This is a genomic window from Pseudomonas sp. Pseusp15, assembly GCF_059492165.1.
The window spans coordinates 5790925-5847032 of the sequence record NZ_CP168523.1; the positions used below are offsets into that span (position 1 = coordinate 5790925).

Sequence of the window (56108 nt, forward strand, 5' to 3'; positions counted from 1 at the left end):
TCACCAGTCAGCGGCTTCCGGCATTGCTGTAGGCAGCGACGCACGACTGTGTAGCCTCACACCGTTCCTGCCGACAAACTTTTAAACACAAAACCTCAGGCTGTCGGACCTTCCTGTGGCGAGGGAGCTTGCTCCCGCTGGGTTGCGAAGCAGCCCCAAAACCTGCAACCGAGGTGTATCAGGTACACCGAGAACAATGGTTTTACGACTGCTTCGCAGCCGAACGGGGGCAAGCCCCCTTGCCACAAAGGTTTCTGCATTAGGTTGAAGATTCCCAAAAAGGGACCTATCGTTCCTTTTTTGGGACTTATCGGTCGTTGCCGTGAAAAACCTGTCATTGAGCGAAGCCTTGTTCACCACCACCCAGCAAAAAGTGCTCGGCCTGCTGTTTGGTAAACCCGACCGAAGTTTTTACGCCAACGAGATCGCCCGCTGGGCTCAAGTGGGTAAAGGCAGCCTCATGCGCGAGCTGGATCGGTTGCAGCGGGCAGGCGTGCTGACCATGACCCGTCAGGGCAACCAGACCCACTATCAAGCCAATCCCGACTGCCCGATCTATGCCGAACTGCTGGGCATTGCCCGCAAAACCTTTGGTATTACAGAGCCTCTGCGTCAGGCGCTTCAACCCTTTGCCGAACAGATCACCTGGGCATTTGTGTACGGCTCTATCGCCAAGGATCAGGCAAACGCATCCAGTGACATTGATCTCATGCTGATCGGCGAGGGCCTGCACTACAGTGAAGTGATGGAGCGGCTTATACCAATGGAGGAGCAGTTGGGCCGCGTCCTCAACCCGACGCTCTACACCCCCGACGACTGGGCCGCAAAACTGGCGGCTGAAAATAGTTTTGTCGTGCGGGTAGCGCAGCAGGACAAGATCAATCTGATGGGGGGAAACCCTTTGGAGTCCAAGGATGGGCAGCAACGAGAACCTGGAAAACCTGTTACGTAGTGGTGGACTGAAAGCTGAGCCGCCGGATCGCAAGGAATGCGAAGGGCTGATGCGTTCGGCTGTGGATCGATTGAAGGACGCCCAAACGTCTTCACTTTCCTTCGCGAGTCGTTTCGACCTGGCATACAACGCTGCCCATGCCCTTGCACTGACGGCTCTTCGTTTGTGCGGCTACCGTTCAGACAAACGCTATCTGGTGTTTCAGTGCCTGGTTCATACCGCTGATATTGGCAAAGTACAGGTTCGGCTATTCGCCCTGTGTCATGAGCGACGAAACCTGGCGGAGTACGAAGGCTATATGGATGAAGATCCGGCGCTGTTGGCGCAGTTGTTGGAAAGTGCTGAACAGCTTCTGATTCGAGTGCAGGAACAGATGGCGTCCTTCAGTTCATCGCGGACCTGATCGTTCCCACGCGCAGCAAAGGAATGCAGCCCGGGACGCTCCGCGTCCCATTCGAGAGCTGGAACGCGGAGCGTCCCTTGAGGCATTCCTTTGCTGCGCGTGGGAACGATCGGGGCGGTGTTCGATCATTACGGTCAGCGTAACGATCCGTCTCTCTGCTTGATTGATGCCCCCCACCCAACACTCCTAAGGTGACTCCCACGACAGCGAACCCGTGGAGTGGTCATGACAACAACAATATCCCCCGACTCGCGATGGACGCGGCGGCGCAGCGAAAAGCAGCGGCGTCTCGAATTGGTGAAGGGGCTTGCCGACGGTGTGGTGTTGCCCACCGACAAGATCGTGGCAGCGCTGGAGGCGTTGATTCTGCCCGGCGACCGTGTGGTGCTGGAGGGCAATAACCAGAAGCAGGCGGATTTCCTTTCCCGCTCCCTGGCCAAGGCCGATCCGGGCACGCTGCATGACTTGCACATGATCATGCCCAGCGTCGGGCGCTCCGAGCACCTGGATCTGTTTGAGCGCGGCATCGCGCGCAAGCTCGACTTCTCGTTCGCCGGTACCCAGAGCCTGCGCATCAGCCAGTTGCTCGAAGACGGTTTGCTGGAAATCGGCGCGATCCACACCTACATCGAGCTCTATGCGCGGCTGGTGGTGGACCTGATCCCCAACGTCGTGCTCTCGGCCGGTTTCATGGCCGACCGCGCGGGCAACATCTACACTGGCCCAAGCACCGAAGACACCCCCGCGTTGATCGAACCGGCGGCCTTCAGTGACGGCATCGTCATCGTCCAGGTCAATCAACTGGTGGACGATGTCAGCGACCTGCCTCGCGTGGATATCCCCGCGTCCTGGGTCGACTTCGTGGTGGTGGCGGACAAGCCGTTCTACATCGAGCCGTTGTTCACCCGCGACCCACGCCACATCAAGCCTGTGCATGTGTTGATGGCGATGATGGCGATCCGCGGGATCTACGAAAAACACAACGTTCAGTCGCTGAACCACGGCATCGGCTTCAACACCGCCGCCATCGAATTGATCCTGCCGACTTACGGCGAGTCCCTCGGCCTCAAGGGTAAGATCTGCCGCAACTGGACGCTCAATCCGCATCCAACCCTGATTCCGGCCATCGAAAGTGGCTGGGTCGAAAGTGTGCATTGCTTCGGCACCGAACTGGGCATGGAAAACTACATCGCCGCCCGGCCTGATGTGTTCTTCACCGGCCGCGATGGCTCCCTGCGCTCCAACCGGATGTTCAGTCAGCTCGCCGGACAATACGCGGTGGACCTGTTCATCGGCGCGACCCTGCAAGTCGATGGTGACGGTCATTCCTCCACGGTGACTCGCGGTCGCCTGGCCGGTTTCGGTGGTGCGCCGAACATGGGCCACGACCCGCGTGGTCGCCGTCACGGCACACCCGCCTGGCTCGACATGCGCCACACCGACGTGGCCGAGCCGATGCTCGAACGCGGCAAGAAACTCGTGGTGCAGATGGTCGAGACCTTCCAGGAGGGCGGCAAACCGACCTTCGTCGAAACCCTCGACGCGGTGGAGGTGGCGAAGAAAAGCGGCATGCCGCTGGCGCCGATCATGATCTATGGCGACGACGTCACCCATCTGCTCACCGAAGAAGGCATCGCCTATCTGTACAAGGCCCGTTCCCTCGAGGAACGCCAGGCGATGATCGCTGCCGTCGCCGGGGTGACCGCCATCGGCTTGCGCCACAACCCCAAAGACACCGCGCGCATGCGCCGCGAAGGGCTGATCGCCTTGCCCGAAGACCTCGGCATCCGCCGCACCGACGCCACTCGCGAACTGCTCGCAGCGAAAAGCGTGGCCGATCTGGTGGAATGGTCCGGTGGCCTCTACAACCCGCCCGCCAAGTTCAGGAGCTGGTAATGCACGCATTCAACCTGCAACCGAAAACGTTAACCCTGGCCGAACGGCTGGCGGACCTGGCGGTGGACGCGCTGATCGACGAAGCGGACCTGTCGCCGAAACCGGCGCTGGTGGACCGTCGCGGCAATGGCGCGCACACCGATTTGCACCTCGGGCTGATGCACGCTTCGGCGTTGTCCCTGTGGCCGGCGTTCAAGGCAATGGCGGACGCGGCCATCGAGTTCGGCGAAGTCGGCCTGCCCCTGCGTGAAGCTGTCGGGTGCATTGGTCGTGAAGGCGAGCAAGTGATGCTCGCTACTACAGGCGGTGTGAACACCCATCGTGGGGCGATCTGGGCCTTGGGGCTTCTGGTCACGGCCGTCGCGCTGGAACCTGAGTCCAGTGCCGCAAGCGCCATCACCTTGCGCGCTGCGCGCCTGGCCCTTCTCGACGACCGTTACGCCCCGCGTCCGCTCAGCCACGGTGCGCAAGTCGCACAGCGTTACGGCGCACGCGGTGCCCGTGAAGAGGCACAGCTCGGTTTCCCGGCGGTGATTCAACGCGCACTGCCGCAACTCAAACGCAGCCGCGCTACCGGCCATGGCGAACAGAACGCCCGGCTCGATGCTCTGCTGGCGATCATGACGACACTGGCCGACACCTGCGTGCTCTACCGCGCAGGCGAAACCGGCCTGCACACCATGCAACTCGGCGCGCAAGCCGTGCTCGATGCCGGCGGCAGCGCCAGCCTCGCCGGTCGCCGTCGTTTGCATGAGCTGGACCAACAATTAATCGCGTTGAATGCCTCGCCCGGTGGCGCTGCGGACTTGCTCGCAGCCTGCCTGTTCATCGACCGCATTGAGTCGCGCGACGGCATCTCCCAGGGAGCGTTTTGATGGAAACCTTATCCTTTGAATTCCCCGCCGGGCAGCCGCCACGGGGCAGGGCGCTGGTGGGCTGTGTGGGCTCGGGCGATCTGGAAGTGCTGATCGAACCAGGGCTGGCGGGCAAGTTGACGATCCAGGTGCAGACCTCGGTCAATGGCAGTGAACAACGCTGGCAGCATCTGTTCGCACGGATGTTCGATGGCCAGACACCGCCCGCGATGGCGATCGATATCCACGATTTCGGTGCCACCCCCGGTGTAGTGCGCTTGCGTCTGGAACAGGGCTTTGAGGAGATCGGTCATGACTGACAGCGCAGCGCTTCTCAACCCATTCCTTGAAAGGCAGAGCTTCGTCGAACTCGGTGCCCGGCAACGGGCAAAAGCGCTGCTCGATGCCGGCACCTTCCGCGAATTGCTCGACCCGTTTCAGCGCGTCATGTCGCCATGGCTGTCGCGCCAGGGCGTGGTGCCGCAAGCCGATGACGGCGTGGTGATCGCCAAGGGCAGCATCGGCGGTTTGCCGGTGGTGATCGCGGCCATCGAAGGCGCGTTTCAGGGCGGCAGCCTGGGTGAAGTCGGCGGGGCGAAGATTGCCGGTGCGCTGGAACTGGCCGCCGAGGACAACCGCAAAGGCATTCCCACCCGTGCCGTGTTGCTGCTGGAAACCGGCGGCGTGCGTTTGCAGGAAGCCAATCTCGGGCTGGCGGCGATTGCCGATATTCATGCGGCGATCGTCGATCTGCGCCAGTACCAACCGGTAATCGGCGTGGTCGCCGGTAGCGTCGGCTGTTTTGGTGGGATGTCGATTGCCGCCGGGTTGTGCAGTTATTTGCTGGTGACTCAGGAAGCACGCCTTGGCCTCAACGGCCCGCAGGTGATCGAGCAGGAAGCCGGGCTTGAGGAATACGACTCCCGTGATCGCCCGTTTATCTGGAGCCTGACCGGCGGCGAGCAACGCTTCGCCAGCGGCTTGGTGGATCGCTACGTCGCTGACGACGTGGCGCAGATTCAGCAGCAGGTCGGCGAGTTGCTCAAGCAAGGTTTGCCGAGTCAACAACGCAGCCGTCAGGCCGAGTGGTTCTTGCAACGGCTGGCCCGTCTGGACGCCGAACCGCAAATCGAGCCGTCAGTGGTTCGCGATCTGTATCAAGGAGAGCGCTCATGAGTTCGTATTCCCTGAGAGGCCTGAACTGGTTCAACGCCTTGAGTGCAGGCGCAAAACCGGTGGAGGGTTTGCCGGCTTCATTGAAAGTGGCTGACGGCGTCTTGGGTGACCGGCCCGTTCGCTTCATCGCTGTGGTGGCTGATCCTGACAACCGGTTCGTTCGTGCGCGCAATGGCGAGGTCGGGCTGCTGGAAGGCTGGGGGTTGGCCAAGGCGGTGGATGACGTCATCACCGCTGATGCTGACAAAGCGCACAAACGCGCCTTGATCGCCATCGTCGATGTGCCGAGTCAGGCTTACGGTCGGCGCGAAGAAGCGCTCGGCATTCATCAGGCCTTGGCCGGTGCGGCGGACAGTTATGCCCGCGCCCGACTGGCCGGCCATGCGGTGATCGGTTTGCTGGTGGGCAAGGCGATGTCCGGGGCGTTTCTGGCTCACGGGTATCAGGCCAACCGGCTGATCGCGTTGCGCGATCCGGGGGTGATGGTGCATGCGATGGGCAAGGCGTCGGCGGCGCGGGTCACGTTGCGCAGTGTCGAAGAACTGGAGGCGCTAGCCGCCAGCGTGCCGCCGATGGCTTATGACATCGATAGCTTTGCCAGCCTGGGCTTGCTCTGGGAAACCTTGTCGGTGGAGCAGATCGAGCAGCCGACGACGGCGGATCTGGCTCGCGTGACGGAGTGCCTGAGCCAGGCGATTGGCGATGTCGCTGCCAGCGGTCGCGATCTGAGCAGCCGCCTGGGTGCGAGTAACCGCGCCGCGTCGAGCAAGGTTCGCCAACTACTGAGAGCGCAGTGGTGAACAGGTTTCTGGCCCACGACCTGCTTTGGGGGATGACCCCGGAGCAGTTGCCGGCGGATGCGCCTGGGTGGGTGGTCGAGTCGATCAGCGCGGGTCAGCCTGTGGTGGTTCGGCGTGCGATCACCGCGCCGGATCAGATAGCGGTCGGGGTGCGTGGACGCTTGCGCGAACAGCGTTATGCAACATCGATGGCGATCGCGGTGATTTCGAATCGGGTAAGGCCGGAAGACCTTTGCCATGCAGAGTCGACTCGCGACCTGCCGGCCCTGCGAGCGCTGGCGCAACTGCGGCCGATGCTCGACGCCTGCGGTTGGGTGTGGGGTGTCAGCGGCAGCGCCGGGTTTGAATTGGCCAGCGGTTTTGCGGCGCTCCATGAACGTAGCGATCTCGACTTGATTCTGCGTACTACGCAGCCGCTGAACCGATCTCAAGCGCGGGCATTGATGACGCTTCTCGGCAGCGCCGAGTGTCTGGTGGACATGCAGTTGCAGACACCGAACGGCGCTGTCGCCCTGCGCGAATGGGCTGGCCCGTCGCAACGGGTTCTACTCAAGAACGCCCATGAAGCGTGCCTGGTGTCCGATCCGTGGAACCCGCAGGAGCAAGCAGCGTGAGCAGCTTGCTGGTGTTCCCCGGTCAGGGCGCGCAGCAGCCGGGCATGCTCCATCGTTGGCCTCGGGAAGCGCTGGTTGAGGCGAGCGAGGTGCTGGGTGAAGACGTCTTGCTGCTTGATTCTGCCGAGGCGTTGCAGTCGACAAGGGCGGTTCAGCTGTGCCTGCTGATTGCCGGCGTCGCCGCTTCGCGTCAGTTATCAATGGCACCGGATTACGTGGCGGGACTGTCCATCGGTGCCTACCCGGCGGCGGTGGTTGCGGGCGCCTTGAGTTTCAGTGATGCGCTGCATCTGGTCAGCCTGCGCGGTGAGCTGATGCAGCAGGCATATCCTCAAGGCTACGGCATGACCGCGATCATCGGTCTGGAATTGGCGACGGTGGAGGGGTTGCTGGCGCAGGTTCACTGTGTTGATACACCGGTTTACCTGGCCAACATCAACGCCGATAACCAGGTGGTGATTGCTGGCAGTGATTCGGCGATGAAAGCAGTTACCGACCTGGCGCGCAGCCGTGGCGCCGGTCTGGCCAAGCGTCTGGCGGTCAGCGTGCCGTCCCATTGCCCGCTGCTGGAAACACCGGCGAAAACTCTGGCCGAAGCCTTCGCCAAGGTGCAATTGAAAACGCCGACCCTGGGTTACCTGAGTGGCAGTCGAGCCCGGCCCGTCATCAACACGGATGCCTTGCGCGACGACCTGGCGTTCAACATGTGCCGCGTCGTCGATTGGCGCGGTACGGTGCAAAGCGCTTACGAGCGCGGCGTGCGTTTACAGATCGAACTGCCGCCCGGTGCGGTGTTGACCGGGCTGGCGCGCCGGGTGTTCGAGCAGGGCACCGTGATTGCCTTCGACGGTGCACGGCTCGATACCTTGCAGGCGCTGTTGCGTGAGGAGGGAAGCCGCCAACCCTAGATCACCGACTCAGGTTGCGAACTACAAAAACAACAATTCCGACGATGCACTTTGAGGACTACAACAATGATTATTTACGGTGTGGCGCTGTTGGCGATCTGTACGCTGGCAGGGGTGATCATGGGTGACATGCTCGGCGTGTTGCTGGGTGTGAAATCCAACGTCGGCGGGGTCGGGATCGCGATGATCCTGCTGATTTGCGCGCGGTTGTGGATGCAAAAACGCGGCGGCATGACCAAGGATTGCGAGATGGGCGTCGGCTTCTGGGGCGCCATGTACATTCCGGTGGTGGTTGCCATGGCGGCGCAACAGAACGTGGTCACCGCCCTGCACGGCGGCCCGGTGGCGGTGCTGGCGGCGATCGGTTCGGTGGTGCTCTGCGGCTGCACCATTGCGTTGATCAGCCGAACCCACAAAGGCGAACCCTTGCCCGATGAACCGGTGGACATAACACCGGTCGGCACGCCAGTAGGAGGTCGCTGATATGTGGGAACTCATTGAGAAAGGCCTGGTAAATAACAGTCTGGTCACGGCATTTGCGTTTGTTGGCGTAATCATGTGGGTGTCGGTGATTCTGTCCAAGCGCCTGACTTTCGGGCGGATTCATGGCTCGGCGATTGCCATCGTCATCGGCCTGGTGCTGGCGTGGGTTGGCGGCACCATGACCGGCGGGCAAAAAGGCCTGGCGGATCTGTCACTGTTTTCCGGCATCGGTTTGATGGGCGGCGCCATGTTGCGTGACTTCGCCATCGTTGCCACGGCGTTCGAGGTGCAGGCCACCGAAGCGAAAAAGGCCGGGATGATTGGCGTCATCGCGCTGCTGCTGGGCACGATTCTGCCGTTCATTGTCGGGGCGAGCATTGCCTGGGTGTTCGGTTATCGCGATGCGATCAGCATGACCACCATTGGCGCGGGTGCGGTGACGTACATCGTCGGGCCGGTGACGGGTGCTGCGATTGGGGCCTCATCCGATGTGATGGCGCTGTCGATTGCCACCGGGTTGATCAAGGCGATTCTGGTGATGGTCGGCACGCCGGTGGCGGCGCGCTGGATGGGCCTGGATAACCCGCGCTCGGCCATGGTGTTTGGCGGCTTGGCCGGGACTGTCAGCGGTGTGACCGCCGGGTTGGCGGCGACGGATCGGCGGCTGGTGCCGTATGGCGCGCTGACGGCGACGTTCCATACCGGGCTTGGATGCTTGCTTGGGCCTTCGTTGCTGTACTTCGTTGTTCGCGGGATCGTTGGTTAACGAATGACTGCTTCTTGTGGCGAGGGAGCTTGCTCCCGCTGGGCTGCGCAGTAGCCCCAACTTCTACCACCGAGGTGTATCAGGTAAATCCGGTGGCCTGGTTTTGCGGGCGCTCCGCACCCGAGCGGGAGCAAGCTCCCTCGCCACATTCAAGCCTGGCGATTGGCATACATCCGGCATTCCGCCAACAGCGCCAGCAGATTCGGGTCACGCTCCTTGGCCTTGAGAAACACCACGCCAATGTGCTGCTGCAACCGGTACTTTTCCTGCAATGGAATCAGCTTCACCCGGTTCTCATACACCGCCGCAATCCGCCCCGGCAGCAACGCATAACCCACCCCCGAGCTGACCATGCTCAGCAGGGTGAAGATGTCGTTGACCTGCATCGCCACCTTTGGCTCGAACCCCGCCTGCTTGAACACTCGAATGCCGTCCTGGTGCGTGGCGAAGCCTTGGGTCAAGGTGATGAACGTTTCGTCGCGCACCTCGGCCAGGTCGACTTCGCTCCGCTGGGCAAAGGGCGAGTCCGCCGGGGTGGCGAGGAAGATGTCATCGGAAAACAGCGGGATCTGTTCGCAGTCCGGGTCGTTGACGCTGTCGTCCAGTGACACCAGGATCGCGTCGACTTCCATGTTCTTGAGTTTGTACAGCAGGTCGATGTTCGAACCCAGGATCAGGTCGATATTGAGTTCGCTGCGGCGGATTTTCAGGCCCATGATCAGCTGCGGCACAGTCTTCACCGTCAGCGAATACAGCGAGCCGAGCTTGAAGCGTTCGGCGGAGAACCCGGCGGCTTCGCGGGTCAGGCGCACGGTTTCGAGCACGTCCTGAATCAGCTTCTGCGCCCGCTCTTCCAGCACATAAGCACTTTCCAACGGGGTCAGGTTGCGCCCTTCGTGCTTGAATAGCGGGCAACGCAGGGCGCTTTCCAGGGAGTGGATGGCGCGGTGCACGCTGACGTTGCTGGTCTGCAACTCGACGGCGGCGCGGGCCAGGTTGCCGGTGCGCATGAAGGCCAGGAACACTTCGAGTTTTTTCAGGGTCAACTCTTCATCGATCAACATGGGCCAGACTCTTATTCGTATGTCTCGATTGTGCCCAATTGGCTAACGTTTGGCTCGATGGCTTTCGTAGGGGGGCATTGTGTTCTGAAACATTGCGCTTTTAACCTTGAGGCCTGAGCCTTGCGCGCGGCGGTAATGAACGTAGAGGTGAGCAACACATGTATCACGGGGAAAGATTGAACGCCTGGACGCATTTGGTTGGGGCGGTGGCGGCATTGGTCGGGGGCGTGTGGCTGCTGGTGATCGCCAGTATGGATGGCAGTCCGTGGAAGATCGTCAGTGTGGCGATTTACGCGTTTACCTTGCTGGTGCTCTACAGCGCCTCGACCGTGTACCACAGCGTGCGTGGGCGCAAGAAAGCGATCATGCAGAAGGTCGATCACTTTTCGATCTACTTGCTGATTGCCGGTAGTTACACGCCGTTCTGCCTGGTGACCCTGCGCGGGCCATGGGGCTGGACCTTGTTCGGGATTGTCTGGGGGCTGGCGCTGATCGGTATCCTGCAAGAGATCAAACCGCGCTCGGAAGCACGGATTCTGTCGGTCGTGATTTACGCGGTGATGGGCTGGATCGTGCTGGTGGCGGTCAAGCCGTTACTGGCGGCACTGGGCCCTGTCGGCTTTACCTTGCTGGCGTCGGGCGGGGTGTTGTACACCGTGGGGATTATCTTTTTTGCCCTCGACCATCGTCTGCGCCACGCCCATGGGATCTGGCATCTGTTCGTGATAGCCGGGAGTTTGCTGCACTTTGTGGCGATTTGGTTCTACGTCTTGTGACTGCTTTTGTGGCGAGGGGGCAAGCCCCTCGCCACAAGTCCCTAGAAGTCACCCCAGAGTTGTTGGGCCACCGCCAATGCCACCACCGGCGCGGTTTCGGTGCGCAGCACGCGCGGGCCGAGGCGGGCGGCGTGGAAACCGCCAGCCTTGGCCTGTTCGACTTCGACGTCGGACAAGCCGCCCTCCGGACCGATCAGGAACGCCAGGCTTGCAGGTTTGGCGTGGCTCACCAGCGGCTCGGCCACCGGATGCAGCACCAGTTTCAATTCGGCCGCGGTCTGCTTCAACCAGTCAGCCAACAGCAATGGCGGATGAATCACCGGCACCCGTGAACGCCCACACTGCTCGCAGGCGCTGATCGCCACCTGACGCCAGTGCATCAGGCGTTTGTCGGCGCGTTCGTCCTTAAGGCGGACTTCGCAGCGGTCGGTGAAAATCGGCGTGATTTCGGTGACGCCCAGTTCGGTGGCTTTTTGAATCGCCCAGTCCATCCGCTCGCCACGGGACAAACCCTGGCCGAGATGGACCGCCAGCGACGACTCGACCTGACCGGTAAAGCTTTCATCGATTTGCACCACCACGCGCTTCTTGCCGACTTCCACCAGCGTGCCGCGAAACTCGTGGCCCGAGCCGTCGAACAGTTGCACCGCATCACCCTCGGCCATGCGCAGCACACGGCTGATGTAATGCGCCTGGGCTTCGGGCAACTCGTGTTCGCCGGTGCTCAAAGGGGCGTCGATAAAGAAGCGGGACAGTCTCATCTTGGGTCTCTACGGTAAGTTCGGATCGAGTTGCTTTTGTGGCGAGGGAGCTTGCTCCCGTTCGAGCGCGAAGCGGTCGCAAGGTTTACCTGACACTCCTCAGTGTCAGGTTTTTGGGGCTGCTACGCAGCCCAGCGGGAGCAAGCTCCCTCGCCACAGGGTTACTACTCAGTGGCAGCTAGCCCGGATCGCGATAGCCCGGATGAAAGTCCTTCGGTACCGCCACGCTGACGCTGTCACGGGTGGCGATGTCGATGCCTTCGCTGGCCACTTCGGCCAGAAAATCGATCTGCTCCGGGGTAATCACGTAAGGCGGCAGGAAATACACCACGCTGCCCAACGGCCTCAGTAAAGCACCTCGTTGCAGTGCATGCTGGAACACGGTCAAACCGCGACGTTCCTGCCACGGGTAAGCGGTCTTGCTGGCCTTGTCCTTGACCATCTCGATCGCCAGCACCATGCCGGTCTGGCGCACTTCAGAGACGTTCGGGTGATCGGCCAGGTGCGCGGTGGAGGAGGCCATGCGCTGGGCCAGAGCCTTGTTGTTCTCGATGACGTTGTCTTCTTCGAAGATATCCAGCGTCGCCAATGCCGCCGCGCAGGCCAGCGGATTGCCGGTATAGCTGTGGGAATGCAGGAAGGCGCGCAGGGTCGGGTAGTCGTCGTAGAACGCGCTGTAGACCTCATCGGTGGTCAGGCAGGCCGCCAACGGCAGGTAACCGCCAGTCAGGGCCTTGGACAGGCAGAGGAAGTCCGGGCGGATACCAGCCTGTTCGCAGGCGAACATTGTGCCGGTACGACCGAAGCCGACGGCGATTTCATCGTGGATCAGGTGCACGCCATAACGATCACAGGCGTCGCGCAGCAGCTTGAGGTACACCGGGTGATACATGCGCATGCCGCCGGCGCCCTGAATCAGCGGCTCCAGAATCACGGCGGCCACGGTATCGTGGTTGTCGGCCAGGGTCTGCTCCATGGCGGCGAACATGTTGCGTGAGTGTTCTTCCCAGCTCATGCCCTCGGGGCGCAGGTAGCAATCGGGGCTCGGCACCTTGATGGTGTCCATCAGCAGGGCTTTGTAGGTTTCGGTAAACAGCGGCACGTCGCCCACTGCCATCGCCGCCATGGTCTCGCCGTGGTAGCCGTTGGTGAGGGTGACGAAGCGTTTCTTGTTCGGCTGGCCGCGGTTGAGCCAGTAGTGGAAGCTCATTTTCAGCGCGACTTCAATGCACGATGAACCGTTATCGGCGTAGAAACACCGGGTCAGGCCTTCGGGCGTCATCTTCACCAGACGCTCGGACAGCTCGATCACCGGCTGATGGCTGAAACCGGCGAGGATCACGTGTTCCAGCTGATCGACCTGATCCTTGATGCGCTGGTTGATCCGCGGGTTGGCGTGGCCGAACACATTGACCCACCAGGAGCTGACGGCGTCGAGGTAGCGTTTGCCTTCGAAGTCTTCCAGCCACACGCCCTCACCGCGCTTGATCGGGATCAGCGGCAGCTGTTCGTGGTCTTTCATCTGGGTGCAGGGATGCCATAACACGGCGAGATCGCGTTCCATCCACTGTTTATTCAGGCCCATTTTCTGTCTCCTCGAGGCTACCCGTGACGTAGGCGGGTAAACAATCGCGCAAGCCTATGCAATGCGCGTCACGGGGACAACCCATTGTGTCGATTGAGCTACTTTGTATAGGACGATAGACGTCGCTGGCGGCGTTTTGATGGCTGACGTATTCTTCGCGGCTCTTTGAGTCGTCTGACTCGTAAAACCGCTATTTCCTCGTGTATTTCCGGAGTTCTCTGAATGTCTGCTGGTTGGCTGCGCGCCTGTGCGCTGGTGATGTTAGGGCTGTTCAGCGTTTCGGCGCTGGCCAAGGATAAAACGGCGATCGTGGTCGGCGGCGGGCTTTCGGGCCTCACCGCGGCGTACGAACTGCAGAGCAAAGGCTGGCAGGTCACCCTGCTGGAAGCCAAACCGACCCTGGGCGGTCGTTCCGGCATGGCCACCAGCGAGTGGATCGGCAACGACAAGACCCAACCGGTTTTGAACAAGTACATCTCGACGTTCAAGCTGAGCACCACGCCAGCCCCCGAGTTCGTGCGGACCCCGGGTTACCTGATCGACGGTGAATACTTCAGCGCCGCCGATCTGGCGACCAAACAGCCGGCCACCAGCGACGCGCTGAAACGCTACGAAAAGACCCTGGATGACCTGGCGCGCTCGATCGAAGACCCGCAAAACCCGGCCGCCAACAGCACGCTGTTCGCCCTGGACCAGATCAACGTGGCCAACTGGCTCGATCGCCTGAATCTGCCAGCCACTGCGCGTCAGTTGGTGAATCAGGAGATTCGTACCCGTTACGACGAACCTTCGCGCCTGTCGCTGCTGTATTTTGCCCAACAAAGCCGCGTCTACCGTGGCATTGCTGACCGTGATCTGCGCGCCTCGCGCCTGCCCGGCGGCAGTCCGGTGTTGGCCCAGGCCTTCGTCAAGCAACTGAAAACCATCAAGACCAGTTCCCCGGTTTCGTCCATTACCCAGGACAAGGATGGCGTGAGTGTCAAGGTCGGCAGCGTTGGCTATCAGGCGGACTACGTCGTGCTGGCCGTGCCGTTGCGCGCACTGAGCAAGATCCAGATGACTCCGGCGCTGGACGCCCAGCACATGGGCGCCATCAAGGGCACCAACTACGGCTGGCGTGACCAGATCATGCTGAAGTTCAAGACGCCAGTGTGGGAAAGCAAGGCGCGCATGTCTGGCGAGATCTACAGCAACGCCGGTCTGGGCATGTTGTGGATCGAGCCGGCCTTGAAGGGCGGCGCCAACGTGGTGATCAACATTTCCGGCGACAACGCGCGGGTGATGCAGGCCTTTGGCGACAAGCAAATGGCCGATCAGGTGCTGATTCGTCTGCACGCCTTTTATCCACAGGCACGCGGTTCGTTCACCGGTTATGAAATCCGCCGCTACAGCACCGACCCATCGATGGGCGGCGCTTACCTGGCCTTCGGTCCGGGGCAGATCAGCAAATACTGGCGCCTGTGGGAGCGTCCGCTGCAACGTGTAGCCTTTGCCGGCGAACACACTGACACCTTGTACCCAGGCACCCTGGAAGGCGCCTTACGCACCGGTCAGCGTGCAGCCAGTCAGCTGGAGGACCTGGCAGCGGGCAAATCGTTTGAACCGGCGAAAGTTGTGCCGGCAGCGACCGCTGCGGCGGCAGGCGCGGTAGTGGCGAAGAAAGGCAATTTCTTCAGCAACATGTTCGGTGGTTCGTCCGATAAAGCGGCCGACAAGGCAGAACCTGCGAAGGTTGAAGCGAAAGCTGAAGAGACCAAGCCTGGCTTCTTCTCGCGGATGTTTGGTGGTGGCTCCGACAAGGCTCCGGCCAAGGCGCCAGAACCCGTGGCCCCCGTTGCTCCGGCACCCGCGCCAGTTGCTGCGCCGGCTCCGGCACCTGCACCGGTTGAGGCACCGAAGCCAGTGGTGCCGGCGCAAGCCGAGCCGGTGAAGAAAGCACCGGCCAAAGCGCCAGTGAAAAAGCCTGCTGCCAAAACCGGGGCCAAAAAGGCTCCGGCCAAGGCAACGGCGAAAAAGGCTGAGCCAGTGAAGAAACCAGTGGCGAGTACCGCTGCGAAGGCACCGGTGGCGACTGAAACCAAGACACAGTAAGTCTTGGGATCAAAAAAAGCGCGGCAGAGATGCCGCGCTTTTTTTATGTCTTTGCACCCTCGTAGAGGCCGGCTGATTCTTTGGTACTAAGGTAGATCGACGATATGGACTTCGTCGCCTTGGTAGTCGCTGATATAGGCGCAGTTATGATGATCAAGAACCATATGATGCGGGTCGATAGCCCCAGGGATGGGAAACCTGCGAACAATCTTATGGGTGGCGGTATTCACTTCCACGACCTCTTTTTCGGTGTGATCAACGGCGTAAGCGTTCTTTTTGCTAAACACTATTTCCCCTTCGCAAGCCACAAAATCGAAATGCCGGGTGGTCAGTGACCGGGTGTCCAACACGGTCAGTCTTCGAGCGTCCAGACCCACGATATACACTTTTCTACCGTCGGGACTGACAGTAACGGCTGACGGATATTTTTCGGTTTTGATGATGTTGATGACTTCGAACGTCTTGCTGCTGATGACCGTGAGCGCGTCCTGAAAAGGGCGACCAGGGGAATCGGTACTGGAAATATAGAGACGCGAATCGTCCTGGCTGATGTCCACACTTATGGACGGTGAAGGTAACCCTCGGACTCTGCTCACCACATAAGTGCGAGCGTCAATTATCGCCAGCCACTCTTTATCCTGCCGTACGGTGACGTAAACATGCCTCCCGTCCCGGCTCGCGACGACTCCCCAAGGGTGTCTACCCACCGTGATGTTACCCACCGCGTATGTTTCGGTGTCAATAACCGAAACCGAACTTGAACCGTAGTTGGTCACGTAAGCTCTTTTCCCCTCATGGCCAAGGGCAATGCTTCGGGGATACTGCTCCACGGCGATGGTGCGGATTACCTTTTTGTTCCGGGTGTCGATGACGGACACATTGTCCGACATGTAATTGCAAACAAATACACGTGATCCATCGTTGCTGATGGCCATCCCTCGCGGTCCTTCCCCTACGGGTATTGAATTGGATTGACTGCGTGTTATCACGGGGGATGAACTCGAATTGTGACTCATGGTAGAACTCCTGTTCAGACACTTGGACTGACGTCCAAGTTCAAGTTCATCAATGACCTGCAATGAAAGCCACTGTTAAATGTGACAGTTCTGACGAGTGGTATCGGCTCATAAATGAATATAAGGAGGGTGCGTGAAGGTTTTTTCCTTCGTTTAACACTCTCTTAACCTCTCGCCCCCAAGGTCTTGATCGTATTTCTCGATATTTCAGAGCGAAATTTTCCGCTTTAAATCGATAGATAACTCGATAGTCTTGGGCGCAGTTCTTACAGGATTTGGGCAATGCAGCTACGTAACTCTTCTTCCCGCTACGGTTGGGTCAGCATCTTTATGCATTGGGGTGTGGCGTTGGCCGTCTTCGGCCTGTTTGCGTTGGGGTTGTGGATGGTCGGTCTCGATTACTACAGCACCTGGCGTAAAGACGCGCCGGATCTGCACAAGAGCATTGGTCTGGTGTTATTTGCCGTGATGTTGCTGCGGGTAGTGTGGCGCTTCATCAGCCCACCGCCGCCGCTCTTGCCAAGCTATAGCCGCATGACCCGCCTTGGCGCCAAGTTCGGCCATTCGTTCCTTTATCTCAGTCTGTTCGCTGTGATGATCGCCGGTTACCTGATTTCCACTGCAGACGGTGTCGGGATTCCGGTGTTTGGCCTGTTTGAAATTCCTGCACTGGTTTCCGGACTACCGGACCAGGCAGACACCGCGGGTGTGATTCATTTGTACCTGGCCTGGCTGCTGGTAATTTTTTCCGGTTTCCATGCGTTGGCTGCATTGAAGCACCACTTTATCGATCGTGATGCGACCCTGACGCGAATGCTGGGGCGCAAAGCCTGATGTTCTACCTCGACTCCAAAGGAATAGAAAGCATGTTGAAAAAGACGCTCGCCGCTCTGGCAATCGGTTCTGCTCTGCTGTCGGCTAACGTGATGGCGGCCGACTATGTGGTCGACAAAGAAGGCCAGCACGCCTTTGTTGACTTCAAGATCAGCCACTTGGGCTACAGCTACATCATCGGTACCTTCAAGGATATCGACGGCAAGTTCAGCTTCGACGCTGCCAAGCCTGAAGACAGCAAGATCGAGTTCAATGTGCGCACCGCCAGCGTGTTCACCAACCACGCCGAACGCGACAAGCACATCGCCAGCGGTGACTTCCTGAACGTGGGCAAATTCGCCGACGCCAAGTTCGTCTCCACCAGTGTCAAACCTACCGGTAAAAACGCCGCAGGCAAAGACACTGCCGACGTGACCGGCAACCTGACCCTGCTGGGCGTGACCAAGCCAATCGTAGTCAAAGCCACATTCCTGGGTGAAGGCAAGGATCCATGGGGCGGCTACCGTGCCGGCTTCGAAGGCACCACCAGCATCAAGCGTTCCGATTTCGGCAAGCAGAAAGACCTGGGCCCAGCGTCCGACGCAGTCGATCTGTACGTGACGTTTGAAGGTGTCAAAGCGAAATAATCTTCGCACCTGACACAAAAACGCCCCCGATCTCACGATCGCGGGCGTTTTTTATGGTCGGAGAAAATCTGCAGGGATGTTCTCAACTGAAATGAAAATGCCCCGATCGCAAGATCAGGGCATTTTTTATAACGGTGCTAACTCAGCGGTTGCGGGTCAGCAATGCTGGTTTTTCGCCGCGCGGACGGCCTGGCAGTTGATCCAGTTGCTCAGGGGTCGGGAAGCGATCGCTTTTCGACTCCTTGTGAATGATCTTCGGTGCCGGGCTCCGCGGGTTCTGCACGGCCGGTTCCGAACGAGACTGGTCGTCACGGGCCGGACGGCGGTTGCGGGACTCTTCGCGACGGGCCTGGCCGTCACGTGGAGCGCCGTTGCGTGGGCCACTGCGCTTGGCCGGTGGGGTGCCGGTGGTTGCGCCGCTGCTGTTGCGCGGACCGTTCTGGCGGCCTTGTGGCTGACCGGCGCGCGGAGCGCCAGCGCCTTGTGCCGGTGCGCCCGGACGGCGGCCACGGCCCTGAGCCGGTTTGGCTTGAGGCACGTAGTCGACGCGGTTACCGAAGTTATCGATATCGTCGTCCAGGAACTCGTCCGGAGCACGGTCGGCGGCGGCGCGAGGAGCCGGGCGCTGTTGTTCGCGAGCCGGAGTGCCTTCGCGTGGCTTGTGTTCACGGGCCGGGCGCTCGCCACGGCCGGCGGCAGGTTTTTCCTTGCCACCCTTGTCCTTGCCTTTGTCTTTACGACCGCCACCACCACCGCTGCCGTTCGGGCCGTCGCCGCGTGGGCCACGTGGGGCGCGCGGGTTACGCACATCCGGACGCTCGCGGACTTCCGGTTTCTCGGCTTCCACAGCGCTGGAGTCGAAGCCCATCAGGTCGCCGTCGGCGATTTTCTGCTTGGTCATGCGCTCGATGCTTTTCAGCAGTTTTTCTTCGTCCGGAGCGACCAGCGAGATCGCCTCGCCCGAACGACCGGCACGGCCGGTACGACCGATACGGTGCACGTAATCTTCGTCGACGTTTGGCAGTTCGAAGTTGACCACATGAGGCAACTGGTCGATGTCGAGGCCACGAGCAGCGATGTCGGTGGCGACCAGGATGCGCACTTCACCGGCCTTGAAGTCGGCCAGGGCCTTGGTGCGGGCGTTCTGGCTCTTGTTGCCGTGGATCGCGACGGCGGTGAGGCCGTGTTTGTCCAGGTACTCGGCCAGGCGGTTGGCGCCGTGCTTGGTGCGAGTGAATACCAGCACCTGTTCCCAGGCGCCGGCAGTAATCAGGTGTGCCAGCAACGAACGCTTGTGGCTGGCGGCCAGACGGAATACGCGTTGTTCGATCCGCTCGACCGTGGTGTTCGGTGGCGTGACTTCGATGCGTTCCGGGTTGTGCAGCAGCTTGCCGGCGAGGTCGGTGATGTCTTTGGAGAACGTCGCCGAGAACAACAGGTTCTGCCGTTTGGCCGGGAGGCGGGCGAGGACCTTTTTCACGTCATGGACAAAGCCCATGTCGAGCATGCGGTCGGCTTCGTCCAGCACCAGGATTTCCACGTGGGACAAATCGACACTGCCTTGGCCGGCGAGGTCGAGCAGGCGACCTGGGCAGGCCACCAGCACGTCGACACCACGGGACATGGCTTGAACCTGCGGGTTCATGCCGACGCCACCGAAGATGCAGGCGCTGACGAACTTCAGGTCACGGGCATAGACCTTGAAGCTCTCGTGCACCTGAGCCGCGAGTTCGCGGGTTGGGGTCAGGACCAGTACGCGTGGTTGGCGCGGGCCGTGACGCTGGGATTTGTCCGGGTGACCGTTGGGAAACAACCGCTCCAGAATCGGAAGGGCGAAGCCACCGGTTTTACCAGTACCTGTCTGAGCCGCAACCATCAGGTCGCGACCTTGCAACACGGCGGGAATGGCCCGCTGTTGCACCGGAGTAGGCTCGGTATAGCCCGCTGCCTCGATGGCGCGGACTAAAGCCTCGGAGAGACCGAGGGAAGCAAAGGACATGAGTAATCCTGTTTTAGTTAGGGCTTGGCCCAATGGGAGTCTTGCCTGGCGCGAATGGCGTTTAAGAGGACGCAATCCCGTCCGGTCCTGCTGGGCCTCGAAGGCTCGTCTGGAGCGCTCGCGCGGGCTGAAAAGCTGCGCTGTAGCGGGATCGAGATGCCTTGAACAAGTCCGAGCGTCCGGGCGTGAGCCTGGCGGGAAGGCCGGAGTATAACAGAGCAATCACTGTGCGCCGCTTTCCTGCTGCTCAACGGTTTTTCCACCGGTTGCGGTGGCGCTGGCGGCCCGGGCTTCGGCAGCCGGACCGGCACCATAGCGGGCGCTCAGTTCGGCGTAGGCCGGTTCGCGCTTGAAGCGCTTGAGCTCGGCGCCGAAACGCTGCACCAGCAAATCCATCCCGGCATTGCGGCGCACCGCCAGATACTGGCTCTGCTGGCTGATGACGGTCGGGTTCTCGGTGATCTTGTCGCGGATGTCCAGTTGATCGAGCAAGTGCTGGCCGACCCGGCGATCGGTGATCAACAGGTCGATCCGCCCACGCACCAGTTTGCCGAAGTTGGCTTCATGGGTAGGCGCCGGTTCCCGGGTAAACAACGTCGATTCGCTGAAATCCTTGCTGTACAGGTAGCCCGGCGAGGTGCCGATGGTCAGGCCTTTCAGGTCGTCCAGGGTGCGAAACGGGAACGGCCGTTCATTGGCGTAGAACATCACGAATTCGACTTGCGAGAGCGGTTCGCTGGGGTAGAGCAGGGTCGCTTCGCGTTCATCGCTGTGGAAAATATCCAGCACACCGTCCGCCTGGCCTTGCTCAAGCATCGACAGGCAGCGTTTCCACGGCAAGAACTGCCATTCCACGTCAATCCCCAGGCGCTTGAAGACGATGGCCGTGGTTTCGTAGTCGAGCCCGAGGTTCTTGCCGCCTTCTTCATAGACGTAGGGCGCCCAGGGTTCGGTGACAATACGCAGCTTCTCGCCGCGAGCGGTGAAGCTCAGGCAAGTGAATAGAAGCACGGTCAGTAACTGGGTGATCAGGGGCATGGCTTGAGATTACGACGAGAAATCATAAAGAGCCAGAAACCGGATCCAGAAGCTCTGGATCGGGCATTAAAAGCAAAAGATCGCAGCCTTCGGCGGCGCCTGCAGAGGTACATATTCCCCTGGAGGCGCTGCCGAAGACTGCGATCTCTTGATCTTGCGTTAACGGCTATTAGCGCGGCAACTTCAGGTTGTTCCACACCGCCAGGCTCGGTTCAGCCTGGTTCAGTGTGTAGAAGTGCAGCCCCGGTGCGCCACCTTGCAACAGGCGTTCGCACATCTCGGTGATGACTTGCTCACCAAAGCTTTGAATGCTCTGGGTGTCGTCGCCGTAGGCTTCCAGTTGCTTGCGGATCCAGCGCGGGATTTCCGCACCGCAAGCGTCGGAGAAGCGCGCCAGCTTGCTGTAGTTGGTAATCGGCATGATCCCCGGCACGATCGGGATGTTCACACCCTTCGCCTGTACACGCTCGACGAAGTAGAAATAACTGTCGGCGTTGAAGAAGTACTGGGTGATCGCACTGTTGGCACCGGCGTTGGCCTTGCGCACGAAGTTGTTGAGATCGTCTTCGAAATTGCGCGCTTGCGGATGCATTTCCGGGTAAGCGGCGATTTCGATGTGGAAATGATCGCCAGTCTCTTCACGAATGAATTCAACCAGGTCATTGGCGTGACGCAACTCGCCGCTGGCCATGCCCATGCCCGAGGGCAGGTCACCGCGAAGCGCGACGATTCGCTGGATGCCGGCTGCCTTGTACTGGGTCAGCAGGCCGCGCAGATCGTTCTTGCTGTCACCCACGCAAGACAGATGCGGAGCGGCAGGGACTTTGACTTCACTTTCCAGCTGCAGCACGGTGTTGAGGGTGCGATCACGAGTCGAACCGCCAGCGCCGTAGGTGCAGGAGAAGAAGTCGGGATTATAGGTCGCCAGCTGACGGGCAGTGGCGATCAGTTTTTCATGCCCAGCATCGGTCTTCGTCGGGAAGAATTCGAAGCTGTAGCGACGTTCTTGGGACATGGTCATATCCTTGGAAACACGTAAGCCTTGTAGGCGCCGTGCTTCCTGTAGGAGCGAAGCTTGCTCGCGAAGCAGGCGCCGCGGTCTTTCAGCAGCACCGCGGTGAAGCGTTCGCGAGCAAGCTTCGCTCCTACAGGAAGCGTGGTTCCTGCATAAGTCCGCTCCCATGGGGAGCGGACTGCTGGACCGATCAGTAGCGGTAAGCGTGCGGCTTGAACGGGCCTTCGACGGTAACGCCGATGTAGTCAGCCTGTTGCTTGGTCAGTTGAGTGACCACGCCGCCGAAACCGCGGACCATTTCCAGGGCCACTTCTTCGTCGAGTTTCTTCGGCAGTACTTCAACGGTCAGGCGCTCGGCTTTCTGGGCTGGCGACAGGTCGGCGTACTTCTGGCCGAACAGGAAGATCTGCGCCAGAACCTGGTTGGCGAACGAACCGTCCATGATGCGGCTTGGGTGACCAGTGGCGTTACCCAGGTTAACCAGACGGCCTTCGGCCAGCAGAATCAGGTAGTCGTCGTTCTGAGCGTCGAAAGCGCCTGGACCGGTGCGGTGAACCTTGTGAACCTGCGGCTTCACTTCTTCCCATGCCCAGTTCTTGCGCATGAAAGCGGTGTCGATTTCGTTGTCGAAGTGACCGATGTTGCAGACCACAGCGCGTTTCTTCAGGGCTTTGAGCATGTTTGCGTCGCAAACATTGACGTTGCCGGTGGTGGTCACGATCAGGTCGATCTTGCCCAGCAGCGCTTTGTCGATACTCGCTTCGGTACCGTTGTTGATACCGTCGATGAACGGCGAAACCAGTTCGAAACCGTCCATGCAGGCTTGCATGGCGCAGATCGGGTCGACTTCGGAGACTTTAACGATCATGCCTTCCTGACGCAGGGACTGGGCCGAGCCCTTGCCCACGTCACCGTAACCGATGACCAGCGCTTGCTTGCCGGACAGCAGGTGGTCGGTGCCGCGCTTGATCGCGTCGTTCAGGCTGTGACGGCAGCCGTACTTGTTGTCGTTCTTGCTCTTGGTCACCGAGTCGTTGACGTTGATGGCCGGGATTTTCAGCTCGCCCTTGGCCAGCATGTCCAGCAGGCGGTGAACGCCGGTGGTGGTTTCTTCGGTGACGCCGTGAACGCGGTCCAGTACTTGTGGGTACTTCTTGTGCAGCAGCTCGGTCAGGTCGCCGCCGTCGTCGAGGATCATGTTGGCATCCCAAGGCTGGCCATCCTTGAGGATGGTTTGCTCCAGGCACCACTCGTACTCTTCTTCAGTCTCGCCTTTCCAGGCGAACACCGGGATGCCGGCAGCGGCGATCGAAGCGGCGGCCTGATCCTGAGTCGAGAAAATGTTGCAGGACGACCAGCGTACTTCGGCACCCAGGGCAACCAGGGTTTCGATCAGCACGGCAGTCTGAATAGTCATGTGGATGCAGCCGAGAATCTTCGCGCCCTTGAGCGGTTGCTCGACGGAGTACTTGCGGCGCAGACCCATCAGGGCCGGCATTTCGGATTCGGCGATGATGGTTTCGCGACGGCCCCAGGCAGCCAGGGACATGTCGGCGACTTTGTAATCGTTAAAATCTGCAGGCGTGATAACAGCGCTCATGAAGAGCCTCCATTCGTAATGTATGCGAATGGGCGCCGTTGTGCGTTTAGTGTCTGGCCGTGGCCAGTCAACGCCCCATCCGAGCCTGACAGGTTGAACCTGCTGCAGCGCCCCTCGGACAGGTGGCGGGAAAACGGTAGCAAGTGAAGGTTACCGTTTTGAAACGGGGGCGATTATAGCGGGCTATGCTGATCTTCCAAAGCGTTTCTGTTGGTCAATGTCCGAACGGTAATCGAGACCATAGTCGATGCTTGATAGAGCTCTAGTCCGGGCTCTGCCATGATGGCCGGCATCAATCGGCAAGACGGTCAGGAGTGAGTATGAATTTCCACACCCGCAAATGGGTAAAACCCGAAGACCTCAACCCCAACGGCACGCTGTTCGGCGGCAGCCTGCTGCGCTGGATCGACGAAGAAGCGGCGATCTACGCCATCGTCCAGTTGGGTAATCAGCGCGTGGTCACCAAGTACATTTCCGAAATCAACTTCGTCAGCGCCTCGCGTCAGGGCGACATCATCGAGCTGGGCATCACCGCCACCGAGTTCGGTCGCACCTCGATCACTCTGACCTGCGAAGTGCGCAACAAGATCACTCGCAAGAGCATTTTGACGGTAGAGAAGATGGTGTTCGTGAACCTGGGCGAAGACGGCCTGCCCATGCCGCACGGTCGGACCGAGATCAGGTACGTCAAAGACCAGTTCAAGGATGACGAGATCGGCGGGTGATTGTTGTTTCTGTGGCGAGGGAGCTTGCTCCCGTTGGGCCGGGCCGGGCTGGCGCTCCAGCGCGAAGCGGCCCTGAAATCTGTCATTGGGTTCTTTCAGGCAGGCTTCACGTCAGCTTACGACTGCTTCGCAGCCAAGCGGGAGCAAGCTCCCTCGCCACAGGGTTTGCTGCGTTCCCCCGGTAGTGAACAGCTCCGAACTCCGCGTGTCGTACGTAAACGACACGCCACCGGTTCAGGAGCAGCCTTATGGACACGCCCAACGACGGCAAGACCCCGGACCTCTCGGCACAGGAACAGCGCGAGGTCGATAAAAACCAGCCCCCGCGTGCGGCGGTGCTGCACGAAATCATTCGCACCCAAGGCGATCAGGAACTCGAACGTAGCGTTGCGGCACTGTGGTGGTCGGCGCTGGCTGCCGGCCTGACCATGGGCCTGTCGCTGATGGGCATGGGACTGCTCAACTCGCGCCTGCCGGACGGCGAAGGCTACAAGGTGATCGCCAGCTTCGGTTATTGCGCCGGTTTTCTCGCGGTGATTCTCGCCCGTCAGCAACTCTTCACCGAAAACACCCTGACCGCCGTGCTGCCGATCATGAGCAAGCCAACGTTGGGTAATGTCGGTCGGTTGCTGCGGCTGTGGACGGTGGTGCTGGTGGGCAACCTCTGCGGCACCTTGCTGGTGGCATATGTGATGCTGCACCTGCCGATATTCGACAGCAAGACCGATCTGGCCTTCCTTGAGATCGGGCGCAAGGTCATGGAGAACGATGCCGGCAAGATGCTCGCCAAAGGCATCATCTCCGGCTGGATGATCGCCACCATGGTCTGGATGATCCCGTCCATGGAAAGCGCCAAGATGTGGATCATCATCCTCATCACCTATTTCATGGCGCTGGGCGATTTCACCCACATCGTGGTCGGATCGGTCGAGGTTTCTTACCTGGTGTTTGCCGGCGAGTTGCCGTGGAAGGATTTCTGGTGGGTGTTCGCAGGTCCCACGCTGGTGGGGAACATTATTGGCGGCAGTTTTATCTTCGCGCTGATCAGTCACGCGCAGATTCGCAGTGAAAGCGGGCCGCCGAAGACCTCTGCGGAGCGGACTCAGGAATCCGAACCGCAGAAGATCAAAAAATGATCAATGTCAGCCAGAGACGTTGATTGCGGCAGCACTGCGACGTTGCAGGTAGATGAAGAACAGCGCCGTCAGCAGCGTGAATACGCTGACCAGTGCGCCGGTCCACGGCAAGTCCGCCAGGTCCGCGCCACTGGCCACCACCAGTCCGCCAATCCAAGCCCCGGCGGCGTTGCCGAGATTGAATGCGCTTTGATTCAACGTCGACCCGAGGTTTGGCGCCTCATGGGCCTGATCGATAATCAGCAATTGCAGGATCGGGCACAGCGCGAAGGCGAAGATGCCCCACAACACCAGCGTGATCGCCGCCGGTATCACTGAATGGCTGGTTTGGCTGAAGGCGGCCAGCACGATGGCCACGGCCAATGTCATCCCCACCAGCGAAGGCAGCAAACGACTGTCCGCCAATCGGCCGCCGAGCATGCTGCCCCCGGTCAAGCCGACCCCGAACAACAGCAACATGATGGTTACGCCATGCGGACTGACGCCGGTGATGTCCTGCAGGATCGGCGCAATGTAAGTGAACACGCTGAACAGGCTGGTGGACGCCAGCACGCTCATGCCCAGCGCCAGCAGCACATTGACCTTGCCCAGCACTTTGAATTCGCTGGCCAGGTTGGCTTTGTCCATGGGGATTTCCTTGGGCAGCCAGACCCACTGCGCAATGGCCGCAATCACGCCAATCACCGACACTGCCCAGAAGGTCGAGCGCCAGCCGGCGTATTGCCCCAGCGCAGTGCCTAATGGCACGCCCAGCACGTTGGCCAAGGTCAGGCCGGTGAACATCATGGCAATTGCCTGGGCTCGTTTGTTCGGTGCCACCAGACTGGCGGCGACCACTGAGCCGATGCCGAAAAACGCGCCATGGCACAGCGCGGTGATCACTCGTGCGGCCATCAAGGTGGCGTAGTTCGGCGCCAGGGCGCAGAGGATGTTGCCGAGAATGAACATCAGCGTCATGCCCAGCAGTGTGGCTTTGCGCGGCATGTTGGCGGTGCCGACCGCGAGAATAGGCGCACCGAACACCACGCCCAGGGCATAACCGGTGATGAGCAGGCCAGCATGAGGAATGCTCACGGCGAGGTCGCGGGCGACATCGGGCAGCAAGCCCATGATGACGAACTCAGTGGTGCCGATGCCGAAAGCGGCAACGGCCAGTGCAAGCAAGGCGAGTGGCATGCGCAAGGTCTCTGTCGGTAGTCTTGACGCTTTGATCAGGCATACGCAGGCCGACGACCGTTCTCGATGAGAGCGGGCAGAGGCAGGAGTTATTGGAATTAGTCTGTGCGCAACTGAGTGCGGCGTGGTCGCTTGCAGTATAAACAGCTGCGGACATATGGCGAATCAAATCTCTGTCCCGCGATGTAGGGGCAATACAAGGAGTGTGCCGTGCTTGCGACAATTCTGGTGTTGGTGGCGGCGCTGTTGCACGCGGCGTGGAATACCCTGATCAAGTTCAGCGCGGAGCGGCTGTTGGTGGTGGCCTGCATGGACAGCGTGGCGTTGCTGTTTGTCGCGCTGATGCTACCCTTCGTGGCGCTGCCGCCACTGGATATGTGGCCGTGGATTCTTGCGTCGGCGGCATTCGAGTTGCTCTATCGCTACCTGTTGATCCAGGCCTATCGGGTCGGCGATCTCGGCCTGGTCTATCCGTTGATGCGTGGCCTGTCACCGTTGGTGGTGCTGGCGCTGACGCTGATCTTCGCCGGAGAAGTGCTGACGGCTCAGCAGATCTTCGGGATTTTGCTCATCCCGTTCGGCATGGTGTGCCTGCTCTGGCAGGGCGGTGGCGGGGTGCGCCTGCCGTGGTCGATGCTGCCGGTGGTGGCGCTGATCGGCTTGTGCATCGGCTGCTACACCTTCATCGATGGCCAGGCCTTGCGGCGCTGGTCCCATCCGCTGGACTACCTGGTTTGGGTCACAGTGCTCAGTGCCTGGCCGTTCCCATTGCTGGCGCTGGTGCGCAAACGCCCTGCGTTCATGCTGTTCTGGCGTGAGCAGTGGCGGTTGGGGTTGGCGGTCGGGTTCTGCGTATTGTTCAGCTACGCTCTGGTGCTGTGGGCCATGCAGCTCGGATCGATTGCCGAGGCAGCGGCGCTGCGCGAGATCAGCGTGATTCTGGTGGTGCTGTTCGGCATGCGCTACCTCAAAGAACCTTTTGGCAAGCCACGGCTCTTAGCCTGTGGACTGGTATTGATCGGCATGTTGGTGATGAAGTTTTAGTCGCCGCTGATGGAATTCGATTCTCTACAACTTGAAGAAGGGACTGCGTTATGACGGTTGCTCTGTGGTGCATTTTGATTGCGATCTGCTTGCCTTATCTGTGCACAGGCGTCGCCAAGTTCAGCAATGGCAAGTTCGGGCTGAAACAGAATCACGACCCAAGGGCGTTTCTGGATTCGCTCGAAGGCGTGGCCAGGCGTGCGCATTCGGCGCAGTTGAACAGCTTCGAAGTGACCCCGGCGTTTGCCGCGGCGGTGATCGTGGCGCATCTGGCCGGCAATGCCGAACTGGTGACGATCAATGTGCTGTCGGTGCTGTTCATCACCAGTCGGCTGCTGTACATCATTTGCTATCTGGCGGACTGGGCGATTCTGCGGTCGCTGGTGTGGGCCATTGGCATGGGGCTGATTGTCAGTTTCTTTGTGGTGTCTGTTTAACGGCAAGATCAAAGGATCGCAGGCTGCGCCATTCCCAGCAGGGATCGATGTTCATTCGCGATATTGCGACGAACGCTCTCGATGTTGAAGCTGGCGCAGCCTGCGATCTTTTGCTTCTAAAGTTTGTCAGCCACCTGCGGCACCTGAGGCAACGCCGCCCCTTTTGGCCAGAGCATCCAGATCTGCCCCTGCTGTTTCATGTCGCCGGCCAATTGCCCGGCCGCCTCGCCCGTGCCCCAGAACAGGTCCGCGCGGACCTCGCCGGCAATCGCGCCGCCGGTATCTTGAGCGGCCACCGGACGCACCAGTGCGCTGCCGTCCGGTCGCGTCGTCGATAACCACAACAGGCTACCGAGCGGAATCACCTTGCGATCCACTGCCGCGCTATAACCCGCGGTCAATGGCACATTCAGCGAACCGCGCGGCCCTTCGTTGCTGTCCGGGTTGCGATTGAAGAACACGTAGCTGGGGTTGCTGCCGAGCAGTTCGGGAATGCGCGTCGGATTGGCCTTGGCCCAGTTATCGATGGCGCTCATGGTTACCTCTTCTTTCTTCAGCTCGCCCTGATCCACCAGCCAGCGGCCGATAGGTCGATAGGGGTGGCCGTTCTGGTCGGCATAACCAATGCGCAATTGACGGCCGTCATCGAGCTGGATGCGCCCCGAACCCTGGATTTGCAGGAACTGCAGGTTCATCGGGTCGGTCAGCCAGGCAATCACTGGCGCCTTCACGCCATTGGTTTCAATGGTTGCTGCATCGTCATAAGGCTTGAGCACGCGACCTTCGAGTCGTCCGCGCAGGCGTTTGCCTTTGAGTTCCGGGTAAATGCTGTCCAGCGAGACGATGATCATGTCCTCGGGCACGCCGTACACCGGGATGTTCGCTTGCTTGGTCTGGGTCAGGCTGCCGGGATACACCGGTTCGTAGTAACCGGTGATCAGGCCGTTGGGGTTGTCATTGGCGGCGCGCAGGCCGTAGACGTCGAGGTTCTGTTTGAGAAAACCACGGATGTCGCTGGCGGTTGGCTGCACGTTGGCGGAAGCGGCACAGGTGCCACCCCAGACCGGGTCGGCCTTGAGTCGGGTGCAGGCGCTGCGCCACGAGCCAAAACCGGCGACGAGGTCATTGTCGGACACCACTGGAAGGGCTTCCCAGGTAGCGCTGGAGTAGGTCGCCAGTGCGTGGGTTTTCGGTTTGCTACTGTCGCCACCGGTGCAGCCAGCAAGTATGGCCACCATCGGAAGGGTCCAGGCCAGGTTGTGACGCCACGCCTTGAAACGGCTGTTCATGGAGTAATTCCTTTGCCGGTTGCCTGAGTGCTCCATGCGCTCAAACAACCCGTATTGATAATAGGGCTATTGGTCTTTGCCGGTGACGCGAGGATACTGGCCGCCGTTTCCAGTGATCTGAAGCCACCATGACTCTTAAAAGACTCTCTGTTGTATTGCTGGCCTGCCTGACCTTGTCCGCCTGCGGCGGTGTCGACCCGAACTCGCCTCTGGGCCAGCGCAAGGCGATCTTCAAGCAAATGCTCAAGACCGGCGAAGACCTGGGTGGCATGTTGCGTGGGCGTATTCCGTTCGATGGCCCGAAATTCGCCGACGGTGCCGTGAAGCTCGACGCGTTGTCCCATGAGCCGTGGAAACATTTCCCGCAGGTGCGCGAAGCAGATCACACCAGCGCGAAGGATGATGTCTGGCAGAAGCAGGCACGCTTCCAGGAAATGGCCCGCACCCTCGAAGGCGCCACCGGTGAACTGGTGATCGCCAGCCAGGTTCAACCTTACAAGGCCAGCAACCTGGGGCCGGCGGTGCAGAAAGTCGAAGACGCCTGTAGTGCCTGCCATAAAGAGTTTCGGGATCATTGAGGCGGCGTGTTCAAACCGGATTACTTATCCAGCTCGTCGAGCGCGTCCTGTAAATCCTTGCGCGATTGAGCCAGTTTGTCTTTGCGCTTGTTGATCTTCTCGGCGTCGCCTTTTTTCATCGCCTTGTCGAGGTCGGCCTGACGCCGGCTGACTTCGTGCTTGGCGTCGAGCACCTTGTTTTCCCTTTCCTTCTTCAAGGAAGCGTCGGTGCAATGGGCGGTGACCTCGCTCAGGGCGGTTTCCAGGCCAGCCTGTTGATCGGCGTTGCCGTGAGACTTGGCCAGTTCAATCTGGTTGATGATGCCTTGTTTTTTTGCGGCGCAGCCGGTCAGACCCGGGGCGTCTTCGTCGGCCATTAATGGAGCGGCCATCACGCTGCACAGGGTCAACAAGGCGAGCGGTGAAAGAAGTTTCATAAAGGCTCCAGGTGAAAAAATCGATGTAGCGATGGGCTGTTTGAGCGCATCGGTACCTATGGGTTCCCAGGCTGACGGGCGTCGCCGGCTGCTAAAAACCGTCAATCCCGGCAACACGTAATGTCTCGCTCAAGGCCAGGACCTGCGGGTCGCGGAAAAATGCGCTCAGTTGCGCCGCGCGTCCCGGGCCGATGCCGGTTTCGGCCTGCCATTGTTCGGTGTTTCGTTGCGCCAGCACCTGCCATGAATCGGCGAGCTGTGCCTGGCCGGTCGGCGGCAAGCCCAGGGCTTTGAGCCAGCGAGCGAACGGTCGTTGCCGGGCGCTGTTGAAACTGTTCAAAAGACGAGCACTGCTGCGTTCGCCGAAGCCGTCAATGTTAGCAAGCTCTTGCTCATCGAGGGTCAACCAATCGAGCAGGTTGTCGAGACGTTCGGCCTTGAGCAGTTTCTCCCAAGTGCCCGGCCCGACATGCGGCAAGGCCAGCCCCTGTTTGCCGCTGAGCCAGGCCAGCCGTGCGAGAAACTGGCTTTCGCATCCGGGTGTCGGCTGCCAGCAACTCAACGGATGAAAATCTGCTGCCAGCGGTGCGTTCAATTCAGGACGTTCGGTGCTGCGCAATACCACACCGTCGAGCCTGGGGATGGTCAGCCCGGCCAGGCTGATGGCGACCTGATCGCCGGGACGAATGTCCAGCGCTTCCCAGCGCTGCAGGGAGCTGACGCTGACACGCTTGATCTGCCGGTCATCGAGCATCACCGGTGCCAGATCCAGCACCGGTGTGATCCGGCCGGTCCGTCCAATCTTGAAGTGGACCTTGCGCACCTCGGCCAACGCCTGGGCGAAGGGGTACTTCCAGGCGACACTCCAGAAAGGCGTTTTCGCCTGCCAGCGCTCGGCGGGTGGGCGCTGTTTCTGTCGTAAAACGACGCCGTCGCTGGCAAAGGGCAGGGGGGAGCGATACCAGTAATCGCGCCAGCGTTCGGCATCGGCGAATGCCTCGATCGGCTGGCTGTAGGGCGCGGTGCTCGGGAATCCCAGCTCATCCAGAGCCGCCACGCGGGCGGGCAGGCTTTTCGGGCCTTGTGGCCAGTCCCAGACGAACACGCCGATACCGGCGGCTTGCTCGGGGTTCAGCGTCTTGCGTGCCATTAACCCGGCCACCGTGGCGCGGGCATTGAGGCTGCCGGCCTCGGCTTGCACGTGTTCGGTCAGGCGCCAATAGAGTTCGCCTTGCAACAGCAGGTCGAGCGGTTGTGGAAGTTTTTGAGGGATGGCGGCGATCTGGCGCGCTGAGGCAGTCCAGTCGTGGCCGGTTATCCCGTCACCACGACTGATCGCCTGGTGCAGCCAGCCGTTGCGATAGATCAACGTCACAGCCACACCGTCGACCTTGGGTTGAATCCAGACCTCATCCCGATTTTTCAGCCAGGCTTCGACGGCGCGCCCATCGCGCAGTTTTTCCAGGCCGGTGTGGACGATGGGGTGAGCAATCGTGCCACCGGCAGTGCGCAACGGTTCGGCTGAAGGGCCTGAGTCAAAACATTCGCGCCATTCGCTTAGTCGTATGCGGGATTGATCATAGAGTTCATCGGCGACCAAAGAGCGTCCTTCGCGATGATAGCTGTCGTCCCAGAGGTCGATTCGCTTTTGCAGTGCGTTGATTTCGTCCAGAGCGCGGGCCGGCGGCCAATCGGGGCAGTCGGCGGCATTGGCGGTCAGGCAGGTGAGGGTCAGCAGGAAACCGAAAAACAGGCGCAGGTTGGGCAGCATCGAGAGCGTCCTTGCTCGTTGGGATGCTTTCAAGGCTAGTCAGGTTTCGAGTGTGGAGTGCAGAGGTGTAATTCTGCGTGTTTCGAGGTGGGATCTTCTTCATGAAAAAGCCCCGCACGGCGAACCGTGCGGGGCTTTTTGTACAACCGGAGAAGTCTTACAGGCCGGCAGCAGAACGCAGAGCGTCGGCGCGGTCGGTTTTTTCCCAGGTGAACGTGGTGAACGTATCGTCGCCCACGGTTTTGGTTTCCGGGGTGCGACCGAAGTGGCCGTACGCAGCGGTGTCCTGGTACATCGGGTGCAGCAGGTCGAGCATGGTGGTGATCGCGTATGGACGCAGGTCGAACACTTCGCGGACCAGTTTGACGATCTTGTCGTCGCTGATCTTGCCGGTGCCGAAGGTGTTCAACGAAATCGAAGTCGGTTGAGCGACGCCGATTGCGTAGGAAACCTGAATCTCGCAACGCTCGGCCAGGCCGGCAGCCACGATGTTCTTGGCCACATAACGACCGGCGTAGGCCGCCGAACGGTCAACCTTCGATGGATCTTTACCGGAGAACGCGCCGCCGCCGTGACGGGCCATGCCGCCGTAGCTGTCAACGATGATCTTGCGACCGGTCAGGCCGCAGTCGCCCACCGGGCCGCCGATGATGAACTGGCCAGTCGGGTTGATGTGGAACTGGGTGTCCTTGGACAGCAGTTCGGCAGGCAGCACGTGCTTGACGATCAGTTCCATCACGCCTTCGCGCAGGTCTTTGTAGGACACTTCCGGGTTGTGCTGGGTCGACAGTACAACGGCGTCGATACCGACAACCTTGCCGTTTTCGTAGCGGCAGGTCACTTGCGACTTGGCGTCTGGGCGCAACCAAGGCAGCAGGCCGGACTTGCGGGCTTCGGCCTGGCGCTGAACCAGTTGGTGCGAGAAGGTGATCGGTGCTGGCATCAGCACGTCGGTTTCGTTGCTGGCATAGCCGAACATCAGGCCCTGGTCGCCGGCGCCCTGGTCTTCAGGCTTGGCACGGTCAACACCCTGGTTGATGTCGGGGGACTGCTTGCCGATGATGTTCATCACGCCGCAGGTCGCGCCGTCGAAACCGACATTGGAGCTGTTGTAGCCGATGTCGAGAATCACGTTACGGACGATGTCTTCCAGATCGACCCAGGCCGACGTGGTGACTTCACCTGCGATGATTGCCACGCCGGTTTTCACCAGAGTCTCGCACGCCACGCGGGCGAACTTGTCTTCAGCAATGATGGCGTCCAGCACCGCATCGGAAATCTGGTCGGCGATTTTGTCCGGATGCCCTTCAGACACGGACTCGGAGGTGAAGAGGGAGTATTCGCTCATCTCGATTTTTTCCTGAATTTACCGATGGTGAGTGTCGCCAGCCGGTCGCTGAAAATGGCGGACCTGTATCTGGAAACCATTACGTAAGCCTACATAGAGGCTTTCCCCGGGAACGAGTCCCGCAGCGGTGGCCCAACGGGCCAGATCGTCCTGTTCAAACCCCAACCAGAGATCACCGCAGGCCTCCCTGGCCCAACTCTGGTTGTGGCTACATAACTCTGTCACTAACAGGCTACCGCCTGGTTGCAGCAAACCGGCCATGTGCTTGAGCGCTTCGGCCGGCGCGGCAAAATGGTGCAGCACCATGTTCAATACAACGCAGTCGGCCTGAAGGTTTACACCGTTCAATGCATCGGCCAATTGCAGGCTGACGTTAGCCAGCGTTTCACGTTCGCAGACCTGGCGGGCCAGTTCGAGCATCGCCGGGCTGTTGTCCAGCGCCGTGACCTGAGTGAAGCGACGCGCCAGCTCCGGCAGAAAGGCACCATCGCCGGGGCCTACTTCGATGGCCGTGGCGCCGGGGCCGAAACTCAGCTTGTCGAGCAGGGCCACCACGCTTTCGCGGTATTGCGGCAGGCCGGCGATCAAGTCTTGCTGGGCGCGAAACTTCTCCGCGACCCGCGAGAAAAAGTCCTGGCTGGCCGCCTCACGTTGCCCGTGGACCTGAGCGATCCGCGCCTGGACGTCAGTCGGCAGGGTCAGGTTATCCACTTCTTCGAGCAGCGCGGCATGCAGCTTGCCGCCCAGCAGATCGGTGTGGGGCAGGGCACGACGGTAGAAAATCGCATTGCCTTCACGGCGGGTCGCCACCAGTTCGGCCTGGGCCAATACCTTGAGGTGATGACTCATGCCGGACTGACCGATGCCGAAGATCTGCGCCAGTTCCAGTACGCCGAACGAATCGTTGGCCAGCGCGCGCAATACATTCAGCCGCAGAGGATCGCCGCCGGCCTTGCACAGGGCCGCCAGCTCATCGCAATCGTCATGTTGAATGGAAGGCACGCGCAGATTCATAAGGCCAGCAGTCTAGTGACGGTAAGAAAACACCGCAAGAGCAATATCAAAAAGTTTTGATATTGGTCGATAGATGGCACTTCTTAACGTTAGTTTCAGTCCACAACCCAACAGCGGAAAGGTTTCATCAGTCGAATACGCCGTTATCCATTGGAAAAACGCCTTCGGATGACTATCTGTCATTGCCCCGAGGCGGGTCGGTGAGGGAAAATGCTCGCCTTTTTTCCGTTTCGTTTTATTCACTCTCGATTCAATATCCGCAGGAGATCAGCGATGCCCAGCCGTCGTGAGCGCGCCAACGCCATTCGTGCCCTCAGCATGGATGCCGTGCAAAAAGCCAACAGCGGCCATCCCGGTGCCCCTATGGGTATGGCGGATATCGCCGAAGTACTTTGGCGTGACTACCTGAAGCACAACCCGAGCAATCCATCGTTCGCCGACCGTGACCGCTTCGTGCTGTCCAACGGTCACGGCTCGATGTTGATCTACTCGCTGCTGCACCTGACCGGCTACGACCTGTCGATCGATGACCTGAAAAACTTCCGCCAGCTGCACAGCCGTACCCCGGGTCACCCGGAATATGGCTACACCCCGGGCGTTGAAACCACCACCGGTCCACTGGGCCAAGGCCTGGCCAACGCAGTCGGTTTCGCCCTGGCGGAAAAAGTCCTGGCGGCGCAGTTCAATCGTCCTGGCCATAACGTCGTCGATCACCACACCTACGTATTCCTGGGTGATGGCTGCATGATGGAAGGCATTTCCCACGAAGTCAGTTCCCTGGCCGGTACGCTGGGCCTGGGCAAACTGATCGCCTTCTACGATGACAATGGCATCTCCATCGACGGTGAAGTCGAAGGCTGGTTCACCGACGACACGCCGAAGCGTTTCGAATCCTACAACTGGCAAGTGATCCGCAATGTCGACGGTCACGATCCGGAAGAAATCAAGATCGCGATCGAAACCGCGCGCAAAAGCGCACAACCGACGCTGATCTGCTGCAAGACCACCATCGGCTTCGGTTCGCCGAACAAGCAAGGCAAGGAAGATTGCCACGGCGCCCCGTTGGGTGACGCGGAAATCGCCCTGACCCGTGAAGCGCTGAAGTGGAACTACGGCCCGTTCGAAATCCCGGCTGATATCTATGCCGAGTGGGACGCCAAGGAAGCCGGTCGCGCTGCCGAAGCCGAGTGGGATCAGCGTTTCGCTGCGTACTCCGCCGCCTTCCCTGAGCTGGCCAACGAACTGGTTCGTCGCCTGAGCGGTGATCTGCCGACCGATTTCGCCGAGAAGGCCCAGGCCTACATCGCTGAAGTCGCGGCCAAAGGCGAATCCATCGCCAGCCGTAAAGCCAGCCAGAACGCCCTGAACGCCTTCGGCCCGCTGCTGCCTGAACTGCTCGGTGGTTCGGCTGACCTGGCCGGCTCCAACCTGACCCTGTGGAAAGGTTGCAAAGGCGTCACCGCCGAAGACGCCAGCGGCAACTACATGTACTACGGCGTTCGCGAGTTCGGCATGAGCGCGATCATGAACGGCGTGGCCCTGCACGGCGGCCTGGTGCCTTACGGCGCGACCTTCCTGATGTTCATGGAATACGCCCGCAACGCAGTGCGCATGTCGGCGCTGATGAAGAAACGCATCGTCTACGTGTTCACCCACGACTCCATCGGTCTGGGCGAAGACGGCCCGACTCACCAGCCGATCGAGCAACTGGCCAGCCTGCGCTGCACACCGAACCTCGACACCTGGCGTCCGGCCGATGCCGTTGAATCGGCGGTGGCCTGGAAGTTCGCCCTGGAGCGTGACGACGGTCCTTCGGCGCTGATCTTCTCCCGTCAGAACCTGCAGCACCAAACCCGCAATGCGATCCAGATCGAAGAGATCGCCCGTGGCGGTTACGTGTTGAAGGACTGCGCAGGCGAGCCTGAGCTGATCCTGATCGGCACTGGTTCGGAAGTCGGCCTGGCCGTTCAAGCCTTCGACAAACTGACCGAGCAAGGCCGCAAGGTTCGTGTGGTGTCGATGCCATGCACCAGCGTCTTCGAAGCCCAGGACGCCGGCTACAAGCAATCGGTTCTGCCATTGCAGGTCAGCGCGCGTATCGCCATCGAAGCCGCCCACGCGGACTACTGGTACAAGTACGTGGGCCTGGAAGGTCGCGTGATCGGCATGACCACCTACGGCGAGTCGGCGCCTGCGCCGGCCTTGTTCGAAGAGTTCGGCTTCACCCTGGAAAACATCCTGGGTCAGGCTGAAGAGCTGCTGGAAGACTAAGGCACGCCGCGGTGGTTTTATGGCCACCGCGTTCCCTGTGTAGGAGCTGCCGCTGGCTGCGATCTTTTGATCTTAAAAGATCGCAGCCTCGTTTCACTCGACAGCTCCTACCAGCTCCTACAGGGATTTGTGTTGTTAGCAAGAATTCGTCTGCCGCGACTATCGAGAACCCCATGCCTCAACCGCGTCCTTACAAAGTTGCACTCAACGGCTACGGCCGGATTGGTCGTTGTGTCTTGCGTGCGTTGTTTGAGCGAGGCTCGACGGCTGGGTTTGAAATTGTCGCGATCAACGATCTGGCCGATATGGCCAGCATCGAATACCTGACACGCTTCGACTCCACTCACGGGCGGTTTCCCGGTGAAGTGAGGGTTGAGGGCGATTGTCTGCATATTAAGGGCGACTGCGTGAAGGTCCTGCGCAGTGCCACCCCCGAAGGCATCGATTGGGCGTCGTTGGGCGTTGATCTGGTGCTGGAGTGCTCCGGCGCTTATCACACCCGTCAGGATGGCCAGCGTTTTCTCGACGCCGGTGCGCCACGGGTGCTGTTTTCCCAGCCGATGGCCAGCGAGGCGGATGTCGACGCCACCATCGTCTACGGCGTGAACCAGGATTGCCTGACCGGTGACGAGCTGCTGGTGTCCAACGCGTCCTGCACCACCAACTGCGGCGTGCCGCTGTTGCGCCTGCTGGATCAGGCCATTGGTCTGGAATACGTGTCGATCACCACTATCCACTCGGCGATGAACGATCAGCCGGTGATCGACGCCTATCACCACGAAGACCTGCGCCGCACCCGTTCGGCGTTCCAGTCGGTGATTCCGGTGTCCACTGGTCTGGCGCGAGGCATTGAGCGCCTGCTGCCGGAACTTGCCGGGCGAATTCAGGCCAAAGCCGTGCGGGTGCCGACGGTTAACGTGTCTTGCCTCGATATTACGATGCAGACCGTGAGCGATACCGACGCCACCGAGGTCAACCGGATTCTGCGCGAGGCCGCCACCCATGGCCCGCTCAAAGGCCTTCTGGCCTACACCGAGTTGCCTCACGCCAGTTGTGATTTCAATCATGACCCACATTCGGCCATCGTCGATGCCAGTCAGACACGCGTTTCCGGCCCACGGCTGGTGAACATCCTGGCCTGGTTCGACAACGAATGGGGTTTTGCCAATCGAATGCTGGACGTTGCAGAGCACTATTTGCAAGCCGCTACTACTCCACAATCTGTCTTTCAAAAACAGTAACCCAGGAATTGCGACCCATGACCGTGTTGAAGATGACCGACCTCGATCTGCAAGGTAAGCGCGTACTGATCCGCGAAGACCTCAACGTCCCAGTCAAGGACGGTGTTGTCACCAGCGATGCGCGTATCCTGGCTTCGCTGCCGACCATCAAGCTGGCCCTGGAAAAAGGCGCGGCAGTGATGGTCTGCTCGCACCTTGGCCGTCCGACCGAAGGCGAGTTCTCGGCCGAGAACAGCCTCAAGCCAGTGGCTGACTACCTGAGCAAGGCCCTGGGCCGTGAAGTGCCGCTGGTGTCCGATTACCTGGGCGGCGTCGACGTGAAAGCCGGCGACATCGTGTTGTTCGAAAACGTGCGCTTCAACAAGGGCGAGAAAAAGAACGCCGACGAACTGGCCAAACAATACGCCGCTCTGTGCGACGTGTTCGTAATGGACGCTTTCGGCACCGCTCATCGCGCCGAGGGCTCGACCCATGGCGTGGCCAAATTCGCCAAAGTCGCCGCTGCTGGCCCGTTGCTCGCCGCCGAACTGGACGCACTGGGCAAGGCCCTGGGCTCCCCGGCCCAGCCAATGGCCGCCATTGTTGCCGGCTCCAAAGTGTCGACCAAACTCGACGTACTCAACAGCCTGAGCCAGATCTGCAACCAGCTGATCGTTGGTGGCGGCATCGCCAACACCTTCCTGGCCGCTGCCGGTCACCCGGTTGGCAAATCGCTGTACGAGCCGGACCTGCTGGACACTGCCCGTGAAATTGCTGCGAAAGTCAGCGTGCCATTGCCAGTGGACGTGGTGGTCGCCAAGGAATTCGCTGAAAGCGCGACCGCGACTGTCAAACTGATCGCCGACGTGGCTGCAGACGACATGATCCTGGACATCGGCCCACAGACCGCGGCGAATTTCGCCGAGCTGCTGAAGTCGTCCAAGACCATCCTGTGGAACGGCCCGGTGGGCGTGTTCGAATTCGACCAGTTCGGTAATGGCACCAAAGTGCTGGCCCAAGCCATCGCGGAAAGCTCGGCGTTCTCCATCGCTGGCGGCGGTGACACCCTGGCGGCCATCGATAAATATGGCGTTGCCGAGCAAATCTCCTACATTTCTACCGGCGGCGGCGCGTTCCTCGAATTCGTCGAAGGCAAAGTGCTGCCGGCCGTTGAAGTCCTGGAAAGCCGGGCCAAGGCCTGAGGCCGCTCATTTGACCAGGCAAAGGAGTGTTCAGATGGTCAGGACATTAATGCTGTTGATCGCCGCGGGTATGCTGGCGGCTTGCGGGAGTAACCCGAAAGCCACGCCGGAGCCCGCGCCATCCGCGTCGGATAAAGGCTGCTACCAGGCTGACTGGCAAGCGGAAACCAACCCGGTGATCAACAAGCGGTCCGGGCCCGATGGCCTGGACAAATACGAGACACAGACCCCGACCAAGGAACATGGCTGCCCTTGACGGGTCTGACTCTTTAACTCAGGGCTGGCGGCGTGTGCTGTCAGTCGAGGAACACGGATGAAACGCTTTATTGCCGTTGCGGCAGTGGCATTGCTGGCAGGTTGCGCCAATTTGAACCTGTTCAACACTGCCAAGCCAGCGGACAGCTGGACCACCTGGACCTGCGACAGCCAGGCCAAAGTGCTCTGGCGCTACACTGATGTGAGCCGCAAGGAAGTCGATGTTCGCCTGGGCGGCGCCGATCAGGTCTACCGCCTGAAGCTTGAGCCGGGCGCTGAAGGTTCGCTGTATAGCAACGACATGCTGGCGTTTCACATAAAGGGTGAGGAAGGCCTGGTGTACTGGGTCGCCACCAATGATTTGATTGGCCGCGGTTGTAAAGCGCAGTAACAACGCCGATCGCAGGACTATTGTTGTGGCGAGGGAGCTTGCTCCCGCTGGAGCGCGAAGCGGTCCCAAAGCCAGTCGATTTGGTGTTTCAGAAGGACCGAGTCGGCGGGTTTACGACTGCTTCGCAGCCGAACGCGAGCAAGCTCGCTCGCCACAGGTTCTTCGTTACGCACAGGTTTTTGTTGTACCGAATCCGCAGCCCGGGCCAACCCCCGATCTGCAATAACTTGAATAGCCGCCGCCGCTACGGCAGGCTGGCACGATTAACGACCCTCAACCGGGAGAGACACACACAATGGCACTTATCAGCATGCGCCAGATGCTGGACCACGCAGCCGAGTTCGGCTACGGCGTTCCAGCCTTCAACGTCAACAACCTTGAGCAGATGCGCGCCATTATGGAAGCCGCTGACAAGACTGACTCCCCGGTGATCGTCCAGGCTTCGGCCGGTGCTCGCAAATACGCTGGCGCCCCGTTCCTGCGTCACCTGATCCTGGCGGCCATCGAAGAGTTCCCGCACATCCCGGTGTGCATGCACCAGGACCACGGCACCAGCCCTGACGTCTGCCAGCGCTCCATTCAACTGGGCTTCAGCTCGGTCATGATGGACGGCTCCCTGGGCGAAGACGGCAAGACCCCGACCGACTACGACTACAACGTTCGCGTTACCCAACAAACCGTGGCCATGGCTCACGCCTGCGGCGTCTCGGTGGAAGGCGAGCTGGGCTGCCTGGGTTCGCTGGAAACCGGCATGGCCGGTGAAGAAGACGGCATCGGCGCCGAAGGCGTTCTGGATCACAGCCAAATGCTGACCGACCCGGAAGAAGCCGCGGACTTCGTCAAGAAGACCCAGGTCGACGCCCTGGCCATCGCCATCGGCACCAGCCACGGCGCCTACAAGTTCACCAAGCCACCTACCGGCGACGTGCTGGCCATCGACCGCATCAAGGAAATCCACAAACGCATCCCGAACACCCACCTGGTGATGCACGGTTCGTCTTCGGTTCCGCAAGAGTGGCTGGCGATCATCAACCAGTACGGCGGCGACATCAAAGAAACCTACGGCGTACCGGTTGAAGAAATCGTCGAAGGCATCAAGCACGGCGTGCGCAAGGTCAACATCGACACCGACCTGCGTTTGGCGTCCACCGGTGCGATGCGTCGCCTGATGGCCACCAACCCGAGCGAGTTCGACCCGCGTAAATTCTTCGGCGCGACTGTTACTGCGATGCGTGACGTGTGTATTGCGCGTTATGAGCAGTTTGGTACTGCCGGTAATGCTTCGAAGATCAAGCCGATTTCGTTGGAAGCGATGTTCCAGCGTTACCTGAAAGGCGAGTTGAACGCTAAGGTTAACTGAGCCTGAGCGTTAAGCCGCGTTGAATAAGAAACCCGCCGAGAGGCGGGTTTTTTATTGGAAGAAAGTTTGCTCGCCTTGCACCAACCGAGCCGCGATTACTCCTTCGGTTCGACGTGATCCAGCGCCTGATTCACCGCCAGTTCACCGAGCATGACCACTTGGGCAATGCCCAGCAGGGTCTTGCGATGTGAGGTTTCCAGCAGCGCGGCGAAATTATTGAGCATGAGGGTGGCCGAGCCGAGTGTTTCGCTGGCGTTGGCCAGCAGGGCTTCGGTGTTGTACTTCGGATTGGCGAGGTACATGGGCTCGGGTTCGTGGGTGGTGGCCATGATTTTGGCGGCCGGGTTGAGGTAATGGTCGAGGGCGCGCTCGGCGGCTTCGTGGAATTTCTTTGAATCGGGGGATTCGTAGGGGGATGCCGGGTCTGTGACCGGCGGATGCGGCGTTGATTTAGTCATTTGCTCGAAACCTGATTGGAGTGCCCCTCTCTGGCTACTAATCAAAGTGGAGGCAACTGTACGCAGGTTAGTAGACCGGGGTTTCGAGCAAGCCGGCGCACCCGAAGGTGCCCTGCGCACAGTTACCATCAAGCGCAGGAATCGAAATCCCTGACTGACAGATGCTTGTGCACCAAGCTCGAAACCACGGGCTACTAAACCCGATCACTGCGAATCAGTGACACGAATCAAGTTACCGATGGCCTCCCAGGCGCACAAGCCGGCGGATTCTGGCGTACCCGTAGGCGGTGACGCAAGCCGTTGTAGGCCTCATGAAGTAACGCTGAGTGTCTTTAAACGTGGGCGTTTAAGTGGGGCTGATGCCGGTCAGTGAAGAGATGGAGTTGGACATAAAGAACCTGTGGCGAGGGAGCTTGCTCCCGCTGGGCCGCGAAGCGGCCCCCAAAAAGAGGGTCTGCTGCGCAGCCCAACGGAAGCAAGCTCCCTCGCCACAAAGGGTGGATTCCTGCGGTCTTTCAGGGATTACGTATCGTGATCGATATCCAGCTTGCTGAACGTCACTTCCCCGCCTTCAGTGGTGTACCCGGTGTTGTCCTGCACATAAACCCCGGCCTTGAAGTACAGCGGCTTATCACGCCACATCGTGCTGATGTCGGTATCCCACTGGTACCCCGCCGCACTGATGCCCAATGCACCGCCTGGGCTGAGGTGGATGAGGTAGGAGAATTCCTGATTGAGTTTCACGCCGGTGGCGATGGTGATGACCCGGGCGGTGTCGTCGTCGGGGTGCATGCGGACTTTGGCGACGATGTTGCCGGTCGCGCTGTAGTCCTTGTATTGATACTCGACCTTCACCATGGGCTTCTGGCTGTTGAAGGCGTGGATCTGGCCAATGACGATCTTGCCCGAACTGGGCACCTGGCTGACCGAGAGGGTGGCACGCAGGGTGTTGTCCGCGTCAGGGTAGTACCAGTTTTTCAGCGTGCCGTTGCTGTAGGTTTCGCGCAGTTCGGTGCGCGGGTAGATCGCGTTTTCGGTTTTGGAGCCGGTGACCGGGGACCAGAAAAATAAAGTGCCGGTGTCGGAGTGGAAGTATTGATCCTTGAAGCCGTCCACCAGCTTGGTGGTTTCGACAGTGTACGGCGGGCTGCCGACGGGAACACTGAGGTTCCAGGTTGCGAGATCGATCATAATTCAAGCTTCCACTTTTTTTACTGCACGTGCGTGCCAGAAGCTCTAGCTCGCGCCTTCGGGTGGGTCTTTATAAGCGTAGAAGGCCTCTTTGTTAATGCCCTTCTGGCAGATGATTGGCGTCAACAACCTGTCGAAATGCCATCCTTCCCGGTTTATAAGGCCTGCAGGGCTGACCGTTAGTCGGCTATATGAAACTTTACCGAAGTGATGGGATACGAGCGGCTTCTGCTTTAAGGGATCCGGGTCTAGAGTGAAGTCGCAATAGGTGACCGGTTTTAACAAAAGGCCGGCCTGAGGCCCCGAACAAGAGATGCAGCATGGAATGCGCACAATCTAAGCCAGCTGAAGGCAACTCAATCCTGTTAATTGTTGATGATTACCCTGAAAACCTGATCAGCATGCGCGCGTTATTACAGCGCCAGGATTGGCAGGTCATGACCGCGGCTTCCGGTTTTGAAGCCCTTGGCCTGTTACTCGAACACGATGTCGACCTGGTGCTGCTGGATGTGCAGATGCCGGGCATGGACGGTTTTGAAGTGGCGCGCTTGATGCGCGGCAGCCAGCGAACCCGTCTTACGCCAATCATTTTTCTTACCGCCAACGAACAGTCCCAGGACGCGGTGATTAAGGGCTACGCCAGTGGCGCGGTGGATTACCTGTTCAAACCGTTCGACCCGCAAATTCTCAAACCCAAAGTCCAGGCGTTGTTGGAACACCAGCGTAATCGCCGTGCCTTACAGCGGTTGAGCCATGATCTGGAAGTCGCCCGGGCCTTCAATGCCTCGGTGCTGGATAACGCCGCCGAAGGCATTCTGGTGGTGAGTGAGGACGGGCTGATTCGCTTCGCCAACCCGGCGATGTCTCGCTTGCTCAATGCCACGGTGAACGACCTGCAAGGCAAGGAGTTTCTGGATTTCCTGCAAAAACCGCACATTCCGATCTGGGCCGATTCCGAGTTGTTTGCCGGTTACAAACGCGGTGAAACCCTGCGCTTGCACGATGCGCTGCTGCGTACCGCGCCCGGCCAGCAAGTGCCGGTGGCGTTGTCTTGCGCGCCTTTGCCCGCCGAACAACATGCGATGGTGGTGACGGTGCTGGACATGTCGGTGGTGCGCCATCTGCATCAGCAGTTGGAGTTCCAGGCGGTGACCGACCCGCTGACCGGGCTGCTCAATCGCCGGGGTTTCTACCAGACCGTTGAAAACCTGCTGCTGCGCGGCGAACGTTCCGACAGCACTTGGGTGCTGTTGTACCTGGACCTCGACGGCTTCAAGCGGGTCAATGATTCCCTCGGCCACGATGCCGGCGACCGGGTGCTGCGTTGGGTGTCCGAGCAGTTGAAGGCATGCCTGCGGCCCTTCGATATTCTGGCGCGGATGGGGGGCGATGAGTTCACTGCGTTGCTGGATCTTGAGCTCCCCGAGCAGGCGGCAAAGATTGCCGAGAAGCTCATCGAGCGGGTGTCGATCTGTCAGCAGATCGAAGGCATGGACATCGCCTTGGGTGCCAGCATCGGCATCGCCACTTATCCCGATTGCGGGTCTAATCTGGACGGGCTGATGCGCGCCTCCGACATTGCCATGTACGAAGCCAAGCGCGCCGGGCGTCAGCAATATCGCTTCTACGATCACGAAATGAACGGCCGGGCACGCTCGCGGCTGATGCTTGAAGAGAGCGTGCGTACGGCCATCGAGAACCGCGATTTCAACCTGGTGTATCAGCCCCAGGTGGCGATTGCCGATGGGCAGATCCGCGGGTTCGAAGCGTTGTTGCGCTGGCAGCATCCGAGTGTCGGCGATGTACCGCCGGGGCTGTTTTTGCCGTTGCTGGAAGAGGCGCGGTTGATCAGTCGCCTGGGTAGCTGGATTTATCATCGCGGGGCCAAACAGCGCAAAGCCTGGGAAACCTTGTTTGCCGAAGATCTGGTGCTGGGCGTCAGCTTGAGTAGCACCCAATTCGGGTTGCCCAACCTGGTCACCGAGCTGCGTCAGGTGCTGGAGCGCCATGGCCTGAAGCCGCAGCAGCTGGAAGTCGAGGTCACGGAAGAGGCCTTGATGTCTAACCCCGACGAGACCCGCAAACAACTGCGTTTGCTGCGCAATCTGGGGGTACGGGTGGCGCTGGATGACTTCGGCTCCGGGGCTTGTTCGCTGGCGCATTTGCGCGACCTGGAACTGGACACGCTCAAGCTCGACCGGCATTTGATCGCCCGGTTGCCAGGGTCCGAACGGGATGCGGCGCTGGCACGCAGTGTCATCGATTTGTGCAACCGGTTAGGGCTGCTGGTGATCGCCGAAGGGGTTGAAACGGTGGCGCAGTATGAGTGGCTGCAAGCCAACGGTTGCCAGTATGTGCAGGGTTTCCTGGTGGCGCGGCCGTTGATGGCCGAGGACACCGGTCACTTTGTCGAGCCGTTCGACTGGGGCGCGCTGACGAGTTGAATTCGCTACACTGGCAACCTTTTCGTGATGCGTGTTGCCGCTCCAATGACTGTGTTGAAATACCTCCAGGCTTATCCTGCCGCGTTGCAGGACCAGGTGCGCAAACTGATCGCCGAAGGTCGGCTGGGCGATTACCTGAGCCAGCGCTATCCAGAAAAACACGGGGTGCAGAGCGACAAGGCGCTGTACGCCTATGCCCTGGACCTCAAGCAGGAATACCTGCGTAACGCCCCGGCCATCGACAAGGTGTTGTTCGACAACCGTCTGGACCTGACCCACCGCGCGCTCGGTCTGCACACCGCGATCTCACGGGTGCAGGGTGGCAAGCTCAAGGCCAAGAAAGAAATTCGCATCGCCTCGCTGTTCAAGGACGCGGCGCCGCAGTTTCTGAAGATGATCGTGGTGCATGAGCTGGCGCACTTCAAAGAGTCGGATCACAACAAGGCGTTCTACAAGCTGTGCGAGCACATGTTGCCGGGGTATCACCAGGTGGAGTTCGATTTGCGGGTATACCTGACATGGCGGGATATGCACTGAACAAATCTGCTAATTAATCGGGAGCGCATGGATGGACGTGAGCAAGACCAAGAGCAGCTTCTACCGCCGATTGTACGTGGCGTACCTGATCGACAGCGGGCTGGCCAGTAACGTCCCTGCATTGACCGAAGTGACCGGTATGCCCCGACGCACGGCTCAGGACACCATCGCGGCGTTGGCGGATCTGGATATCGTTTGTGAATTCGAGCAGGAAGAGGGCGCACGTAACCACGCGGGGCGCTATCGGATTCGCGAGTGGGGGGCGATTGATCGGGGGTGGATCGAGCGTAATCTGCGGCAGATTAAAGCGGTGCTGGAGTATCCCTGAGCTTTTGCGGTGTTGCAGATGACGCCTTCGCGGGCAAGCCTCGCTCCTACAGGGGGTTCACTGTTCCTGTGGGAGCGGGCTTGCCCGCGATGGGGCCCTCAAGGACGACGCATCCCGATATGCGGAATCTCATCTTCCAGGTATTCCTCACCCACCACCACAAACCCGTACCGCCCGTAGTACCCCTGCAAATGCGCCTGGGCCGAGAGGTAGATCGGCACCTCGGGCCAGTGCTTCTCGGCCTGTTTCAACGCCTGGCTCATCAACTCATGCCCAAGCCCGGCACCGCGTGCCTGGGGTGCAATGATCACCCGGCCAATCACCACATCGCCGCCCTGCAACTCCGGGTCGAGCAATCGCAGGTAGGCCACCAGCCGATCCCCGTCCCAGCCCATCAAATGGCAAGTGTCACCTTCCAGGTCCTGGCCATCGATGTCTTGATAAGCGCATTTCTGCTCGACGACAAACACTTCGGCGCGCAGTTGCAAAATGGCATACAGCTGCTCTTTACCCAGATCGCTGTGGTGTTTGCAGACCCAATCGATTGTCATCTTCACATTCCTTGAACAACGTTGTTCCGATACTAAGCGCCCTGAGACGGGATGTCTTTATCGCAGGGGAATCTGTGATAAAGACCAAAATGCCATCATTCATTTCTCGCGAAGTTGTCTTCTTTGTGTAATCTGCGATGAAGCGCTGTGCAATGGCCTCAATGAGCTAATGTTAGGACCTGGGTTCGCCGGTAGAGGAATCTTGGAGTTTTGGCTGAAAAACACGTCGGGCAGCCCGCCCGCTAAGGATTTCTGGCATGCCGCGGTTTCATCGAGCGTTTGCTTTGATCGGATTGCTGTTGCTGACACAGGCCGAGGCTGCGGAAAAGCTGCGTCTGGTCGCCGATGCCTGGCCACCCTTTACCGACGCCACGCTGGTCAATGGCGGTGTGGCCACGGACATCGTCAGCACCGCGCTGGCCCGGGCCGGTTACGCCAGCGATTTCGAACAAGTGCCGTGGGCCCGGGCCTTGTTTGGGGTGGGCGAGGGACGTTACGACGTACTGGTCAACACCTGGTACACCGACGAGCGCACGAAGCTGGGGCAATTTTCCGGCGAGTACCTGCTCAACCGCGTGCGCTTTCTCAAGCGCAAAGACACGCCAATCGAATACAACAACCTGCAACAACTGCACACCTACCCGATAGCGGTGGTACGCGGTTATGCCTATTCGCAGGAATTTGATGAGGATGTGTCGTTGCAGAAAGTCCCGGTGCATAACTTCGCCATGGCTGTGCGCATGGTCGCGGCCGATCGGGTCAAGCTGACTTTGGAAGACGAGTTCGTCGCCCGGTATTACCTGGCGCGGGAATCACCCAAAGTGCGCAATGCCGTGGAGTTCCTGCCCAAGCCGTTGAGCGAGAACAGTCTGCATATTCTGGTGAGCCTGAAGAACCCGGAGCATGAACAGATCGTCGCCGGTTTCGATCGCGAGATTGCGGCGATGAAGGCTGACGGGAGTTATGAGAAGTTGCTCAGGCAGCATGGGATGTAATCTGAAAGGCCTGCAGTGTCCGAGCTGAAGCCTTCGCGGGCAAGCCCGGTCGCTGCACATTTCAGGCTTCGTTAGTGTCCTTGATCAAATGCGCCGCCAACGTCCGCAACGGCCCCAGTTGCCGACAGATCAACGCCAGTTGTGTCTGTACCAGCCGCTGCCCTTCATCGATTTCATCCGGCATCTGCTCAAGCGCATTGGCCAGTGCTTCTTCCTCATCACTCTGAATCGCAATCGGCTGTTTGCTCGCCAGGCCCTGGGCAATGTCGTCGAGGCTGGCGGCCACGCTCACGCCCGCACCGTCGATCAGGTGCTCGCGCACATCCGACGGCAGTTGGGTTTCACGGTGTGCCCCAAGCCCCGACAAATAGCTGAGCAGGGTGTGCGACAGCACCAGGAATCGGAACCCGACATCGGCTTCCTTACGGAAGTGCCCCGGCTCCATCAGCATGTTGGCCAGTGTCGTCGACAACGCCGCGTCGGCGTTGTGCGCGTTACGTCGGGCCAGGCGGTAAGCCAGGTCGTCGCTTTTACCGGCGGCGTATTGCTGCATGATCTGGCGCAGGTAAATGCTGTTGCAGGTCAGGGTATTGGCCAGCACTTTGTTCAGGCGCCGGCCCTGCCAGTCCGGCAGGAACAGGAATACCGCCAGGCCGGCGATCAGGCTGCCGAGCAAGGTATCGAACAGTCGCGGCAGAAGCAGCCCGTAACCGTCGCCCACCTGGTTGAAGCAGAACAGCACCATGATCGTAATGGCGGCTGTCGCCAGGGTGTAGCGGGTGGTGCGGTTGGTAAAGAACACCACCCCGGCGACGATGGCGAAGCTCGACTGGATCAACGGGTTGGGGAACAGATCGAACAGCGCCCAGGCCACGGTCAGGCCGATGGCGGTGCCGATGATCCGTTGGCCCAGTTTGCGGCGGGTGGCGCCGTAGTTCGGCTGACAGACAAACAACGTGGTGAGGATGATCCAGTAACCTTGCGAGGGGTGGATCAAATGCACCATCGCGTAGCCGATGCTCAATGCCAGGGGCAGGCGCAGGGCGTGGCGGAATAGCAAGGACGTTGGCGTCAGCTGTGTGCGCAAGCGAATCCACACATCCTTGAGACTGCGTGGCGAACGGTCGAGCAGGCTGCTGTCGGTGGCGTCTGCAAGCGCATCGGGGTTGCTGGCGTCGCTGAGCAAACGGTCGAGGGTGCCGAGGTTGGCGGCCAATGCCCGCAACGAGCGCAACAGACCACGCCAGGCCGGATTGCTCTGGATGCGCAGGTGTTCGAGGGAGGCGTGCAGGTCGCTCAGGGCTTCGGCGAAGCTGGCGTCATAGATGAACGGCTGGCGCATCTGGATCGATTCGGCCAGCGCGCGGCACACCTTGCCTTGTTGGCGCAGCAGGCGCTGACAGCGGAACAGTACGTCGCTGTGGAAGAACGCCTCGGCCAGCGCGTTGTAAGGGTAGTGCGAGGAGCTGGCGCGCTCGTGGATGTCCTGGGCGAGGAAGTACAGCTTCAGGTAACGGCTGAGTTTCGCCCCCGGCCTGCCATCGCCGACCCGGTGCAGAATGATTTCCTTGGCGGCGTTCAGGGCTGCCACCACCCGACCGTTCTGCTGGGCCAGTTCCAGGCGGCGCGCTTCCACGTCCAACTGCCGGATCGGTTCGAACAACGACGATTTCAGTTTCAGGTAATAACCCAGTTCACGGAACAACCGCGCCAGGCTCTGTTGCACCGGCTGGTTGGAAAACAGCACCTGCCACAACACCGAGAGCAAGCCATACCACGCCGCACCCGCCACCAGCAGTACCGGCTCGTGCCAGAAATCAGTGACCGCGCCGCCGCGCTGGTCCACGCCGATCATGGTGTAGACCGACAGAATCAGCGTCGCTGACGCAATCGCGCCATAACGCTCGCCCAGCGCGCCGAGCATGGTCAGGCAGAAGCTGGCCAGGGCAAAGGCGATGATAAAGAGGATGGGGTAGGGGAAGAGCAGTTCGACGGACAGGGCGGCGACCATAAAACACACCAGCGTCACGGCCAGTGCGTTGAGGCGGCCCTGCCAACTGTCGTCGGTTTCGGCCAGGGCGCTGGCGATGATCCCCAGGAACAACGGGATCAGCAGCCCCATTTGATCCTGAGACCAACACAGCGCCATGGTGCCGGTCAGGGCGATGAATACCCGAACGCTGTAACTGAATTTATCCAGCGCCCAGAGGCGACGCAGAGACTGCCGAAATGTGGTCGATGACATGAAGTGCGAAGGCCTTCCGAGGCAATGACGCTAAATTGAGCCACTAATGACGCCGACGCAATGGCGCCGATCACATCAGACAGCAAAATCTGTTCCTTCCTCGTTCTGTGTTGCCTGTCAGGACGTCTTCGCGGGCAAGCCTCGCTCCTACAGGGATTTAGGTGACCCTTGTAGGAGCGAGGCTTGCCCGCGAAGAACGATAACGCGATCGGTCAGACGTATTGCGCCGCCGCGTAACCGGAGGCCCAGGCCCATTGGAAGTTGAAACCACCCAGATGCCCGGTGACGTCGAGCACTTCACCGACGAAATACAGGCCGGGGCTTTTCAGCGACTCCATGGTCTTGGATGACACTTCGCGCGTGTCGACGCCACCCAGGGTCACTTCGGCCGTGCGGTAGCCCTCGGTGCCGGCCGGCACGACTTTCCAGCTCGCCAGTTTTTCAGCGATGTCTGCAATTTCTGCGTGGGTGTATTGCTTCATCGGTTTGGAGACGAACCAGTTGTCTGCCAGCAAGTTGGCCATCTTCTTGGTGAAGATCTCACCGAGCAGGGTTTTCAACTCGCTGTTCGGGCGTTCGACTTGCTGCTGTTGCAGCCAGCTCGGTACGTCGTGATCCGGCATCAGGTTGATCTCTACCGTGTCGCCGGATTCCCAGAACGAAGAAATCTGCAAAATCGCCGGGCCGCTGAGACCGCGGTGGGTGAACAGGATGTTCTCGCGGAAACTCTGGTCGTTGCAGCTCACCAGGCAATCCACCGACGTACCGGACAGCTCGGTGCACAGCTCCTTGAGCTGATCGGTGATGGTGAACGGTACAAGACCGGCGCGGGTCGGCAGCAGGTCGTGGCCGAACTGCTTGGCCACCTGATAGCCGAAACCGGTGGCGCCGAGGGTCGGAATCGACAGGCCGCCAGTGGCGATCACCAGGGATTGGCAAGTGATCTGGTCCAGCGTGGTATCCAGCAGATAACCGCTTTCGAGCTTCTCGATGGTCTGGATCGAGGTGTCCAGGTGCAGGCTGACGCCAACCTGATTGCACTCGTCGAGCAGCATGTCGAGGATGTCGCTGGATTTGTTATCGCAGAACAACTGGCCGAGTTTCTTCTCGTGGTACGGCACGCCGTGTTTGGCCACCAGACCGATGAAGTCCCACTGGGTGTAACGTGCCAACGCAGATTTGCAGAAATGTGCGTTCTGCGAGAGGAAATTGCTCGGCTCGGTGTACATGTTGGTGAAATTGCAGCGGCCACCGCCCGACATCAGGATTTTCTTGCCGGCCTTGTTGGCATGGTCAAGCAACATCACCTTGCGCCCGCGCCCGGCGGCGGTCAGCGCACACATCAACCCTGCGGCGCCAGCGCCAATGATCACGACTTCGGTAGAGCGCAAAACGGTGTCCTCACATAAATCTCAGAGCTAACGGCGATCCCGTAGGAGCGAGGCTTGCCCGCGAAGAACGATAACGCGTTGCATCAGGTGTACCGAGTTTTCGTTCTTCGCGGGCAAGCCTCGCTCCTACAGGGGGGGCGGTGCGGTTTTACAAAATGCGTACGCGCAGCGAACGGCCTTTGATTTTACCGTCGTTCAGACGCTGCAAGGCTTGCTTGGCGATCCCGCGTTCCACGGCCACATAGGCCTGGAAGTCGAAAATCGCGATCTTGCCGACCTGGGCGCCGGGAATGCCCGCCTCACCGGTCAGTGCGCCGAGAATGTCGCCTGGACGGACTTTGTCTTTACGGCCCGCACCAATGCACAGCGTGCTCATCAGCGGCAGCAGCGGACCGCCGCCCTGGGACGTGAGGTTATCCACCTGATCCCAATTCAACGGCGACTTCTGCAGTTGCTCGATGGCTTGGGCGCGATGGGCTTCGGACGGTGCGACCAGGCTGATCGCGATGCCTTTCTCGCCAGCACGACCGGTACGGCCGACACGGTGAATATGGATTTCCGAGTCACGGGCCAGTTCGACGTTGATCACCATGTCCAGCGCATCGATGTCCAGGCCGCGTGCGGCGACGTCGGTGGCGACCAGTACCGACGTACTGCGGTTGGCGAACATGGCCAACACCTGGTCGCGGTCACGCTGTTCCAGATCGCCGTGCAGGCCGACGGCGGAGATGCCTTTGGACGTCAGGTGATCGACGGTTTCCTGCACCTGCTGCTTGGTGAAGCAGAACGCCACGCAGGACGCCGGACGGAAGTGGCCGAGCACCTTGGTCACCGCGCTCATGCGCTCTTCCGGGGAGATTTCGTAGAAGCGCTGCTCGATCTGCGTGTCGTCGTGGAACGCCTCGGCCTTCACTTGCTGTGGATTACGCATGAACTTCGACGCCAACTGCTTGATGCCCACCGGATAGGTGGCGGAGAACAGCAGGGTCTGGCGACGTTCCGGGCACTGGGCGATGATTTCTTCGATGGAATCGTAGAAACCCATGTCGAGCATGCGGTCGGCTTCGTCGAGGATCAGCGTGTTCAGACCGTGAAGCACCAGCGAACCCTTGCGCAGGTGTTGCTGGATACGCCCCGGCGTGCCGACGATGATGTGTGCGCCGTGCTCCAGCGAGCCGATCTGCGGGCCGAAAGACACACCGCCGCACAGGGTCAGGACCTTGATGTTGTCTTCGGCACGGGCCAGGCGACGGATTTCCTTGGCGACCTGGTCGGCCAGCTCACGGGTCGGGCAGATGACCAGTGCCTGGCAACCGAAGAAGCGCGGATTGATCGGGTTCAACAGGCCGATACCGAAGGCGGCGGTCTTGCCGCTGCCGGTCTTGGCCTGGGCGATCAGGTCCATCCCCTTGAGGATCACCGGCAAGCTTTGCGCCTGGATCGGCGTCATCTGGGCATAACCGAGGGAGTCGAGGTTAGCCAGCATGGCGGCGGACAGCGGCAAAGTATTAAAAGCGGTGGCGATGGTGGTCACGGGACTGGCCTGCAAAACAAAATGTCGCGCAGTGTATCAGTCCCAGGCTCTCCACCTGCAAATTCTGGACGAATAGCCGTAGCAGCTGTCGAGGTACGAGGCTGCGTTGCGTGTCCGCAGGACCGCCCCGGCTGGGCCGCTTCGCAGCCCAACGCAGCCTCGTGCCTCGGCAGCTGCTACGGGTCAGTGCTCGATATCGTGCTCACGGCTGACCATCCGTCGGCCATCCTTTGGTGAAAGCTGCGAGAAGATGGTTGCAGCCAGCATCGCCATGATGCCGACCGTCACAAAAGTCAGCTGGAACGCGCCCAGCACCGTGTCCACGTCGTCATTGCCCATCTCCGCCGTGAATCCGCCGAGCAGCGCACCGGCGCACGCCACGCCCAGGCTCAGGGACAATTGCGCTACCACCGACAGCAAACTGTTGCCGCTGCTGGCGCTGGCGTCGTCGAGGTCGATCAGTGTCACGGTATTCATCGCGGTGAACTGCAAGGAGTTGATCGCCCCCAGAATCGCCAACTGGCCCAGCAACAGCCAATACGGTGTCTGCTCGCTGACCAGGCCCATGCTCGCCAGCATGATCCCCAGCGCCAGTGTGTTGCCGGTCAGCACGATGCGGTAGCCGAAACGTTCGATCAACGGCCGCGCCACCGATTTGGCGACCATCGCGGCCGCAGCCAGGGGCAGCATGCTCATCCCGGCCTGTGACGGCGAATAGCCCAGCGCCACTTGCAGCAGCAACGGCACCAGGAACGGCAATGCGCCGCTGCCCAACCGGGCGAACAGGTTGCCGAGGATGCCCACGGCGAAGGTCCGGGTCTTGAACAGCGATGGCGCAAACAGTGGATTATCGATGTGCCCGGCCCGCAGCCAATAGGCCGCCAGACAGGCCATGCCGGCAAACAACAGCAACATCACCCGCAAGTGCGGCAGACGCAGTTCGCCGAGGCCTTCCATGGCGATGGTGATCAGCACCATCGCCGAGCCGAACAGCAAGAAGCCCAGGCTATCGAAGCGGGTGCGCTCGCTGCCGCGCAAGTCGGGAATGAATTTCCACACCGCATAGCAGCCGATGACACCCACCGGCAGGTTGATCAGGAAGATCCAGTGCCAGGTCAGGTATTGCACCATCCAGCCGCCCATGGTCGGGCCGATCAGCGGGCCGAGCAGGCCGGGAATGGTGATGAACCCCATGATCCGCACCAGATCCGAGCGCGGATACGCGCGCAGCACTACCAAGCGTCCGACCGGCAACATCAAGGCGCCGCCCAGGCCCTGGATCACCCGGGCGCCGATCAGCATGCTCAGGGTGCTCGACAAGGCGCAGAGCAATGAGCCGATGCTGAACAACAGGATGGCGCCGAAGAAAATTTTCTTGGTGCCGAAACGGTCGGCGATCCAGCCGGAGGCGGGAATCAGCAAGGCGACGGTGAGCATGTAGGCGATGATCACACCCTGCATGCGCAGCGGGTCTTCGGCCAGGTCCCGGGCCATGGCGGGGAGGGCGGTGTTGAGGATTGTCCCGTCGAGGGACTGCATGAAGAAGGCAATGGCGACGACCCACGGCAACCAGCGGGCGGTGATAGCGTCGAGAGGTGGGCGGTTGGGCATGGGACCTCTTGTTAATGCAGATTCGTGGCTGGCGCTGAACCCTGTGGCGAGGGAGCTTGCTCCCGCTCGGCTGCGTAGCAGTCGTAAATCCGGTGAATGCGGTCTGTCTGATAGAGCACATTGCCGGTCTGGGGCCGCTTCGCAGCCCAGCGGGAGCAAGCTCCCTCGCCACAGGTTTTTGTGTTTACAGGGTCAAGGTCAATCGGCTGACGAGCGCTCCCGGCAGCAATGCCGAAGACGTGTTCCGCTGACTGTAGGTGCTGGCCGACAACATCAGCTCGCGTTCCTCGGTCAACGCTTCCAGCTGCGAACCGAGCAGGCTGTAGGCGCTGTCATCGAAACGCATGGTGCTGACCGGTGCCTGAATCTCGCCGTTCTCGACCCAGAAGGTCGCGAACCGTGTCATGCCGGTCAGGCGCGCTGCCGGTTGGTCCGAGTAGTTCAGGTACCACAGGTTGCTGATGTACAGACCGGTGCCCAGTTGCTTCAGAATCTCGGCGTCAGGCAAAGCGCCGGCCGCCATGTTCAATGCACTTGGGGCTTCACCACCGCCGGCACCGTTGGCGGTCAGTCCGTATTCGGCGGCGCTGCGTGAACCGACCAGTTGCTCGCCCGCCTTGCCCTCAACAATCAGCCGCAGATCACTGCGCGGATAACCTTCACCGGAGAACGCCGGGCTCAGGGAGCCGCTGACTTTTTCATCCAGGGACACCAACGGGCTGAACGAGCTGTCGCCACCGTAGAGCTTCTGCAACGGACTGCTCTTGCTGGCAATCGACTGCGCCGAGAACCCGCCCCAGCTGAGCATGCCCATGATTTCTTCCAGGGCCGCCGGCGCGAGGTAGGCGCGGTACTGACCCGGCGCCAGCGTGCGCAATGGCCGCCCGAGAAACGCCAACTGCTCGCGGGCCTGCTGGAAACGCCGGGCAAAGCCTTCGCTGTTCCAGTCGTGCCCGGCATAGCTGGCTTTCACCGCCTGACCGTTTTCATGGAACAGGCTGAAATCGAAGTTGAAGCTGTTGGCCTGATGCCAGCCGAACGCGCCCGAAGAACTGGCGAAACCGCGACTGATCGGCCCGGCGGCATAGAAACCGACCAGATCCAGCCCCTCGCCGGCCTGAGTGATTTCAGCGACCACCTGCTCGGTGTCCGGCAGCGGATGATCCTGCACGTTGTTGCTCTGCCAGTCGTCATGGTTGAGCAGCAGGTACGGGTCCTGAGGCAGCAACGGCAGGGTTTCGCGCAACTGTTGTAGCCCCTCGGCCAGACGCTGAAGGTCGACTTCCGGATCGCCCGACAACGTGATATCGAGGTCGGCGTGGCGGCCGTCGTTGATCAGTTTGAAGCCGATGCTTGCCTGCTGCACCTGCCCGGCCTGACGCACCTTGGCGTGGTTGAAGCGCACGAAGGCCGACGATTCGGCGGCGTAGCTGAGGGTGAACTGCTCAGGCGTGCGCAGTGCATCGCGCAGCCAGTCGACCAAGGCCTTGAACGAATCGGCCTGGTTTTTTGAAGTGCTCGTGGACGTACTCATCAGGCATCTCCCCCAAACACATCAACGTTGCTGAACACACAGGCCGGCGACGCATGGCCGACACGGATCACCTGGTTCGGTTCGCCCTTGCCGCAGTTCGGCGTCCCCAGCACCTTGAAGGTGCTGACGTCACCGACGGCGCGCAGGCTCTTCCAGAATTGCGCGGAAATCGCCCGGTAGTTCGGGTTCTTCACCACGCCTTTGAGTTCGCCGTTTTCGATCAACTGGCCCCATTCGCAACCGAACTGGAATTTGTTGCGCGCATCGTCGATGGACCACGAACGGTTGGTGCTCATCAAAATGCCGTGCTCGATGTTGCCGATCAGTTGCTCAAGCGGCTGATCGCCGGGCTCGATGTTGAGGTTGGCCATGCGGTCGATCGGCGGACGGTTCCAGCCG

53 protein-coding genes and 1 riboswitch (1 of these 54 running past the window's edge) are annotated in these 56108 nt (G+C 60.3%); of the genes, 30 read left to right on the top strand and 23 right to left on the bottom strand.

All coding sequences use genetic code 11. The features are described 5' to 3' along the window. The first annotated feature begins 322 nt into the window (after positions 1-322). The 11 genes from ACEN8R_RS26170 to madM all read left to right on the top strand — a co-directional run bounded on the left by ACEN8R_RS26170 (position 323) and on the right by madM (position 8852). Complete coding sequence (locus ACEN8R_RS26170) at positions 323-952, top strand: nucleotidyltransferase domain-containing protein (RefSeq protein WP_111452974.1); 630 nt, start codon at positions 323-325, stop codon at positions 950-952. After that, positions 915-1355 carry a hypothetical protein gene (locus ACEN8R_RS26175; RefSeq protein ID WP_111452973.1) on the top strand — a complete coding sequence of 147 codons (441 nt, stop codon included), beginning with the start codon at positions 915-917 and terminating at the stop codon, positions 1353-1355. Before ACEN8R_RS26170 ends, ACEN8R_RS26175 begins: the two co-directional genes overlap by 38 nt. Before the next feature lie 225 nt (positions 1356-1580). Next, positions 1581-3251, top strand: a complete 1671-nt coding sequence (gene mdcA, locus ACEN8R_RS26180; RefSeq protein WP_026286616.1) for a malonate decarboxylase subunit alpha — start codon at positions 1581-1583, stop codon at positions 3249-3251. Continuing rightward, a complete protein-coding gene (locus tag ACEN8R_RS26185) occupies positions 3251-4126 on the top strand; it encodes a triphosphoribosyl-dephospho-CoA synthase (protein WP_495624452.1) in 876 nt (291 codons plus the stop codon). Before mdcA ends, ACEN8R_RS26185 begins: the two co-directional genes overlap by 1 nt. After that, positions 4126-4425, top strand: coding sequence for a malonate decarboxylase subunit delta (locus ACEN8R_RS26190; RefSeq protein ID WP_007941972.1), 300 nt, complete (start codon positions 4126-4128; stop codon positions 4423-4425). The genes ACEN8R_RS26185 and ACEN8R_RS26190 overlap by 1 nt, the downstream gene beginning before the upstream one ends. Next, complete coding sequence (locus tag ACEN8R_RS26195; protein ID WP_495624453.1) at positions 4418-5281, top strand: biotin-independent malonate decarboxylase subunit beta; 864 nt, start codon at positions 4418-4420, stop codon at positions 5279-5281. The genes ACEN8R_RS26190 and ACEN8R_RS26195 overlap by 8 nt, the downstream gene beginning before the upstream one ends. Beyond that, positions 5278-6081: a biotin-independent malonate decarboxylase subunit gamma gene (gene mdcE / locus ACEN8R_RS26200; RefSeq protein WP_495624454.1), complete on the top strand. Its 804-nt coding sequence runs from the start codon at positions 5278-5280 to the stop codon at positions 6079-6081. The genes ACEN8R_RS26195 and mdcE overlap by 4 nt, the downstream gene beginning before the upstream one ends. Beyond that, positions 6075-6695: a malonate decarboxylase holo-ACP synthase gene (locus ACEN8R_RS26205; protein ID WP_495624455.1), complete on the top strand. Its 621-nt coding sequence runs from the start codon at positions 6075-6077 to the stop codon at positions 6693-6695. Before mdcE ends, ACEN8R_RS26205 begins: the two co-directional genes overlap by 7 nt. Next, positions 6692-7603 carry a malonate decarboxylase subunit epsilon gene (gene mdcH, locus ACEN8R_RS26210; protein ID WP_495624456.1) on the top strand — a complete coding sequence of 304 codons (912 nt, stop codon included), beginning with the start codon at positions 6692-6694 and terminating at the stop codon, positions 7601-7603. The genes ACEN8R_RS26205 and mdcH overlap by 4 nt, the downstream gene beginning before the upstream one ends. A gap of 66 nt (positions 7604-7669) precedes the next feature. Continuing rightward, positions 7670-8086, top strand: a complete 417-nt coding sequence (gene madL / locus ACEN8R_RS26215) for a malonate transporter subunit MadL (RefSeq protein WP_018928727.1) — start codon at positions 7670-7672, stop codon at positions 8084-8086. Between the two features lies 1 nt (position 8087). Next, positions 8088-8852 (top strand): malonate transporter subunit MadM, encoded by a 765-nt coding sequence (madM, locus tag ACEN8R_RS26220; RefSeq protein ID WP_018928728.1) that lies wholly within the window; start codon positions 8088-8090, stop codon positions 8850-8852. 149 nt (positions 8853-9001) lie between these two features. Here the strand turns inward: madM and ACEN8R_RS26225 are convergent, their stop codons facing one another. Next, the gene (locus ACEN8R_RS26225; RefSeq protein WP_019580637.1) at positions 9002-9916 is read right to left on the bottom strand and encodes a LysR family transcriptional regulator; all 915 of its coding nucleotides are present in this window, start codon (positions 9914-9916) and stop codon (positions 9002-9004) included. 158 nt (positions 9917-10074) lie between these two features. On the opposite strand from ACEN8R_RS26225, the gene trhA reads away from it, so the two are divergent. Next, entirely contained in the window at positions 10075-10692 is a 618-nt protein-coding gene (gene trhA / locus ACEN8R_RS26230) for a PAQR family membrane homeostasis protein TrhA (protein ID WP_018928730.1), read from the top strand. Between the two features lie 41 nt (positions 10693-10733). Here trhA and ACEN8R_RS26235 read toward each other — a convergent pair whose 3' ends face one another. Continuing rightward, entirely contained in the window at positions 10734-11453 is a 720-nt protein-coding gene (locus tag ACEN8R_RS26235; protein WP_018928731.1) for a 16S rRNA (uracil(1498)-N(3))-methyltransferase, read from the bottom strand. A 178-nt stretch (positions 11454-11631) separates the two neighbouring features. Then, positions 11632-13038, bottom strand: a complete 1407-nt coding sequence (locus ACEN8R_RS26240; protein ID WP_018928732.1) for an adenosylmethionine--8-amino-7-oxononanoate transaminase — start codon at positions 13036-13038, stop codon at positions 11632-11634. 222 nt (positions 13039-13260) lie between these two features. On the opposite strand from ACEN8R_RS26240, the gene ACEN8R_RS26245 reads away from it, so the two are divergent. Further along, entirely contained in the window at positions 13261-15129 is a 1869-nt protein-coding gene (locus ACEN8R_RS26245; protein ID WP_477743629.1) for a flavin monoamine oxidase family protein, read from the top strand. 86 nt (positions 15130-15215) lie between these two features. Here the strand turns inward: ACEN8R_RS26245 and ACEN8R_RS26250 are convergent, their stop codons facing one another. Beyond that, positions 15216-16064, bottom strand: coding sequence for a YncE family protein (locus ACEN8R_RS26250; RefSeq protein WP_018928734.1), 849 nt, complete (start codon positions 16062-16064; stop codon positions 15216-15218). A gap of 363 nt (positions 16065-16427) precedes the next feature. On the opposite strand from ACEN8R_RS26250, the gene ACEN8R_RS26255 reads away from it, so the two are divergent. Both ACEN8R_RS26255 and ACEN8R_RS26260 read left to right on the top strand, forming a co-directional pair. After that, positions 16428-16979 (top strand): cytochrome b, encoded by a 552-nt coding sequence (locus ACEN8R_RS26255; protein ID WP_018928735.1) that lies wholly within the window; start codon positions 16428-16430, stop codon positions 16977-16979. Between the two features lie 32 nt (positions 16980-17011). Continuing rightward, positions 17012-17605, top strand: coding sequence for a YceI family protein (locus tag ACEN8R_RS26260; protein ID WP_018928736.1), 594 nt, complete (start codon positions 17012-17014; stop codon positions 17603-17605). A gap of 142 nt (positions 17606-17747) precedes the next feature. Here the strand turns inward: ACEN8R_RS26260 and rhlE2 are convergent, their stop codons facing one another. From rhlE2 to ahcY, 4 genes are all read right to left on the bottom strand, one after another. Further along, a complete protein-coding gene (gene rhlE2, locus ACEN8R_RS26265) occupies positions 17748-19604 on the bottom strand; it encodes an RNA helicase RhlE2 (protein WP_018928737.1) in 1857 nt (618 codons plus the stop codon). A gap of 222 nt (positions 19605-19826) precedes the next feature. After that, the gene (locus ACEN8R_RS26270) at positions 19827-20642 is read right to left on the bottom strand and encodes a substrate-binding periplasmic protein (protein ID WP_018928738.1); all 816 of its coding nucleotides are present in this window, start codon (positions 20640-20642) and stop codon (positions 19827-19829) included. Positions 20643-20811: 169 nt separating this feature from the next. Then, positions 20812-21657: a methylenetetrahydrofolate reductase [NAD(P)H] gene (gene metF, locus ACEN8R_RS26275; protein WP_018928739.1), complete on the bottom strand. Its 846-nt coding sequence runs from the start codon at positions 21655-21657 to the stop codon at positions 20812-20814. Between the two features lie 190 nt (positions 21658-21847). Next, positions 21848-23257, bottom strand: a complete 1410-nt coding sequence (gene ahcY, locus ACEN8R_RS26280) for an adenosylhomocysteinase (protein ID WP_018928740.1) — start codon at positions 23255-23257, stop codon at positions 21848-21850. Between the two features lie 23 nt (positions 23258-23280). Beyond that, a riboswitch (S-adenosyl-L-homocysteine riboswitch) is annotated at positions 23281-23379 on the bottom strand. Between the two features lie 198 nt (positions 23380-23577). Between ahcY and ACEN8R_RS26285 the strand changes: the two genes are divergently transcribed. Beyond that, positions 23578-23982: an acyl-CoA thioesterase gene (locus ACEN8R_RS26285; RefSeq protein ID WP_018928741.1), complete on the top strand. Its 405-nt coding sequence runs from the start codon at positions 23578-23580 to the stop codon at positions 23980-23982. Between the two features lie 248 nt (positions 23983-24230). Then, the gene (locus tag ACEN8R_RS26290) at positions 24231-25118 is read left to right on the top strand and encodes a formate/nitrite transporter family protein (RefSeq protein ID WP_258612782.1); all 888 of its coding nucleotides are present in this window, start codon (positions 24231-24233) and stop codon (positions 25116-25118) included. Between the two features lie 6 nt (positions 25119-25124). Here the strand turns inward: ACEN8R_RS26290 and ACEN8R_RS26295 are convergent, their stop codons facing one another. Next, positions 25125-26294 (bottom strand): MFS transporter, encoded by a 1170-nt coding sequence (locus tag ACEN8R_RS26295; protein ID WP_018928743.1) that lies wholly within the window; start codon positions 26292-26294, stop codon positions 25125-25127. Positions 26295-26504: 210 nt separating this feature from the next. On the opposite strand from ACEN8R_RS26295, the gene ACEN8R_RS26300 reads away from it, so the two are divergent. Then, entirely contained in the window at positions 26505-27338 is an 834-nt protein-coding gene (locus tag ACEN8R_RS26300; RefSeq protein ID WP_204124779.1) for an EamA family transporter, read from the top strand. A 50-nt stretch (positions 27339-27388) separates the two neighbouring features. After that, positions 27389-27775: an MAPEG family protein gene (locus tag ACEN8R_RS26305; RefSeq protein WP_018928745.1), complete on the top strand. Its 387-nt coding sequence runs from the start codon at positions 27389-27391 to the stop codon at positions 27773-27775. Between the two features lie 116 nt (positions 27776-27891). Here the strand turns inward: ACEN8R_RS26305 and mltA are convergent, their stop codons facing one another. Then, on the bottom strand, positions 27892-29064 hold the full coding sequence (gene mltA, locus ACEN8R_RS26310; protein WP_258612781.1) for a murein transglycosylase A: 1173 nt from the start codon (positions 29062-29064) through the stop codon (positions 27892-27894). 128 nt (positions 29065-29192) lie between these two features. Between mltA and ACEN8R_RS26315 the strand changes: the two genes are divergently transcribed. Beyond that, positions 29193-29642 (top strand): c-type cytochrome, encoded by a 450-nt coding sequence (locus ACEN8R_RS26315; RefSeq protein ID WP_086944420.1) that lies wholly within the window; start codon positions 29193-29195, stop codon positions 29640-29642. 20 nt (positions 29643-29662) lie between these two features. Here ACEN8R_RS26315 and ACEN8R_RS26320 read toward each other — a convergent pair whose 3' ends face one another. The 4 genes from ACEN8R_RS26320 to ACEN8R_RS26335 all read right to left on the bottom strand — a co-directional run bounded on the left by ACEN8R_RS26320 (position 29663) and on the right by ACEN8R_RS26335 (position 34191). After that, on the bottom strand, positions 29663-30058 hold the full coding sequence (locus tag ACEN8R_RS26320) for a DUF1090 domain-containing protein (protein ID WP_018928748.1): 396 nt from the start codon (positions 30056-30058) through the stop codon (positions 29663-29665). Positions 30059-30149: 91 nt separating this feature from the next. Then, positions 30150-31829, bottom strand: coding sequence for an NAD-dependent DNA ligase LigB (gene ligB, locus ACEN8R_RS26325; RefSeq protein WP_495624457.1), 1680 nt, complete (start codon positions 31827-31829; stop codon positions 30150-30152). A gap of 157 nt (positions 31830-31986) precedes the next feature. Continuing rightward, entirely contained in the window at positions 31987-33177 is a 1191-nt protein-coding gene (gene metK, locus ACEN8R_RS26330) for a methionine adenosyltransferase (protein ID WP_007937912.1), read from the bottom strand. Positions 33178-33195: 18 nt separating this feature from the next. Continuing rightward, on the bottom strand, positions 33196-34191 hold the full coding sequence (locus ACEN8R_RS26335; RefSeq protein WP_018928750.1) for an ArsR/SmtB family transcription factor: 996 nt from the start codon (positions 34189-34191) through the stop codon (positions 33196-33198). A gap of 273 nt (positions 34192-34464) precedes the next feature. Between ACEN8R_RS26335 and tkt the strand changes: the two genes are divergently transcribed. From tkt to fba, 6 genes are all read left to right on the top strand, one after another. Then, entirely contained in the window at positions 34465-36462 is a 1998-nt protein-coding gene (tkt, locus tag ACEN8R_RS26340; RefSeq protein ID WP_495624458.1) for a transketolase, read from the top strand. A 173-nt stretch (positions 36463-36635) separates the two neighbouring features. Further along, on the top strand, positions 36636-37703 hold the full coding sequence (gene epd, locus ACEN8R_RS26345) for an erythrose-4-phosphate dehydrogenase (protein ID WP_064620897.1): 1068 nt from the start codon (positions 36636-36638) through the stop codon (positions 37701-37703). A gap of 17 nt (positions 37704-37720) precedes the next feature. Further along, positions 37721-38884 carry a phosphoglycerate kinase gene (locus ACEN8R_RS26350; protein WP_007937921.1) on the top strand — a complete coding sequence of 388 codons (1164 nt, stop codon included), beginning with the start codon at positions 37721-37723 and terminating at the stop codon, positions 38882-38884. A gap of 34 nt (positions 38885-38918) precedes the next feature. Next, complete coding sequence (locus ACEN8R_RS26355) at positions 38919-39140, top strand: hypothetical protein (RefSeq protein WP_064620894.1); 222 nt, start codon at positions 38919-38921, stop codon at positions 39138-39140. A gap of 57 nt (positions 39141-39197) precedes the next feature. Then, complete coding sequence (locus ACEN8R_RS26360; RefSeq protein ID WP_495624459.1) at positions 39198-39530, top strand: MliC family protein; 333 nt, start codon at positions 39198-39200, stop codon at positions 39528-39530. A gap of 295 nt (positions 39531-39825) precedes the next feature. Next, a complete protein-coding gene (gene fba, locus ACEN8R_RS26365) occupies positions 39826-40890 on the top strand; it encodes a class II fructose-bisphosphate aldolase (protein ID WP_064620888.1) in 1065 nt (354 codons plus the stop codon). A gap of 95 nt (positions 40891-40985) precedes the next feature. Here the strand turns inward: fba and ACEN8R_RS26370 are convergent, their stop codons facing one another. Then, positions 40986-41348: a DUF6124 family protein gene (locus ACEN8R_RS26370; protein WP_019650259.1), complete on the bottom strand. Its 363-nt coding sequence runs from the start codon at positions 41346-41348 to the stop codon at positions 40986-40988. Between the two features lie 522 nt (positions 41349-41870). After that, positions 41871-42539, bottom strand: coding sequence for a polysaccharide lyase family 7 protein (locus tag ACEN8R_RS26375; RefSeq protein WP_495624460.1), 669 nt, complete (start codon positions 42537-42539; stop codon positions 41871-41873). Positions 42540-42859: 320 nt separating this feature from the next. Here ACEN8R_RS26375 and ACEN8R_RS26380 point away from each other — a divergent pair, with 320 nt between their 5' ends. From ACEN8R_RS26380 to ACEN8R_RS26390, 3 genes are read left to right on the top strand one after another with little or no spacing between them, the layout of a single operon-like run. Next, positions 42860-44983: a putative bifunctional diguanylate cyclase/phosphodiesterase gene (locus tag ACEN8R_RS26380; protein ID WP_018928758.1), complete on the top strand. Its 2124-nt coding sequence runs from the start codon at positions 42860-42862 to the stop codon at positions 44981-44983. A 45-nt stretch (positions 44984-45028) separates the two neighbouring features. Further along, entirely contained in the window at positions 45029-45520 is a 492-nt protein-coding gene (locus tag ACEN8R_RS26385) for a M48 metallopeptidase family protein (protein ID WP_258612776.1), read from the top strand. A gap of 31 nt (positions 45521-45551) precedes the next feature. Beyond that, positions 45552-45848, top strand: a complete 297-nt coding sequence (locus tag ACEN8R_RS26390; RefSeq protein ID WP_007937940.1) for a winged helix-turn-helix domain-containing protein — start codon at positions 45552-45554, stop codon at positions 45846-45848. 98 nt (positions 45849-45946) lie between these two features. Here the strand turns inward: ACEN8R_RS26390 and ACEN8R_RS26395 are convergent, their stop codons facing one another. Then, positions 45947-46399 carry a GNAT family N-acetyltransferase gene (locus ACEN8R_RS26395; RefSeq protein WP_018928759.1) on the bottom strand — a complete coding sequence of 151 codons (453 nt, stop codon included), beginning with the start codon at positions 46397-46399 and terminating at the stop codon, positions 45947-45949. Between the two features lie 257 nt (positions 46400-46656). On the opposite strand from ACEN8R_RS26395, the gene ACEN8R_RS26400 reads away from it, so the two are divergent. Continuing rightward, the gene (locus ACEN8R_RS26400; protein WP_018928760.1) at positions 46657-47394 is read left to right on the top strand and encodes a substrate-binding periplasmic protein; all 738 of its coding nucleotides are present in this window, start codon (positions 46657-46659) and stop codon (positions 47392-47394) included. Positions 47395-47455: 61 nt separating this feature from the next. On the opposite strand, the gene yccS is transcribed toward ACEN8R_RS26400, so the two are convergent. The 6 genes from yccS to ACEN8R_RS26430 form a co-directional block, all read right to left on the bottom strand. Beyond that, positions 47456-49639, bottom strand: coding sequence for a YccS family putative transporter (yccS, locus tag ACEN8R_RS26405; protein ID WP_086944428.1), 2184 nt, complete (start codon positions 49637-49639; stop codon positions 47456-47458). Positions 49640-49851: 212 nt separating this feature from the next. Beyond that, a complete protein-coding gene (locus ACEN8R_RS26410; RefSeq protein WP_018928762.1) occupies positions 49852-51030 on the bottom strand; it encodes a BaiN/RdsA family NAD(P)/FAD-dependent oxidoreductase in 1179 nt (392 codons plus the stop codon). Between the two features lie 148 nt (positions 51031-51178). Continuing rightward, positions 51179-52516: an ATP-dependent RNA helicase DbpA gene (gene dbpA / locus ACEN8R_RS26415; RefSeq protein WP_230139067.1), complete on the bottom strand. Its 1338-nt coding sequence runs from the start codon at positions 52514-52516 to the stop codon at positions 51179-51181. Between the two features lie 231 nt (positions 52517-52747). Further along, positions 52748-54175 carry a multidrug transporter subunit MdtD gene (gene mdtD / locus ACEN8R_RS26420; RefSeq protein WP_495624461.1) on the bottom strand — a complete coding sequence of 476 codons (1428 nt, stop codon included), beginning with the start codon at positions 54173-54175 and terminating at the stop codon, positions 52748-52750. Between the two features lie 184 nt (positions 54176-54359). Beyond that, positions 54360-55709 (bottom strand): TldD/PmbA family protein, encoded by a 1350-nt coding sequence (locus ACEN8R_RS26425; RefSeq protein ID WP_495624462.1) that lies wholly within the window; start codon positions 55707-55709, stop codon positions 54360-54362. Continuing rightward, positions 55709-56108 carry the 3' portion of a TldD/PmbA family protein gene (locus tag ACEN8R_RS26430; protein WP_258612772.1) on the bottom strand. It continues 1043 nt past the right edge of the window, so the window shows 400 of its 1443 coding nt (coding positions 1044-1443); its start codon lies beyond the right edge, outside the window; it ends in the stop codon at positions 55709-55711. The genes ACEN8R_RS26425 and ACEN8R_RS26430 overlap by 1 nt, the downstream gene beginning before the upstream one ends.

Coding starts and splice junctions, on each gene's coding strand:
- ACEN8R_RS26260 (WP_018928736.1), top strand. CDS start 17,012: ATGTTGAAAAAGACGCTCGCCGCTCTGGCAATCGGTTCTGCTCTGCTG.
- ACEN8R_RS26335 (WP_018928750.1), bottom strand. CDS start 34,191: ATGAATCTGCGCGTGCCTTCCATTCAACATGACGATTGCGATGAGCTG.
- ACEN8R_RS26225 (WP_019580637.1), bottom strand. CDS start 9,916: ATGTTGATCGATGAAGAGTTGACCCTGAAAAAACTCGAAGTGTTCCTG.
- mdcA (WP_026286616.1), top strand. CDS start 1,581: ATGACAACAACAATATCCCCCGACTCGCGATGGACGCGGCGGCGCAGC.
- ACEN8R_RS26240 (WP_018928732.1), bottom strand. CDS start 13,038: ATGGGCCTGAATAAACAGTGGATGGAACGCGATCTCGCCGTGTTATGG.
- ACEN8R_RS26245 (WP_477743629.1), top strand. CDS start 13,261: ATGTCTGCTGGTTGGCTGCGCGCCTGTGCGCTGGTGATGTTAGGGCTG.
- ACEN8R_RS26315 (WP_086944420.1), top strand. CDS start 29,193: ATGACTCTTAAAAGACTCTCTGTTGTATTGCTGGCCTGCCTGACCTTG.
- ahcY (WP_018928740.1), bottom strand. CDS start 23,257: ATGAGCGCTGTTATCACGCCTGCAGATTTTAACGATTACAAAGTCGCC.
- ACEN8R_RS26305 (WP_018928745.1), top strand. CDS start 27,389: ATGACGGTTGCTCTGTGGTGCATTTTGATTGCGATCTGCTTGCCTTAT.
- ACEN8R_RS26250 (WP_018928734.1), bottom strand. CDS start 16,064: ATGGCCATCAGCAACGATGGATCACGTGTATTTGTTTGCAATTACATG.
- trhA (WP_018928730.1), top strand. CDS start 10,075: ATGTATCACGGGGAAAGATTGAACGCCTGGACGCATTTGGTTGGGGCG.
- ACEN8R_RS26290 (WP_258612782.1), top strand. CDS start 24,231: ATGGACACGCCCAACGACGGCAAGACCCCGGACCTCTCGGCACAGGAA.
- ACEN8R_RS26400 (WP_018928760.1), top strand. CDS start 46,657: ATGCCGCGGTTTCATCGAGCGTTTGCTTTGATCGGATTGCTGTTGCTG.
- ACEN8R_RS26350 (WP_007937921.1), top strand. CDS start 37,721: ATGACCGTGTTGAAGATGACCGACCTCGATCTGCAAGGTAAGCGCGTA.
- epd (WP_064620897.1), top strand. CDS start 36,636: ATGCCTCAACCGCGTCCTTACAAAGTTGCACTCAACGGCTACGGCCGG.
- madL (WP_018928727.1), top strand. CDS start 7,670: ATGATTATTTACGGTGTGGCGCTGTTGGCGATCTGTACGCTGGCAGGG.
- ACEN8R_RS26235 (WP_018928731.1), bottom strand. CDS start 11,453: ATGAGACTGTCCCGCTTCTTTATCGACGCCCCTTTGAGCACCGGCGAA.
- ACEN8R_RS26360 (WP_495624459.1), top strand. CDS start 39,198: ATGAAACGCTTTATTGCCGTTGCGGCAGTGGCATTGCTGGCAGGTTGC.
- ACEN8R_RS26320 (WP_018928748.1), bottom strand. CDS start 30,058: ATGAAACTTCTTTCACCGCTCGCCTTGTTGACCCTGTGCAGCGTGATG.
- fba (WP_064620888.1), top strand. CDS start 39,826: ATGGCACTTATCAGCATGCGCCAGATGCTGGACCACGCAGCCGAGTTC.
- metF (WP_018928739.1), bottom strand. CDS start 21,657: ATGTCCCAAGAACGTCGCTACAGCTTCGAATTCTTCCCGACGAAGACC.
- ACEN8R_RS26385 (WP_258612776.1), top strand. CDS start 45,029: ATGACTGTGTTGAAATACCTCCAGGCTTATCCTGCCGCGTTGCAGGAC.
- mltA (WP_258612781.1), bottom strand. CDS start 29,064: ATGAACAGCCGTTTCAAGGCGTGGCGTCACAACCTGGCCTGGACCCTT.
- ACEN8R_RS26375 (WP_495624460.1), bottom strand. CDS start 42,539: ATGATCGATCTCGCAACCTGGAACCTCAGTGTTCCCGTCGGCAGCCCG.
- ligB (WP_495624457.1), bottom strand. CDS start 31,829: ATGCTGCCCAACCTGCGCCTGTTTTTCGGTTTCCTGCTGACCCTCACC.
- ACEN8R_RS26195 (WP_495624453.1), top strand. CDS start 4,418: ATGACTGACAGCGCAGCGCTTCTCAACCCATTCCTTGAAAGGCAGAGC.
- ACEN8R_RS26390 (WP_007937940.1), top strand. CDS start 45,552: ATGGACGTGAGCAAGACCAAGAGCAGCTTCTACCGCCGATTGTACGTG.
- ACEN8R_RS26185 (WP_495624452.1), top strand. CDS start 3,251: ATGCACGCATTCAACCTGCAACCGAAAACGTTAACCCTGGCCGAACGG.
- ACEN8R_RS26425 (WP_495624462.1), bottom strand. CDS start 55,709: ATGAGTACGTCCACGAGCACTTCAAAAAACCAGGCCGATTCGTTCAAG.
- ACEN8R_RS26295 (WP_018928743.1), bottom strand. CDS start 26,294: ATGCCACTCGCCTTGCTTGCACTGGCCGTTGCCGCTTTCGGCATCGGC.
- tkt (WP_495624458.1), top strand. CDS start 34,465: ATGCCCAGCCGTCGTGAGCGCGCCAACGCCATTCGTGCCCTCAGCATG.
- mdcE (WP_495624454.1), top strand. CDS start 5,278: ATGAGTTCGTATTCCCTGAGAGGCCTGAACTGGTTCAACGCCTTGAGT.
- mdtD (WP_495624461.1), bottom strand. CDS start 54,175: ATGCCCAACCGCCCACCTCTCGACGCTATCACCGCCCGCTGGTTGCCG.
- ACEN8R_RS26255 (WP_018928735.1), top strand. CDS start 16,428: ATGCAGCTACGTAACTCTTCTTCCCGCTACGGTTGGGTCAGCATCTTT.
- ACEN8R_RS26395 (WP_018928759.1), bottom strand. CDS start 46,399: ATGACAATCGATTGGGTCTGCAAACACCACAGCGATCTGGGTAAAGAG.
- ACEN8R_RS26355 (WP_064620894.1), top strand. CDS start 38,919: ATGGTCAGGACATTAATGCTGTTGATCGCCGCGGGTATGCTGGCGGCT.
- ACEN8R_RS26175 (WP_111452973.1), top strand. CDS start 915: ATGGGCAGCAACGAGAACCTGGAAAACCTGTTACGTAGTGGTGGACTG.
- ACEN8R_RS26190 (WP_007941972.1), top strand. CDS start 4,126: ATGGAAACCTTATCCTTTGAATTCCCCGCCGGGCAGCCGCCACGGGGC.
- madM (WP_018928728.1), top strand. CDS start 8,088: ATGTGGGAACTCATTGAGAAAGGCCTGGTAAATAACAGTCTGGTCACG.
- ACEN8R_RS26270 (WP_018928738.1), bottom strand. CDS start 20,642: ATGCCCCTGATCACCCAGTTACTGACCGTGCTTCTATTCACTTGCCTG.
- rhlE2 (WP_018928737.1), bottom strand. CDS start 19,604: ATGTCCTTTGCTTCCCTCGGTCTCTCCGAGGCTTTAGTCCGCGCCATC.
- dbpA (WP_230139067.1), bottom strand. CDS start 52,516: ATGCTGGCTAACCTCGACTCCCTCGGTTATGCCCAGATGACGCCGATC.
- metK (WP_007937912.1), bottom strand. CDS start 33,177: ATGAGCGAATACTCCCTCTTCACCTCCGAGTCCGTGTCTGAAGGGCAT.
- ACEN8R_RS26370 (WP_019650259.1), bottom strand. CDS start 41,348: ATGACTAAATCAACGCCGCATCCGCCGGTCACAGACCCGGCATCCCCC.
- yccS (WP_086944428.1), bottom strand. CDS start 49,639: ATGTCATCGACCACATTTCGGCAGTCTCTGCGTCGCCTCTGGGCGCTG.
- ACEN8R_RS26285 (WP_018928741.1), top strand. CDS start 23,578: ATGAATTTCCACACCCGCAAATGGGTAAAACCCGAAGACCTCAACCCC.
- ACEN8R_RS26380 (WP_018928758.1), top strand. CDS start 42,860: ATGGAATGCGCACAATCTAAGCCAGCTGAAGGCAACTCAATCCTGTTA.